The organism is Ruminococcus sp. OA3 (assembly GCF_022440845.1).
GTDB lineage: Bacteria > Bacillota > Clostridia > Lachnospirales > Lachnospiraceae > Ruminococcus_G.
In genome coordinates this window covers 2,477,995-2,535,665 of sequence record NZ_JAKNTO010000001.1, presented here as the reverse complement: position 1 = coordinate 2,535,665, position 57,671 = coordinate 2,477,995, and the positions used below count along the sequence as shown (strand labels likewise).

Sequence of the window (57,671 nt, the reverse complement as noted above, 5' to 3'; positions counted from 1 at the left end):
TGGAACCGGTGCCAAGCAATCCTGAGTTGGCAGAAGAAGCCGTTGCAGATGCTATCATAAATATTCCTCCTAAATCTCTTCTATATTTTTACCTAATATATCAATAATACACAACTTATACCATTTCAGCAAGTATTTTTTCATTTTATCTATACTATTTTTTATCATTTTCCTGAAAGCCTTCCAGTTTTGCAGTTTTATAAGAATGAAAGTTGTCTTCCTCGATTGCCTGACGGATTTCTTCCATCATCGTATTATAAAAATACAGGTTGTGCAGCACACAGAGGCGCATACCCAGCATTTCCTTTGCCTTCAGCAGATGACGGATATAAGCCCTGCTGTAATGTGTGCATGCCGGGCATCCGCATCCTTCCTCGATCGGGGCATCGTCCAGCTCATATTTCGCATTCAGCATGTTTAGTTTCCCGCGGTTGGTATAGACATGTCCGTGCCGGCCGTTTCTGCTCGGGTAAACACAGTCAAAGAAGTCAACGCCTCTTGACACTGCTTCCAGAATATTAGCGGGGGTGCCGACTCCCATCAGATACGTCGGTTTTTCCGACGGCAGGTGCGGGACTACCTCGTCCAGTATATAATACATCTCCTCATGGCTCTCGCCGACTGCCAGTCCTCCCACTGCATACCCGTCAAGTCCCAGCTCAGAGATCGTCTCTGCGTGATCAATACGGATATCCTGGTAGATCGCTCCCTGATTGATACCAAAAAGCAGCTGATGCGGATTGATCGTATCTTCCACAGCGTTGAGCCGGGCCATCTCTGCCTGGCAGCGTTTCAGCCATCGTGTCGTCCTGTCAACGGAATTCTGAACGTATTCCCTGGATGCGACACTGGACGGGCATTCATCAAATGCCATTGCGATCGTAGAACCCAGATTTGACTGAATCCGCATACTCTCCTCCGGTCCCATAAAAATTCTCCTGCCGTCCACATGCGACCGGAAATACACGCCCTCTTCTTTGATCTTCCGCAGTTCTCCCAGCGAAAACACCTGAAAGCCGCCGGAATCAGTCAGAATCGGCCGGTCCCAGTTCATAAATTTATGCAGGCCGCCCAGTTTTTTAACTACCTCATCTCCCGGTCTCACATGGAGATGATACGTATTAGACAGCTGCACCTGTGTTTTGATATCCTTTAAGTCTGTCGTCGCCACAGCACCCTTAATTGCCGCTGCAGTTCCGACATTCATGAATACCGGAGTCTCAATCGTTCCGTGAACAGTGATAAGCCTTGCTCTTTTGGCAAGACCGTTTCTGTGAATGATCTGATACATGTTCTTAGTTCCTTTCCCTGTCTGTTTATAGAGTATACCACGTGCACAGGAAAGTAAGCGGCATAAGGTGCCTTTACTTTTCAAGCCGTGGCTTTCCGGCATAAAGACGATGTAATCGCTTTAGATTGCGCTTTAGCGCAATCATTATACCATATTTTTGCCAAAAGATTTACATATTTTTTCTGATTGCAATTTTACCGTGTTCAGCGTATAATATCATAGAATTTTACTTATTAAATGGAAACACCAATGAGGAGAACAAAATGAAATATACGTTAGGTATTGACATCGGTTCAACAACCGTTAAAATTGCAGTTTTGGATAAAGATCATCGTCTCCTTTTCTCAGATTATGAACGACATTTTGCGAATATACAGGAGACACTTGCAGCGCTTCTCGACAAAGCCTGCTGCCAGATCGGTGACCTTACTGTCCATCCTGTCATCACGGGTTCGGGAGGACTGGCTCTTGCCAATCACCTGAAAGTCCCCTTCGTACAGGAGGTCATCGCCGTGTCCTCTTCTCTGCAGGAGCTGGCACCCAAAACAGATGTTGCAATCGAACTTGGCGGTGAAGACGCCAAGATTATTTATTTTGAGGGAGGTTCCATTGAGCAGCGTATGAATGGAATCTGTGCCGGAGGAACCGGTTCTTTTATCGATCAGATGGCCTCCCTGCTGCAGACAGACGCAGTCGGCCTGAATGAATACGCCAGGCATTACAAAGCACTCTATCCTATTGCAGCCAGATGCGGTGTATTTGCAAAATCTGATATACAGCCTCTGATCAACGAGGGAGCGACAAAGGAAGATCTGTCTGCTTCTATCTTTCAGGCAGTTGTCAATCAGACGATCAGCGGACTGGCCTGCGGAAAGCCGATCCGGGGGCATATCGCTTTTCTCGGAGGTCCGCTTCATTTTTTATCGGAACTGAAGCAGGCTTTTATCCGCACTTTGAACCTTGACGAAGAACACACGATTGTCCCTGATAATTCGCATCTGTTCGCCGCCATCGGATCTGCCATGAATGCCAATGAGGAAGTCAGCCATTCCATGCGCATGCTGCAGACACAGCTGGCCGCCAGCGTTAAACTGGATTTTGAGGTTGACCGTATGGAGCCTCTGTTTGCTTCTGATGAGGAATACGAATCATTTAACAACCGCCAAAGCCATTATAATGTGCGGACCTCCGATCTGAGTGCCTATGAGGGGAATTGTTATCTCGGCATTGATGCCGGATCCACAACAACAAAAGCTGCCCTCGTCGCAGAGGACGGCTCTCTTCTGTATTCTTTTTATGACAACAATAACGGAAGTCCTCTGGCAACTACGATAAGGGCAATTCAGGAAATTTACAGTCACCTTCCGGAAAAGGCAAACATCGCCTGGTCCTGCTCCACCGGTTACGGGGAAGCACTGATAAAGGCAGCTCTGATGCTCGACGAAGGCGAGGTCGAAACGGTATCCCATTATTACGCCGCAGCCTTTTTCAATCCCAAGGTTGACTGTATTCTTGACATTGGCGGACAGGATATGAAATGCATCAAGATCAAGGACGGGGTCGTAGACAGCGTGCAGCTGAATGAAGCCTGCTCTTCCGGCTGCGGCTCATTTATTGAAACCTTTGCAAAATCCCTGAACTACAGTGTGGAAGACTTTGCCAGGGCGGCATTGTTTGCCAAAAATCCGATTGATCTGGGCACACGCTGTACCGTATTCATGAATTCAAAAGTAAAGCAGGCTCAGAAGGAAGGCGCTGAAGTCGCTGATATCTCTGCAGGCCTGGCATATTCTGTGATCAAAAATGCCCTTTACAAGGTCATCAAAGTATCGGACGCATCAGAACTTGGAAAACACATCGTTGTTCAGGGCGGTACTTTTTACAATGACGCCGTACTGAGAAGTTTTGAAAAGATAGCTGACTGCGAAGCGGTAAGACCGGACATTGCCGGCATCATGGGCGCTTTTGGCGCTGCCCTGATTGCACGTGAGCGATACGAGGAAGACACCGTTACCTCGATGCTCCCGATCGATAAGATCAACACCCTGAAATTTACCACCTCCATGGCAAACTGCAAGGGATGTACGAATAACTGCCGTCTGACGATCAACCGCTTCAGCGGTGGGCGCCAGTTCATCAGTGGAAACCGCTGCGAGCGCGGAATTGGGAAAGAAAAAAACAAAGACCATATTCCAAACCTGTTTGAATATAAGTATCAGAGGATCTTCGGCTATGAACCGCTTCCCGCAGACCAGGCCGTACGCGGACAGGTTGGTATTCCGCGCGTGCTCAATATGTTTGAGAACTATCCTTTCTGGTTCACATTTTTTACATCCCTGAAATACCAGGTCGTGCTCTCGCCAACCTCGACACGCAAGATCTATGAGCTGGGGATCGAATCGATTCCCAGTGAATCCGAGTGTTATCCCGCCAAACTGGCACACGGCCATGTAACCTGGCTGATACGCCAGGGCGTAAAATTTATCTTTTACCCGTGTATTCCGTATGAGAGAACGGAGTTTGAAGACTCTGTCAACCATTTTAACTGCCCGATCGTGACGTCGTACGCGGAAAACATTAAAAACAATGTGGATGAGCTGAACGATGATTCTATTATTTTCCGGAATCCCTTTATGGCATTTACGAATGAGAAGATTCTGACGGAACGTCTCGTAAAAGAATTCCCGGATATTCCGGATGATGAGATCCGCAAAGCTGCTCATGAGGCATGGATGGAGCAGGACGCACAGAGAAGAGACATGATGCGCAAAGGCGAGGAAACCCTCGCCTGGATGGAAAAACACGGCCGCCATGGTATCGTACTCGCAGGACGCCCCTACCATATCGATCCGGAAATCCATCATGGTATCCCGGACCTGGTCAATTCGTATGGGGTAGCCGTCCTGACAGAGGATGCCGTCTCGCATCTGGCGCCCCTTCAGCGCCCGATACGAGTCAATGACCAGTGGATGTACCATACACGGCTTTACGCCGCTGCCAACTTTGTCAAAGAAAGGGAAGATCTTGATCTGATCCAGCTGAATTCTTTTGGCTGCGGACTGGACGCCGTCACGACGGATGAGGTCAATGAAATCCTTCTGCACAGCGGAAAGATCTATACCTGCCTGAAAATTGATGAGGTGAACAACCTGGGAGCTGCACGCATCAGGGTCCGCTCTCTGCTCGCAGCGATCAGAACCCGTGAAAAGTTCTGTATCAACCGGACCATCATGCCTTCTTCTATAGAAAAGGTTTCCTTTACGAAGGAAATGCGGAAGACATATACGATCCTGTGTCCGCAGATGTCACCGATCCATTTCAAGATTCTGGGACCGGCATTCAACGCCGCCGGTTACCGGCTGGAAGTATTGCCAAACGACAATAAAGAGGCTGTTGATGTGGGGCTGAAGTACGTAAACAATGACGCATGCTACCCCTCTCTTATGGTAGTCGGACAGATCATGCAGGCACTGTTGTCCGGAAAATATGATCTGGACCATGTTGCGATCATCATGTCGCAGACCGGCGGAGGCTGCCGTGCCTCTAATTACATCGCCTTCATCCGCCGTGCACTGGAAAAAGCGGGAATGTCACACATTCCGGTGATCTCCATCAACTTAAGCGGGCTGGAGAGCAATCCCGGTTTCAAGATCACACCGGATCTCGCGATACGTCTGGCATACGCCTGCGTGTTCGGCGATATCCTGATGAAATGCATCTACCGGATGAGGCCCTATGAAAAGAAAAAAGGCTCTGCCAACCGGCTTCACCGAAAATGGGAAAAGATCTGCATTGATTTTATAACAGCCAAACGGATGAGCCATACCCGCTTCAAACAGATCTGCCGCACCATCATCCGCGACTTTGATCGCCTGCCGATCACCGATGAGAAAAAACCGCGCGTCGGTATCGTCGGAGAGATCCTTGTAAAGTTCCTGCCAGCTGCCAATAATCATCTGGCAGAACTCCTGGAACGCGAAGGCGCTGAACCGGTCGTCCCTGATCTGATCGATTTTATGTGTTACTGTTTTTATAATCAGAATTTTAAATCCAAATACCTGGGTACCAAACAGTCAACCGCAAAGATGGCAAACATCGCGATCAGGGGAATCGAATGGCTGAGAAGCGCGGCAACAAAAGAATTTGAGAAAAGTAAGCATTTTGATCCGCCGGCAAAGATTGAAGATCTCGCCAGAATGGCTGCACCGATCGTATCGATCGGAAACCAGACGGGTGAAGGGTGGTTTTTGACCGGTGAGATGATGGAGCTGATACATAACAATGCCAAGAACATCGTATGCACCCAGCCGTTCGGATGCCTGCCAAATCACATCGTCGGAAAAGGTGTGATTAAGGAAATAAGACGTGAGTATCCCGATGCCAACATCGTAGCCATCGACTATGATCCGGGAGCAAGCGAAGTCAACCAGCTGAACCGTATTAAGCTGATGCTTTCCACGGCTGTGAAAAACATGGATAACTAGTATGCCAATATAAAAGACACCCGGAGATACGAAATTTCAGAGTTTCGTATCTCCGGGTGTCTTTTTCACTATTTTAAAAGATGAAGTTTCTTCATGCCTCTGACCATTGCACCGCCCATCGGAAATCTTCGAAGCTGTGCTTCCGGTATCCTGGTTATCAGCACATAGAAGATCAGGTACGCAGCAACTGCAAATATGACCGCCGCACCAAGGCAGACAATTCTGACTGGGATAAACAGATGCAGACCATAATATACGATCCATGCCACGGCTCCCATTCCGGCAGCAGCGCCGATCGGCTTCAGGTATGTATCGATAAACTCTCCACGGTAACTCAGGTATTTGCGGACTGCAATATCATTCAGAATGCACATGCAAAGTGAATATGCCACTGTTGAAGCCAGCACACTGTAAATTCCAAGGTCAGTAAACTTCGTCAGTCCGGCCAGCACGGCCACATTCACAACCAGTGAAACAGCCGCATTGCGCAGGGGAATATACTGTTTTCCAATGCCCTGCAGCACACCGTTTGTGATCGTAGACAGTGAATAAAATAACACCGACACTGCACCTGCGATCAGCATCGTTCCTGCTGCATCCGGCGATCCAGGGAACAGAAGTTCCATGATCGGATAAGCCAGCACTGCCAGACCAAACGCTGCGGGAATCGCGATAAACATCGTCATACGGATGGCTTCATTGATCTTACTTCTGGCCCCGTTCACGTCACCGGTAGCATAGTTTGCGGTAATCTCCGGCATCATCGCCGTGGAAGTCGCATTGGCAAGCGCTACGGGAATATTGATAAGCACCATATATTGTCCGCTGAATACGCCGTAAATCTCTGTAATGCTGTCCGCGGCAGCCCCCTTGGCAAGCATCAGCGGAGAAAATATAGACTGGTCAACATATGCACTTACATTATATAAAAAAGTACTCAGGAGAACGGGAGTCATCATCAAAAGCAGCACTTTTGCAATTTCACCATAACTCTCCTGATATGACGAGGTATCACGTATCAGTTTTCTCTTAATGATTTTCCTGTTCAGTCCGAACACCAGCAGCATAAAGACAATCCCGGACACAACGCCAACCCCCGTGCCCAGCGTTCCACCGGCAGCTCCGTAGATTGCACGGGTATCAGAAGTCGTTCCGAAGCTTTTCACCAGAAAATATGCAGCCACAACACTGACGACGGCATTCAGAATCTGCTCCAGTATCTGAGAGACAGATGTTGGAAGCATATTATGATTCGCCTGGAAATACCCCCGCATAACTCCCAGCAGACCCGCCAGCATAATTGTAGGTGACAGTACCCGCAGCGCAAGAACCGCATCTTCTGCCCCGACAGGAAGCAGCTGTTCAGCGAACACAAACGCAACAATCGATGCCAGTGAACCGATAATCAGAATATAGATAACCGCCCCCCAGAAAATCTTCTGCGCATTTCTGTACTGTTTTTTTGCCAGCCGCTCTGACATCAGCTTCGACACTGCTACCGGAATGCTGTAGCCGGAAATCAGGAGCAATATATTGTATACATTATAAGCATAACCGTAATAACCGTACCCGAGTCCTCCGATGGCCGCCTTCATAGGCGTTCGATACAGCAGACCGATAATGCGCACGATCAAACCAGCAACCATTAAAAAGGATGCCTGTTTCATAAAAGATGAACTTTTCTTACCCATACGTTTTCTTCCTTTATCTATCGATTCTCGATCTGCCAGTCAATCGGCGTCAGGCCGTGACTCTCCAGATAAGTATTGGTCCTGCTGAACACACGACTGCCGAAAAAACCGCGGTATGCAGAGAGCGGGCTGGGATGGGAGGATTTCAGGACCAGATGCAGCGGATTCGTGATCATACTCTCCTTCGCCTGTGCAGGTTTTCCCCAGAGTATGAATACGATCGGACGTTCCTGCTGCGCCAGCACATGAATCGCCGCATCCGTAAATTCTTCCCACCCGATCCCCCGGTGAGAATTTGCCTGATGTGCCCGAACCGTCAGTACGGTATTGAGAAGCAGTACCCCCTGATGTGCCCATTTCTCAAGATAACCGTTATTTGGAATATAACATCCGATATCCTCCTCCAGCTCTTTATAGATGTTTACCAGCGACGGCGGTATCTCCACCTCCGGTTTCACAGAAAAACACAGGCCATGCGCCTGCCCTTCTCCGTGGTAAGGGTCCTGGCCCAGGATCACGACCTTCACCTGATCAAGCGGTGTAAAATGAAAAGCATTAAAGATATCATCCCCATTCGGAAAGATCTGTCGCGTCTGGTATTCCTGTGCTACTGTCTGAAATAATTTTTTATAGTACGGTTTTTTAAATTCAGGTGCCAGAGCCCTGGCCCATGCTCCACTGATTGGCGGCATAACAATCCCCTTTTCTTACAGGCGAACCGGTACTTCCCGGTCTGCCAGGTATTTCTTTACTTCTTTTATCTCCAGTTCTTTATAATGGAACAGCGAAGCCGCCAGTGCCGCATCCGCGCCTCCATCCGTCAATGTTTCATAAAAATGCTCCATGGTCCCGGCGCCGCCGGATGCGATGACAGGTATCGATACGGCATCTGCAATCGCACGGGTCAGCGCAATATCATAACCCGCTTTCGTCCCGTCGCAGTCCATACTTGTCAGCAAGATCTCTCCTGCTCCCAGTCCCTCCACCGTTTGTGCCCACTCTACAGCATCTGTTCCGACATCAATACGACCACCATTTTTATAAATGTTCCAGCCGCTTCCGTCTGCTCTTCGCTTGGCGTCGATTGCCACTACCACACACTGGCTTCCGAACTTCAGCGATGCCTCCCGTATCAGCTCCGGATTGTTGATGGCAGAAGAATTAATGGAAATCTTATCTGCGCCCTCCCGGAGAAGCATCTTAAAATCATCTACCGTGCGGATTCCACCCCCGACAGTAAACGGGATAAAGACATTGGCTGCAACTTTTCTCACCATATCCACAACCGTGGCACGGTCATCAGAAGAGGCTGTGATATCCAGAAATACTACTTCATCCGCCCCTGCTTTATCATAGGCCCTGGCAATCTCAACCGGATCTCCCGCATCCTGGAGATTTACAAAATTTACTCCTTTGACAACTCGTCCGTCATGGACATCCAGACAGGGAATGATTCGTTTGGTAAACATGATCAGCAGTCCTCCCTTCCAATTTTCACAAAATTTCTTAATATCTGAAGGCCGACCTCTGAACTTTTCTCAGGATGGAACTGGCATGCAAATACGTTATCCTGTTCCACGGATGCATGAATGCATGTACTGTACTGCGTGCACGCTTTTACAATTGTCTCTTCGGCAGCTTTCAAATAATAAGAGTGTACAAAGTATACATAGGATTCTTCGGGAATTTCCTGAAACAGTCGCCCGCTGTGCTGCAGGTGCAGAGAATTCCATCCCATATGCGGGATTTTCAGTCCTTCCCTGCCAGGAATCCGAAGGATCTCACCTTTCAGCACCCCCAGACCATCAATGCCGGGGCTCTCATCACTTCTCTCGAACAAAAGCTGAAGGCCGAGACAAATCCCGAGAAAAGGCGTTTTCTGTTCTATTACCTCATGGATCACAGGCACCAGAGAAAAACGGTGCAGATTCTCCATCGCATCCCCGAAGGATCCAACACCTGGGAGAATTACTTTCTCTGCCCTTTTGATCACTTCGGCATCTCCTGTCACCGTCACGTCCTCTCCAAGCAGCTGAAGTGCCTTTTCTACACTCTTGATGTTCCCCGCATCATAGTCAATTATTGCAATCATTCATCTATCTCCTCATTTATCTTATGCTTTGGATTCCAGGTCAAACCAGAATTCAACACCATTTTCATAATTGCGTACACCGCATTTCTGATGCATGGATTCCATAATTGCCTTTACGATGGAAAGACCGATTCCGCTTCCCCCATACTCTCTGGTCCGTGCCTTATCCACTTTATAGAACTTAACCCAGATTTTATCAATATCTTCTTCCGGAATCGGGTCTCCTGTGTTAAATACAGAGGTCCTCACCAGATTGCCCTGCTGCTCACAGCGTATTTCAATCTTGTTTTTGTACTGCACGTGGTTTAAGGCATTTGAAAAGAAGTTTGTCACAACCTCCTCAATCTTGAATTCATCGCCCCATACGTAAAGCGGATCTTTTTGTGCAAAGATCACCTCGACCTGCTTTTGTTCAATCAAAATCTGTGACGCCTGAATCACACCCTGAATCAGCGCAGTCAGGTCAAAACGTTCCATCGTAATCTGGTCATTTCCAAATTCCAGCTGATTTAAAGTCAACAGCTTCTTGACCATCTTGTTCATCTTGGCGGCTTCATCTATTATGACTTCGCAGTAAAACTCCCTGCTCTCTTCGTCATCATTGATGTTATCCTGCAGCCCTTCCGCATACCCCTGGATCAGCGCGATCGGTGTCTTTAATTCGTGTGATACGTTTGACAAAAATTCTTTGCGCATCTCATCGACCTGAATTTTCTTCTGTATATCCTGCTGAAGTTCAATATTAGCGCACTTCAGCTCAGAAATCGTCTGTTCCAGTTTTTCAGACATCGTATTGAAATTATGTCCCAGAACACCGATCTCGTTATCTCCACCGCTCTCATACTTTGTATCGAAATCAAGCGCTGCCATTTTCCGGGATATTGCTGTCAGTTCAGTGAGCGGCCTGGTAATGCGTTTTGTAAAAAACCAGATAATGACGGCCGCAGCCATGATCACTCCCATGCCGATATAAGCGTAGAACCGGTTAGATATCGTAACACTGTCCTGGATACTCTCCATCGGAGTGCGGATCAGAAAACTGCCTCCGTCATTCAGTGTTCCCCAGATCTCCACATAATTCATTTTCTTTTCCAGATCCTGATTTTTCTGCACCACATACTGATCAGTTCTTTCCAGGATGACCGGCTTTGCTTCATCAATTCCCGTGATATATCCGAAGAGACGCCCCGCCAGCAGCTTTCCGTCTTTATCTTTCACATTGGTATATACTTCACTGTATTCTATACTGGTAACTACTATACTGAGATTATTCGCCGAACAGAACTGGCTGAATCCATTGTCCGACGTAATAAGATCTTCGATGCTGTAGCTGTTCAGCTGCTCCACCCCTGTTTTCAGGATTTTAATCTTCTGAGCCACATAAAACTCTTCGAGAAAGAAATAATTACACAACCAGATAGCGGTCAATGCCAGTCCTACCAGTATGATAAACATCCCGCCAATCTGACGATTGATAGAGCGTTTCATGACTCTACCTCAAATTTATACCCCATTCCCCAGATTGTACGAATCAGTTCTCCTTTGTCGCCCATCTTACTGCGAAGTTTTTTTACGTGGGTATCAATCGTTCTGGCATCCCCAAAATAATCATAATTCCACACGTTATTCAAAATTTTTTCTCTGGAGAGCGCAATCCCTTCATTTTCCATAAAGTAAGTCAGCAGTTCAAATTCCTTAAAGCTCAGTTCGATTGATTTTCCATCAATTGTCACCATGTGGGCAGCCTTGTCGATCACAATGCCGCCGGCTGCCAGCTGCTCACTTGCATCCGATTTTCCGGTGCGCCTCAGGATGGCCTCCACGCGGGCAACCAGAATCTTGGGGCTGAACGGTTTTGAAATATATTCATCTACTCCCAGCTCAAACCCGAGAAGTTCGTCCTGCTCATCGCCTTTTGCAGTAAGCATGATAATCGGCACCTTTGATTGCTTTCGTATTTCTTTACATACCTGCCAGCCATCCATTTTCGGCATCATGACATCTAATATGATCAGTGCAATATCTTTATTTTCATAAAACAGGTCGACTGCCTGCTCACCGTTTTCTGCCTCCAGAACGGAAAAGTCCTGCTTAACCAGAAAGTCTCTCACCAGCTTGCGCATCCTGCTTTCATCGTCCACTACCATGATTTTTAAATGATCCATTCCCTGTACCTCCTGATTTTTACCTTTTTTTCAATATAACAGAGAACTATGTTTCTTCTGTGAACATAGCACGTACTTCACATTTTTTTCTCTTTTCGTGTCGTTAAAAACTGCACAAGAATGCCGGACACAGCAAGGATCACTCCTGCACCCAGAACGTGTACCGGTTCTTTATCTTTCATCAGCATAAAATAGTCTGACGCTGCACCCAATCCTCCGCTTATACCGGTTATGATAATGACCGCAGGACGTACAAATTTTGCAGCGGCAATGCCGGCAACAAATGCTGCAATCAAACCACCGCCCAATACAATCAGCATCAGTGTTTCACTGTCTGACGGTATTCGTAAAAACATGGAAAAAACCAGGACAAAAGAGATCAGAAACACACCCAGCAAGTATACACGAAATGCCAGAAATCCAATCAGCATTCCGCCGAGCATTCCTGTCAGAATAGCAATACCTATATTATTCACATATCCCACTGTTGCAAAATATCCGATAACTGCCCCGATGACAAAACCGACCATGGTTACCCACAGTTTTAAAAGCCGGTATCCCAAAAAGCAGTTGAGCACAGCAATCACTGCACTGACTGCAAGAAGCCAGTTTGGAGCTGCAATGTCCAAAGCCGTAATGTCCAGATCAGACAGTTTTGTAATATCCATCTCTTAGCTTCTCCTTTATCTATTCCGTCTCTATACACTACTCCGCCGTGCCTAACGAGTCTCCGCTTCGCTTCAACTCGTTCGCGGGCTTCGCCCTATAGAATCCTGCCTCACCATAAAAAGCTGTGCAAGCACAGTTTTTATACTTCGTTGTCTTCTGCACGGCTCATGGCCTACGCGTACATTATAATATAAACTGGTAGAGATTGTAAAGTTTATCGGTGTTTTCTTTTGGAAAGCGTGGGGAATGTGTTTATTTTTTACAAAATTTCAGCGCGGCAGAATATTTGGAATAACATATTCTGCCGCGCTCCGACTGCGGATAAACCTGTCTTCTGTTTGTTTAGAATTTCTCCACTCTGAGAAGTCATCATTCGCTAATTCTCTTTTTTCTTTGAAATAGCTCCTTTTATCCATATAATTATAACAGCAAACAGTGCAAAACTTCCTGCCTACAGATTCTGCCCAGAGTTTATACGGAAAGCTGCTGTTCTGCACGCCACATGGACGCATATTTTCCATTTCTTTTCAGCAGCGCTTCATGCGTCCCTGTTTCTGTAATTCTGCCGCCTTCCACCACCAGTATCCGGTCGGCGTTTTTGACGATAGAAAGGGTGTGGGCAATCATTATCACCGTCTTTTTCTGCTTCAGCAGATTGACAATTGCCTGTTTGACCGCCAGCTCATTTTCGATGTCCAGAGAAGCCGTGGCTTCGTCTAAAAGCAGTACGGGACTGTCTTTTAAGATGGCACGGGCGATAGACAGCCTCTGACGTTCACCTCCGGATAACAGATTGCCGTTTTCCCCGATCCCGGTGTCGTAGCCATGCTCCATCTTCCGGATGAAGCCGTCGCAGTTTGCCTCCCGGCATGCTGCTTCCACCTCCGTATCCGTGGCGCCCGGCCTTGCGTGACGGATATTCTCCCGCACGGTATCATCAAAAAGGAAGACTTCCTGATCCACCATGGAAATCTGCTCCAGCACCCGCTCGGCGCATGCAGTCCCTATGTTCTTTCCACCAATGGCAACAGTCCCGGCATCAGGCTCGTAATATTTAGCAATCAGATTCAATATGGTCGACTTTCCTGAGCCGGAATCTCCCACGATGGCTGTGAGCTTCTGGTCCTCTGCCCGGAAGGAAATCCCCCGAAGCACCGGCTCTCCGTGTACATAAGCGAAAGAAACATCACGGAAATCAATTTCATGAGACATCGCTGCAAAAGGAACATCGCTGCCCTTCTCTTCAGGCTCCGTAATCACCCGCTGAATATTGTTCTTTGAGATCATCAGGTGCTTCCATTCAAACAGATCGATGGAGATGGTGGCGATAAGCTTTGTCAGCAGGATTGGCATCATACAGATCAGCAGATAGTCCAGGCTGCTGATCGTCCCTGCCGTCCAGGGACCTGCTCCCACCCACATGAGCAGAGGAACCGTCATCCAGTTGAGAATGTTGAATCCAAAACCGATGGGAATTCCCCTGGCCTCGTACTGATAACATACCTCACTGAAAGATTTCATGGCGCTGGTTGTTGCTTTGTTTTTTATGCCGCCCAGACCGTAGGCCCGAAAAGTCTGGATCCCGTCGATGTATTCCACGATGCTGCTCACAGTCTCCGCCCCTGCCACGCTCTTACCGGTACCGTATTTTTTCACCACCAGGAAAGACAGCCATAAATTGGGGATAAGCAGCAAGGTTGCCGCCAGCAGTATCAGACCTGCCGGGAGGTACAAAGAGCAGACAAAACACACCAGCATCAGTGACAGAGACACATTCTTGGCGATATTCCCTGTATTGTGTGTCAGAATCTTTTCATAGCTGTTCACATCCAGGGTCATGGTGTTCACATACTGTCCAACCTGCCCCCGGGTGAACCGGGACAGTGGGATCTTCTTAAATTTTTCCCCCAGATACAGGCGCAGATTCCTGGACACCGCCGCACCACCCGTCTGAGTCATGGTGTAGCCGACCCCGTAAATGATCAGCCGTGCCAGGAATATCACTGCCAGAAAACCCGTCACACCAAACACCTGGTCCGTGCTGGTGCTGCCGTTCTGCAGCATACTGATCACCAGGTAGATGGACAGATAGCTGCACCCGGACAGCAGCCCTTCCAGCACGGTCAGAAAAATGCCGCGTCGAAATGCTTTGTTTTTACGAAAAGGTGTTTCTATTTTCATGCACCTTCGCCCCCTTTCATGGTATACGTTACCTCCCTGGCAGTCTCGTAGTTCTCCCAGGCTTTCCGATAGTAGGCGTTCTCCGCAAGCACCTGGTGATGGCTGCCGCAGCTGGTGATGGTATGGTCTTCTACCACCGCAACCTTGTCACACATACGTACCGCTCCCAGCCGGTGTGCAACGATGATCACAGTTTTCCCCCTGCACAGGTTTTCGATCGCCCTGTCAATCTCTACCTGATTCTCCGGATCTGCAGCCGACGTGGCTTCATCCAGGATGAGTATGGGGGCATCTTTCAGTATTGCACGCGCGATGGCAATGCGCTGACGCTCCCCACCGGAAAAACGCGATCCGAAAGATCCTACCCTGGTGTCATATCCCTGCGGAAGGCTCATGATGAACTCGTCAATCTGAGCTCTTTTTGCCGCTTCACGCACCTGTTCCAATGTGGCGTCAGACCCCATGCGTATATTTTCAAATACGCTGTCTCTGGTCAGGAATGTCTTTTGAAAGACAAGAGATATGTGCTTTAGAAGTTCCTCGTAGCTGATGTCTTTCACATTCTTTTCACCAATCAGGACCTCTCCTTCCGAAACATCATAAAACCGGGAGACCAGCTCAATGACTGTGCTCTTTCCCGCTCCCGACGCTCCCACCAGAGCGACCTTTTCTCCGTCAGCTATCCTGAGACTGCAGTTTTGCAGCACGACTGTCTTTCCGTCATAAGAGAAACCTGTGTTGCGCAGCTCAATATCGTGACGGGCCGGAAACGCCCCACCGCCCTCAAACACAGGCAGTTCCAGTATTTCCCTGGTCTTGGTCACCCCATTTAAAGCCTGGGCGAAATTGTTCCCCATCTGCTGCAAAGGCAAAATTTCTGTCAGATACAAAGCGCCCACGTAAGCGAACAGCAAAAAGACACTGGCCGTCACCGATCCCTGCAGAAAAAGCAATCCCCCGACAGGGACCAGCAGGAGCATCCCACATTCCAGGGCAATGATAAATGCGGCGTAGGGCGGTGCTGTCTTGTGCGCAACCTCATTCCAGATATCATTTTCCTCCCGGATCGCACCGGAAAACTTTTTAAAGGAGCGGCTGCCCATATTATATGCTTTGATGAGCTTCATACCGCTGATGTATTCGATCATCACTGAGTTAAAACTCACGAGAGACCGGTTAGCCCTCGCCATCACCTTGTTCATGCGGGCAAAGATCACCGCCATCACACCGGCTGCCAGCGGAAGTGGGATCAGTGAGATCAGAGCCAGGGGTACATTCACCGTCAGCAGATAGATAAAAATGACGGCAGGACCGGTGAGATAAGCCATCATCTCCGGCAGATTATGTGCCAGGAAAAGCTCTAACTTTTCAATATCCTCATTGAGTACCGTCTTGATGTTTCCGGTACTCCGCTTATCCAGGGCGCCCAGAGGAACCCTGGATAAATGTTCGGTCACCATACACCGCACCCGGAACAGAGCACCGTATGCCCCCTTGTGCGAGAGCACGCCGGAGGTTCCAAGCAGTACCAGCCGGCACACTGTGCCTCCGGCAATGAACAGCGCGTTGTCCGCGATCACCTGCCTTGTGCACGCACCGTTTAGCACTGCATCCATCAGGCGGTATAGCCCCAGATATGTGGTGATGGTGAACAGGCCACTGAAAAAAGCACAGAAGACAGACCCGATCAGCCATTTCCTGTCCGGTCCTGCCCAGCTAAGCAGCAGTGCCATGGGGTTTACTTTTTTTTGCTTCATAGGATTTCACCCTCCTTCTGACAGGTTCTGCCAACATTAAACAACTCCCGTATTCTTTCTATATTCGCAGCTGTAACTGCCAGATCGTCTGTCATCTCCCCTTCGTCAAAGTGAAGGATGCGGTTACAAACCCGGCAGATCAGTTCATAATCATGCGTCACCACAAAAACCAGGTTTCCCCGGGCCGCGAGACATTCCATGAGCACCGCCACCTGCAGCATACTGTCATAATCCAGTCCGCTGGTGGGTTCATCAAATACCAGAATCTCCTTGCCGCACACCATGCTCACCGCTGTGGCCAGACGCTGTTTCTGTCCTCCTGACAGGGTATTAGGGTGCTGTGTCCGGTAAGGGGTCAGCCCCAGCTCTTTGAGAGTTTCCTCCACCAGCGCCCGGTCCGGATTCCTGATACCGAACACGCACTCTTTTTCCACACTCTCAGCAAACAGCTCGTAACCCACATCCTGCATGACGAGATATGAATGTTTCCGCCTTGCCTTCCGGTCAATCGTACGGCCTTCCCACAGGAACTGCCCCTCGCAGTCCTTATGCAGACCGCACAGCGCACGGGAAAAAGTACTCTTTCCCGCACCGTTTTGGCCAACCACAGCGATGATCTCACCCCGGGCAGCCTGCAGCCAAATCCGTTCCACGATCTTCCTTTTCTGGTATCGAAGGGTGACATTTCGTATTTCCAGTGATGGTGTCTTCATTTTTACAGCTTCTTTCTTCGGATAAATGTTCTGCAGATCCATAGCCCGCAGCCCCATGACCGCACGTCGTTCCTCCGGCATGGCAGACAGTTCTGCCGGTGTGTAGATACCGCCGATTTTTCCCTGCTCCAGATAGACGATCCGGTCCGCCAGTTCCATCACATAGTACAGCCGGTGTTCCGCAATCAGGATGGTCTTGCCCTGTGCTTTAAGCATGCGCAGATGTCCCCGCAGCTCATCGATGGCTGCCATGTCCAGGTTGGAAGACGGTTCATCCAGCACATATACCTCCGGGTTCATGGCATACACCGAGGCAAAGGCAATCTTCTGCTTTTCTCCGCCGGACAGGGCGTAAATACTGCGGCCACGCAGTTTACGGATCTGCAGCTCCTCTGCGGTATCTTCCACTCTCTTCTTCAGTTCTTCCGGCGGCAGCGCCTCATTCTCGATGCCAAAAGCAATCTCACTGTCCGTGTCAACATTGAAAAACTGAGTGCGGGGATTCTGGAATACGGAACCTATCCGCTCTGCCAGCTGGTACATGGGAATTCCGGATAGTTCCTGATTCTCAAGACGGACGCCTCCTTCACCCTTACCCGGAAAAAATCCCGGAATCAGACCGTTGGCAAGTCTCAGCATAGTTGTCTTTCCACAGCCGCTGCGGCCGCAGAACAGGATGCATTCTCCCCTGGAGACCTTCAGGTTTACCCCCTTCAGCCCGCCGGCCTCCTGTCCCTGATATGCAAAGGTGATATCTTTCCAGCAGATCATACAAACACCCCCTTCCAAAATTGTCCCGCCAGCAAATAGATAAGAAAGAACATCACCGCGGCTGCATCCGCAGGACCAAACCGGATCCTCACCATGCAGGAGCGCGGTCTGGGATTTTCGATCCCCCGGGTCACCGCTGCAATTGAAAGCTCATCTGCAGCCTTTGAAGCAGACATCATCAGCGGCACATAAAGGCACTCCGCCGTCATGGCCGGATGGCAGAGAAAGCTCCCCAGGGACGGTGCCACGTCACGCAGGCGCATGGCATCTTTGATGCATCCCCAGTCCTCCCGGACGGCAGGCAGGTACCGAAGCATAACTGCCAGAGATACTGTCAGGGTTTTGGGTGCATGAATCCGGCTCATCGCGCTCAGGAATTCGCTTGCCTTAGTGGTTGAGAGCAATACACCGGACAGCATCCCGCAGGGATAGACCTTGTGAAACAGGCCGAAGGCAGCAATGAACATGGTTTTCAGTGTGCCTGGCTCCAATTTTAATGCACCTGCAGTCATCAGGCAGATGAGCACATATCCAGCCGCACCCAGCAATGCTGCCCTGGTCCTTCCAAAACTCAGTGCCAGTATGGCCGTCAGCAGCACCAGCCCACAGTTGTATGTGATGGATGGAGCCAGTGCTGCAGAAAGAATGCACAGTATAAGTATCACAGCCTTGGTCCTGGGATCCAGCCAAAGGCCGGACTGTTTCAGTTTTCTCATCCCGTAATCCCCGCCTTATCAAACTGCCTGCGCACCATGCGGCTGCCCGCCCAGGCGCTTAACCCCGCCACGGCCAGGGTTCCAATCAGCACAAGCGGAGGCATCCAGGCGGGGCAGGATGACTGCATGGTGGTTATGTAATCCTGAGTCGTGCCGTTTCTCAGCATGGTACCCGTCCAGCCCTGGGGATCGATAAAAAATACGATATAACTGCCGGTGGACCCAAAGCTCAGCACCATGTACGCCAGGATATCCATGGGAATACTCCGGTAATTACCAAAACCCGCCACCACGTCCGCCAGAATGCCGCAGACGATAACACCCAGGGCCATAGCCCAGTGCATTCCCGTGGCAAACAGTACAAGACCGATTATAGTCCCCAGGATGGTAATGGACCAGCGCTTGTGTACCTTGGCAGCCAGCACCATAAAGACAGGTCCGCAAAGAAGGGCGGAGCCCATGGGCATATAAAAGGTCAGCACAGGGTTCGGAGCAAAAAAGACTCCCCCCAGCATGTAGAACACGAAGAACAATGCAGTAAAAATACCCGTGGAAACAATGTCCCGTACAGTCAGACCCTTTTTATCGGGATAGAGTTGTTTCATCATATCAGTCTTCCTCCTGTGATTTTGTCTCCTCCTTGACGGAGGGTTCAGAATATGCTACTTTTTAGTTAGATGATACTAACCACAAAATTTATTTTACGACGCTTTCCTGAGGACGGCAATAGGCTCTGCACGGAAACGTCCAATCAAGGTGATTATTCGTCCAATCGAGGTGTGAAGAATATGGCAGATATGATCGATGAAATCTACAGACCCATTATGCTCCGTCACGGCTTTATCCCGGAGCCGGAAAACAGACGCTACGGTCCTATGGGCCTGTGCTGGCGGCAGACCGGTGACAGCGGAACAGGGTACTTTTGGACTTATGCGCAAAAAGACCTGTTCAATATCAAAATCCATGACTTTTTCTTTTATGAGGATTCTTTTCTGGAGTTTCGTTTCCCTGAATGCCTGAGTATCACCTGGTACCAGTCTATCTCGGGTGAGGAACTGGCGCCGTACCGGCGGCTGAGCGCCGGCTGTGTCAAGACTTTTCTGGGTGGTGAGGAGCCCTACCGCGTGTTAATCCATAAGAATATCCCCATCACCTGCATCGGGATCGAGATTACGCCAGCTTATTATGAGGGATATCTCAGGGAACAATACCCGAATGAGTATGTGAACCCGGCGGAGGCTTTCCGTTTCGTAGACCAGACGGAGGATTTCCCGGATATGGTCCGCCTGCTCCGGCAGGTCCGCGACTACCGGGGTGAGGGCATCGCTGCCAATCTTTTCTACGAGAGCAAAGTCGCTGAAGCAGTCTCTCTGGTGGTTGCCCGGCACAGGACGCAGCAGGCGTGGCCGGACCGGTATATTACCCGGGAAGATCAGATGCGGATAGACAACGTCACGGCTTATATCAACGATCACTGTGCCTCCACACTTCCAATGGAACGGCTGGCAAAAATCGCCTGTATGGGAACTACAAAGCTGAAAAAAACCTTCAGACAGGTACATGGCTGTACCTCCACCGAATATATCCAACAGCGGCGCATGAGTCAGGCAGAGCATCTGCTTACCTGTACAGATCTGACCATCCGGCAGATTTCCCAGGTCGTAGGTTACCAGAATCAAAGCCGCTTTGCCGAACTGTTCCGTAAAAGTACGGGGTTTTCTCCTGCGGAATTTCGGAAGACTTCCAGGAAGTGAGACTGCCTGTCGTCACAAAAAGGGCATGGGCAGTTTAATAACTGCTCATGCCCCGCTGTAAAATAACTGAATCAATCCGCATTGTCTTCCTGTTCTGCTGCCACTCCTTTTTCCTGAAAATATGCTTTCAGTGCACGAAAACTTTCCGCACTGATGGCATGCTCTATACGGCAGGCATCATTCAAAGCAGTATCCTGATCCACTCCCAGGGCAGACAATACATCAGAAAACAGAAGATGTCTCTCGTACATGGTTTCTGCAAGCCGCCTTCCCACGGAAGTCAGGAATATAACGCGATGCTCACCCATGGTGACATAACCGCCTTCCCTCAAATTTTTCATCGCCACACTGACACTGGCTTTGGATACATTCATCGCTTCAGCGATATCAACGGAACGCACCTCTCTTCCTTCATTTTGCAGGATCAGGATCATCTCGAGATAATCCTCTCCGGACTCATATACCTGCATCACGTCGCCTCCCTTCTGTTTTTATTGTTTTATAAAAAACCAGGCAGCGTAAGTTAGCTTTAACTAACTGATGCTGATAAAAAATGCGGCAGTAAACCGCATTTTTTAATACCTGATCCAACTTTATCTTACTACACCCAAATCCGTACAGTCAAGGATTATTTCAACATCTGTTTTGAATCCGCTGCTCTGTTCATTTTTCCGCGATCTTCCATCCCTCCGCCCGCTCCCGGATGTTTACAAAATTTCGGTATAAGCCATCCTCACAAATCAGTTCCTGATGAGTTCCCCGCTGCCCGATCCGGCCATCCTCCACCACAAGAATCTGGTCCGCATTTTCAATAGTGGTCAGCCTGTGTGCGATCATAATGATAGTCTTTCCCTGTACCAGTGCGGAAATGGCTGCCTGAATCTCGTGTTCGTTCTCCGGGTCCACACTGGCGGTAGCCTCATCCAGAATAATTACAGGTGCGTCCTTCAATATGGCCCGTGCGACAGATATCCTCTGTTTCTCTCCGCCGGACAGGGTGCATCCTCCCTCTCCCACAATGGTATCATAGCCGTCGGTCAGTTCCATGATAAAGTCATGGCACCGTGCCGCCCGGGCCGCTGCAATGACCTCCTCCCTTGTCGCACCTGGTCTTCCAAACATAATGTTGTTGCAGATGGTGTCATGGAAGAGATATACATTCTGAAACACCATGGAGATGTTTCTTAACAGGCTGTCACAGGTGAATTCCCTCAGGTCATGGCCGCCAAAAGTAATACTTCCTGCCTGCACATCATAGAACCGGGCAATCAGGCTGCAAATAGTACTTTTTCCGCTGCCGGAGGGGCCTACGATAGCCGTTGTTGCATTTTGCGGTATTGTAAAGGATATATCATGCAGGATTTCCCGTTCTCCGTAACCGAATGATACATGCCGGAAGACAATATTGTTCTGGTCGGGCGCTATCTCCTGTCCCCCCTGATCAATGTATGCTGCACATTCTATTTTTTCCAGTTTATCCATAGCCGAACCAATAACCGATAACACATGGGCCGCATCGTTGATGGACTCCACCCCTGCAAATATAGTAAAAGAGAACATTGCCGCCATAAGCAGCATGGGCAGAGAAAGGTTTCCCTGCACTACCTCCCGGGCACATACCAGCACCAGAGCCACAGATGCACCTTTCAGGAAAAGCAGGTGGAGACAGTTCCACGGCACGAAACCATATTCATTTTTTATACAGATATCCCGGCTGTCCCGGCTGGCATCCCGGAACCGTTTGGCGGATGCTCCTTTGCCGCCAAAAGACTTGACAATTGCCAGTCCCCGTACATACTCGATGGTAGCGGCGGACAGATCCTCCTTGGCCTTGTGGTTTACCGGCGCCGTGCGGCTGCTCTGCCGGCTGATCCCACAGAGCGCAAACGTGGAAAGCAGCACTCCAACGACAGTTATAAGCGCGGCCACAGGACAGAAGAAGCTCACGCACAGCACAATGGCCAGTATTTGAATATAACCGCCCACGACAGAATCAATCATCTTCATACTCTGCAGCTCCAGGGCAGAAAGTTCAGTAGTAGTTGCCGCCAGAATGTCTCCTGTGTTATTTTCTGAAAAGTATCCCAGGGAGACCCGCTTCAGAACATCGCCGATCTGTATCCTTTGCTCCGCGGCCCGTTCCGTACCGATGCTCTCCTGCAGCCGGTTCTTTCCATATGTGAAAAGAAAACGAAGAAGGATCATGACAACAGTTCCAGCCAGACAGATCCAGATCAGTGAACTGCTGACGGCTGTTTCTCCCCGGCTGTCACCGATGATCAGCCCCAGCGCCCAGGCTGCCAGCATAACCGGTCCCGCAGTACACCAGGTGGCGAAAAATGAGCAGACGCATCCCACAAAAAGCCTCTTTTTATAAGGTCCTGTCCATTGTATGATTCTCTTGATACTTTTAAACATTCGATTTCTCCTTCCCCATTACGGTGTTAACCGCCCAGGTTCTGGCGCCTGCATGGAATTTCCACATTTCCCGGTACAGGCCGCAGCGTTCCAGCAGCTCCTGCTGTCTGCCCATATCAACAACCCTGCCCTGCTTCAGCACTACGATATTATCCGCATTCTGGATGGTGGACAGCCTGTGGGCGATAACCAGTAAAGTCTTCCCTGTTCCTGCCGAAGGGTGTTTTCCTTTGGCCAGGGCCATGATGGAACGCTGGATCTTATCCTCATTTTCCGGGTCGGTAAATGCCGTAGCCTCATCCAGGATGATGACCGGGGCATCCTTCAGGATAGCCCGGGCAATGGCGATTCGCTGCCGCTCACCGCCGGAAAGCTGTTTACCGGCCTCCCCGGCGGTGGTATCCCACCCATCCTTCAGCCGTCCGATGAATTCATCACACTGAGCAGCCCGGGCAGCTTCCAGAACCTCCTTATCAGTAGCCTTCGGATTCCCGAGCCGGATATTTTCCATCAGTGAGCAGTCAAACAGAAAATTATCCTGGGTGACAAAGCTAACTGTATCCGCCAGCTGTTTCAGGGGCATTTTACGGATATCTACGCCCCCGATCTCAATGGAACCCGAACTTACATCCCAAAACCTGGCAATGAGCCGGGCCACTGTGGATTTTCCTCCGCCTGAGGGTCCTACCAGTGCTGTAAAACTGCCTTCCTGCAGATCCAGATTCACATCATGGAGGACTTCCCCGCTCTTCTCTCCCGTATAGGAAAAGGTCACATGGTTCAGCCGAATATGATTGTCGGAAAGAACCGCCTCATCTTTTTCCTCATGCAGCTCTTCCATATACAGCAGGTCCCCGGCATCCCGGACAGCATACTCCATGCTTTTCATCTCGTTGATAAACTGAGTCGCTTTCATCAGCGGTCCCACGATACCCAGTGACAACATCAGGCACAGGGCTATACTGGCCGGATCCAGGCTGCCGTTTATGTACAGAGCCACACCTGCAGGCAGAGTCCCCAGCAGGGTGGTCGGCAATATGGAAAAGGTCAGGTTCATGGGGATCAATGTACTTTTGAACCATGCCATAGTGAAATCCCTGAACGACTTGACTGCACCGGTAAATTTTTTATAGGAACTGGATGTCTGATTAAATGCCTTTACCACCTCGATGCCCTCCACGTACTCCACGATGACGCTGTTCACCCGCGCATTGCTTTCCATATATTTTGCATACTGCCTGTTATAAGCCTTCATACCGGCTGCCATAGGGACCAGCGCTGTCGGTATCGTCACAAGAGAAGCCATCGCCATCCGCCAGTCAATCACAAGCAAAGCCACAAACACCGCCACAGGCAGCAGCAGGTTTGATGAGAGCTCCGGGATCATATGAGCCAGCGGGGGTTCCACATCCTCAACCCGGTCTACAACAGTACTTTTGATATGTCCGATAGGCTTTGACAGCACTGACCCCAGGGGAGCGCGCATGAGCCTGTCGGAAATTTTCAGCCGCAGCCCTTCCAGAATTGTGTATGCCGATACGTGGGAAAGGACAGTTGAAATCCCATAAAAAATAATTTTCGCCGTATAACCAGCCATGCTCATGCCTCCATAGAACAGCACATCCGCCCATACAACGGTTTCTTCTATGAACATGCGCAGAATCTGGTAGACACAAACATAAGGCACTAACCCTCCGGTTACACTGATGACGGCACATATGACAGACAGCGCCATCTTTCCTTTGCACGGAGCGGCAAATGTAAGCAAAGTTTTCAGCCAGTTTTTTTGTTTCATTGTAGCTCTCCTTTCCATACCTGAAAGTGGATGATGCTTTTCAGTATCATCCACATCATAAAACAAAAACTTTTCCTTTTCCGCTCCATACTGGCGAGACGGTTCCGATTGGACCGGAGTTTTCACTTTCTCTGCTCCCGATACTCCGTTGGGGACATTCCCATCACTTTCCGAAAGGCAATGGCAAACTTGCTGGGACTGTCGTATCCTGCCCGGCCGGCAATCTCCGTCACGCTAAGCTTGCACTCCCGGCACAGCAGTTCCGCTGCATGATTCATCCGGTACCGAAGAATCCAGGTTCCGATCGAAGAACCAAATACCGATTTAAAACAGTTTTTCATAGGCGTAAGGGGGATATCAAACCAGGAAGAAAGTTCCTCCTGGGTAAAGTTCTGATCCATGTGCTCTGCCAAAAACAACTGAATGGCCTTGACCTTCTCCACCTGCGTCTTATAAAAGTACGGTCTTTCTTCTGGATACTGCGGAATTTCCAACGCTTCTAAAAACAGCAGAAGTTCTAAAATCTTAATTTTGAAATAGGGTCTTTTGATCTTATCCGGTACTGCATACAGTTCTCCAAAAATGTGCTCAATGGATTCCAGCCCGTGCAGCACCACAGGAAACTTATCCGGGCAGTATTTTTCCCTCAGCCTCACCAGGTCCACTGGAAAATCCCTGACCTGCTCCGCCAGGGAGGCGCAGGCCGTCTTCATGTCAAATGAAACCATTATACCGTGATAATGTGACAGCGGCAGTTCAAAATGCCCTTTATGGGTCAGGCGCCGGTCCAGCTTCATATCCCCCGACTCAACATAGGAATATGCATTTTCAAGAGCGGGGTACTCCAGACGTCCCTCCCGGCAGTGGTCTATGCAGAACAACTCTCTCCCCGGAACAAATTCCGAATCGAAATACCGCATATGAAAATCATTGCAGGTCAGAGTTACACCCGGAAATACTTCGTAGATCGTCATGGTCCCTTCCCCGGTTTCATTTTTTGCCTGATAGACACTGCAGCCACCGCTTTTAGCCAATGGGGTAAGCTGCCCGCCTGCAAATATTTCTTCTCGCATTATCCTGCTCCTTCCTCATTCAATCTCCAATACACGGTCACAGGCGGCTTTCATGAACTCTTTATCATGGGATACCACCAATACAATATGTCCTTCCTTTGCCAGCGAGCGCACCACGGTACATACTTCCTGCATGTGCCGGTAATCCAGACCGCTGGTTGGCTCATCGAAAATAAGCAGCTGCTTTCCTGAGAGAAGAGCCGTCGTTACGGCCAGCCGCTGTTTCTGCCCTCCTGAGAGCGCCATCGGATGCCGTTCCCTGAATTCATACAGATTGAATTTTTCTAATGCCTGCCTGATATCCATCCTGTTGTCGGCCGCTGCCTGCTCGCATTCATTTTGAACACTGTCATAAAACAGCTGGTGGTTCACATCCTGCATAACACAAAAACTCTTTCGACGACGATTTTTCATATCAAAAGCCCTGCCATCCAGCAGCACTTTTCCGTTTCTCTCCCTCATAAGTCCGCACAGACAGCGTGTCAGAGTCGTCTTCCCCGCCCCATTGCGGCCGGTAACGGCCAGCACTTCACCGGGAACAGCGGCAAAAGACAGATTTTCAAAAACCGGCGGCCCTTTCCTGTAACCACAGGCGAGTCCGTCCACCACAAGTCCTGTGCCACCTCCGGCGGCCCTGGCCGGCGGCAGCTCCACGCATGTGGGTGTGATGGATCTAAGCCCCATGCGGATCCGTTCCTCTCTTGTCAGGCGGCAGAGCTTTTCCCAGCTGAATCGTTCTGTCAGCATCCCATCCTTCAGATAAAAAACCTGATCAATTATATCATCCAGAAAATAGAGACGGTGTTCAGCAATCACTACCGTATGTCCGTGTAATTTAAGCTGACGTATCTGTTCGCGCAGACGGTCAATCGCCGCCTCGTCCAGGTTGGCAGTAGGTTCATCCAGTACATACACAGACGGATCCATGGCGCAGACACTGCCCAATGCCAGTGACTGCTTCTCCCCGCCGGAAAGCGAGAAAATACTGCGATGTATAAGGTTCTGAAGATTAAGCGCCTTCACCGTTTGTTCCACCCGTTCCACTATGAGTTCAGGCCGGACGCCCTCATTTTCCAGACCAAAAGCCAGTTCACTGTCTGTATCCAGATTAAAAAACTGGCTTTTGGGATTCTGGAATACCGAGCCAATGCTCTTTGCCAGTTCATACAACTCCGTGTCAGCCACTAAAAGACCTGCAGCGCTTACCGCCCCGGTCAGAGTACATCCATCCGTAAAATGAGGAATCAAACCGTTGATAAGTTTGGTAACTGTAGTCTTGCCGCAGCCGCTCTCTCCGCAGAGCAGAACACATTCTCCGGCTTTTATAGAGAGACTGATATCATAGAGCGCCCCCTGTTCTCCGTTATACCCAAAGGATACATGGTCAATGGTAATCATAAATCGGCTCCCTTCATTGAAAAATAAATAAAATTTCCTATCCGGTAAAAAATGCCGCCGCAGTGAACAGAACCGCGGTTAAAAGCGAAATCCAATCCAACACATTCATTTTCAAACAGATCACGCTGGTTTTTGGTGCGGGATTCTCAATTCCGCGGGTTACAGCCGCCGCAGACAGCTCTTCCGCTGTCACCGTAGCAGAGATCATAAGCGGCACCACCAGCGCCTCAATCTTATCAATCCCCCTGACATTGCGCAGACGCATGGCATCCCGGATATACCCCGCTTCCTCCCGGATAGCCGGGAAGTACCGCAGTGTTACCGAGATTGGCACAATCAGTTTCTGGGGAATTCCCATCCTGCGAAGTCCGGCCACAAATTTCCTCAGGGACATGGTATGCAGCATCAGAGACCCTACCATCAGACATGGAAACATTCTTCTGGCATAATTGATGAAAATCGAAAAACTGGTTGCAAAGATCTTTGGCGCTGCTGGCAGCACATGCCACTGCAAAACCATTAAAAGCACAAATCCAGCACCCCATTTTATACCGGAGCACACGCGGCCACATGTCAGCATCAGCAGCGCCAGTACCGCCACCCATCCACACTCTACCCAGAAGCAGTTCTGTGAAAAGGCTATGATATTGGCAAGTACCAGCAACACCAGTCCTGTCCGCGGGTCAATCGAATGACCTTTTACCCTGACTGCCCTCATTTTACACGACCCCTGCTCTGGTAAAATGCTTTTTAAACATGCCCCTGGCAAGAACTGCACCGATCAGCGCCCCCGCAACTGGTGCTCCAAAAAGAACGATCAGCATGGCCGGTGAGGAAGCTTTCTCCAGAGATCCTATGTAATCTGCAGGCATCCCCTGCTCTGCAATCTGTTCAAGAAAACTGTCCCGCATCAGCCATATAGGAAGCGGTGAGCCTGTCATGCCGAGGGAAAATCCAACGAAAGCCAGCATATTTCCCCTGAAGCTTTTAAAGTTACTCAATCCTCGTAAGCATTCTCCCAATCCGCAGCCGATCACAAACGTGATAAGTATAAGCACTGTAAACTGCCCTGTCACAAAATAAATCAGACCGGTAATAACACCCATCAGCAGCACAGCACCGGGTTTCTGAACCTTGGTGCACATGAGCATGAAGGGGATCCCGGAGAATAAAGCAATCAACCCGGGCATCAGAATCCACAGCATGGGATGCAGACCGCCCAGCAGCATAAACGCAAAGTTGATGACAAAGTAGATAGCCGAGAAGATACCGATGGTGATCAGGTCCTTCCCTTTGAGTAGCCTTCCATTCCTTGTTTCAGACATATTTTCCTCCTTGATTGTTAGTTTTGGCTAACTATATTTTATAAAGAAAAGCGCTTCCGCGCCCTTCCAGTTCAGAATATCAGAAAATGCTGATCATATCTGTCCCGCTTCGCCCACATTGTCCCGATTGGACACCAGACTTTCGCATGTTCTTCAAAGATTATATTTTTCGGATCTCCCATTATGTTAATTATATCAGAAAAGTTTGAAGAAAACCATTGACCATATAGTCTTTCAGTGCTATATTAATAATTAAATTATCGATAATCTAATTATCACTATGAAAAGAGGTGAAATCACATGGCAGTTCCGGATCGTTCCATAGATCCCAGAATCCTGAAAAGTGCAAAAAAAGAATTTCTAAATAATGGTTTTGAAAAGGCCTCCCTCAAAGCCATCTGTGACGGCGCCGATATCACTACCGGTGCGCTGTACAACCGCTATAAGGGAAAAGAGGATCTGTTCAGCGCGTTGGTCGAAGAAACCGTACATGATCTGTATGCAGTCCTGGCGCAGAAGAATAGTATCGATGCCGCCAGCCTTTCCGATGAACAGCTGATCAAAGCCTGGGACATGGATGAAGACTATATGTTGTGGTGGTTTGAGTTTCTGGAACAGCACCATGACGGTTTTGCCCTGCTGCTTAAGTGCACAGAAGGTACGGCTTATTCTAACTTTCAGCACGATTGGGTGGAGCAGATGACTCATGCCACCGGAAAATATCTGGAAGAAGCTCAGCGCCGGGGACTGGCCGACCAAAGCATTGACCCGGCTGAACTGCACATCCTGCTCACCGCCTTTTGGACCACGATCTATGAACCCTTTATCCACGGTTTTTCCTGGAATCAGATCAAAAAGCACTGCCGTCTGGTATGCAGGCTATTTGACTGGAAAAACACATTGAAACTCGGTAATCCCGGGTGACGCCTCTCCTCTCTTCGGGAGAGGCTGTATTCGGCACATAGGTTAGTTTTTACTAACCAAGAAAGGAGAAATATCAATTGTTTAAAAAAGTTATGGAATATGCCGGTGAGAACAGAAAGCTCACCTACGCTGCGGCAGCAGCCATGCTGGCAGGAATCGTGGTCAGTGTGATTCCCTTTTGGTTTATCTACCAGCTTATGGCTCCGCTACTGGAGGGAGAGACCATGGACCCCGGCTACATCGCCTGGCGGCTGGCGGCCATCGCCGTGTGCGCCGTTCTGTACGCGGTACTTTATATTAAGGGACTTGCACTGTCCCATGAGTCAGCGTATAAAACCCTGAAAAACCTGCGCATCTCCCTGCAGGGCAAGCTGGAAAAGCAGCCCCTGGGGACAATACAGGAAAAAGGTGTGGGCACGGTGAAAAAAATGTTCATTGACGACATCGAATCTATCGAACTGCTTTTGGCACACGCACTGCCAGAAGGTTTCGCCAACCTGACCGTGCCGGCAGTCATCTTCCTGGCAATGTTCTTTGTGGACTGGAAGCTGGCGCTTCTGTCCCTCTGCTCTCTGCCACTGGGTCTTCTGTCCATGGGCGCTATGTACAAGTCAGGGATGAGCAAGATGGGGCCCTATTACGGAGCAGCCCAGAAGATGAACAACACGATCGTAGAGTACATCAACGGTATGGAAGTAGTAAAAGTTTTCAACCGGGATGGTGAAAGTTACAGGCGATTTGAGACCGACGTGAAGAACTACAGGGATTTCACACTGGCATGGTTTAAAGCATGCTGGCCATGGATGGCACTGTACACCAGCGTCCTGCCCTGCGTGGCGCTGGTGACACTTCCACTTGGCACCTGTTTTGTACTTATGGGGTGGTCTGCCCTTCCTGACCTGGCACTGATTCTCTGTATGTCTTTTGGAATCGGCGCCCCTCTGGTACGGGCCCTGGGGTTCATGTCCACCATGCCTCAGGTGAATTTTAAAATCAATGCGCTGGAGGAAATGATGGCTGAGCCTCCTCTGCAGCAGACAGATGCCCCCTTTGCCGGAAACGGCCGGGGTATCGAATTTGAAAATATCCGGTTTGCATACAGGGAAGACGAAGTGCTCCACAATGTCTCCCTTAACATTCCTGAGGGCAGCATGACAGCCCTCGTAGGAGAATCCGGCAGCGGCAAGTCCACCCTTGCAAAGCTGCTGGTGCATTTTTACGATGTGTCAGACGGAAGCATAAGACTGGGTGGGCAGGATATCCGTTCTATGAGCGTGGAGGCCCTGAATGACCAGATCTCCTATGTCGCTCAGGAGCAGTTCCTGTTTAACATGAGTCTGCAGGAAAATATCCGCCTTGGCAATCTCCATGCCAGCGATGATGAGGTCATGGAGGCAGCATTAAAGGCCCAATGCGGCGAATTTTTAAAACGGCTGCCTCAGGGTATTCACACCATGGCTGGCGACGGGGGCAAACAGCTCTCCGGCGGAGAACGGCAGCGTATCTCCCTTGCCCGCGCCCTTCTGAAAAATGCTCCCGTGGTGGTTCTGGATGAAGCTACCGCCTTTATGGATCCGGAGAACGAGGAAAAGATGAACGAGGCCATCGCCGAAGTGATACGGGGCAAAACGGTGATCGTTATCGCTCACCGGCTGCACTCCATCGTAAACGCGGACCAGATATGCGTACTGGACAAAGGAAATCTGCTGGCCACGGGCAGTCACGCACAATTGCTGGAAAACTGCCCCCAGTACGCCAGACTGTGGAATGCTGCACAGCTGAGCGCCAGCTGGAGGGTCAGCACAGCCGTGGAAGGTGAAAGGAAAGGAGGCGTATCAATATGATCACACTGATGAAACGAATTTTGGGAGTATCAGGACAGTATAAAGGACGTATCCAGGGAGCTTTTGTCTTCTGTTTCTTAAAGTCCATGCTCTCAAAAGCACCCATGATGCTCTCCTTCTTCGCTCTCACCGCATTCTATGACAACACTGCGGATAAAGGGCTCTGCCTGTGGCTGGGGGGTGGAATGGTCCTGTGTCTGATACTGCAGATCCTGTTCCATCACATCTCTGACCGGATGCAGTCTGCGGCAGGCTATATGGTATTTGCAGATATGCGCATGAAACTGGGCAGACACCTGCGAAAGATGCCTATGGGGTATTTCACTGAGGGCAATATCGGAAAGATCAGTTCGGTTCTGTCCTCCGACATGGTATTTATCGAGGAAAACTGTATGATGACTCTGGCGGATATGATGAGCTACCTGTTCTCTCAGGCGGTGATGATCGTCTTCCTGTTGTTTTTTAACCTCTGGCTGGGACTGACAGCGGCACTGGTAACGCTGGGGATCTGGCTGGTTGCCCGCGGGATGCAGAGGGATGCTCTCGCCCATTCCTCCATCCGGCAGGAGCAGAATGAAAAGCTGACGGATTCTGTGCTGGATTTCACAGAAGGCATCGGTATTATCAAAACCTACAACCTGTTAGGTGATAAATCAAAGGAACTGACCGGCTGTTTCGAGAAAATGTGTAAAACCAGTATTGAATTCGAGGAAAATCAGTCTCCCTGGATGAGACGGCTGAACATGGCCTATGGGCTTGGCGCGGCGGCAGTGTTGGCTGCAGCTATGCTGCTGTACCAGACCGGTCTGATGAACGCTGTCTATCTGGTTGGCATGCTCCTGTTCGCAATGGAACTTTTCGGCCCGATTAAGGCACTGTATGGAAATGCCACCCGCCTCACCGTTATGAACAGCTGTATGGACCGCATCGAAGAAGTATTTGATGAAAAAGAATTGCCCGACGGCGGCGGGGATCAAATCCCGGAAACATATGACGGGCCAGAAGTGAATTTCAAAAATGTCAGTTTCGGATATGGAGAAAAAGAGGTACTGCACGATATTTCCCTCACGCTTCCAAAAAACCAGATGATGGCGCTGGTTGGACCATCCGGCGGCGGAAAGTCCACCATCGCGAGCCTCCTCACCCGGTTTTGGGACGTAAACAGGGGGCAGGTCCTCATCCGCGGTAAAGATGTACGTGATATCAGGCTCTCTGATCTGATGAATCATATCAGTATGGTCTTCCAGCGTGTCTACCTGTTCCAGGATACCGTATACAACAACATCTCCATGGGACGTCCGGACGCCACCCGGGAGGAAGTCATGGAAGCTGCAAAGAAAGCCCGCTGCTACGATTTCATAATGACCCTGCCCCAGGGGTTTGATACAATGATCGGGGAGGGCGGAGAATCTCTCTCCGGAGGAGAAAAACAGCGCATCTCTATCGCCCGCTGTATTCTGAAGGATTCTCCTGTTGTTATCCTTGATGAGGCAACCGCCAACGTGGATGCCGATAATGAAATCTATATTCAGGAGGCAATCAGTGAGCTCTGCCGTGGCAAGACTCTGCTGGTCATCGCTCACCGACTGAATACCATCCAAAGTGCTGACCAGATCCTTGTCATCGCAGACGGCAGGATTGCCCAGCAAGGTACTCATGGACAGCTGATCGCCCGGAACGGTATTTACAGGAATTTTGTAACTGTACGGGAAAGCAGCAGGGGATGGAGCAGCCAGTTGAGCTGATTGCTGTCTCTGCATAACAGCAGCGGTCATCCGTTCTGCCGGATGAACCGCTGCACTTTATTTACTATTTTGTGTTGCTTTACCCGGATGGTCTTTCTGTCCCCCTCTTTCAGCATTGCTTCTCAACCCAGTTCTCATAAGCGGTCATGCTCTCTTTCAGACGTTTCAGTCCGTCTTGCACCTGATGTCTCGGACAGGCAAGATTCATACGCAGGAATCCCTCCCCATTTCTGTATTCATTTCCGTCAGAGAGATAGAGTCCGCTGTAACTGCGGATAAAACGGCAGAGTTCCGTTGAATTTCCTATAATGTTCCGGCAGTCTATCCAAAGCAGATAAGTCGCCCTGGCAGAAACCACGGATATGCCTTTCATTTCTTTTTTGATATATTCTTCTGCGAAGGTTCTGTTTTCCCACAGATAATTCCGCAGGGAATCCAGCCATTCCCCTCCGCAGGCAAACGCGGCAACCGGCGCAATGGCGGCAAATACACTGGGTTGTGCTGCTTCATCCGTGTTAAGGCCGCGGCTGATTTTATGCCTTAAATTATCATCCGGGACGATGACCGCTGCCGTCTGGATTCCAGCCAGATTAAACGCTTTTGTAGGAGCCACACATGTGACACTGTTTGAGCGGCAGCTTTCAGATACCGAAGCAAATGGCGTATACTCCCATCCTGGTTCCGTTATGTCACAGTGTATTTCATCCGAAAGCACCAGCACATGGTATCTGCTGCATAAGTCCCCGATTTTTTCCAAAGTTTCCCTTTCCCATATCTTCCCCATCGGATTGTGGGGATTACACAAAATAAGAAGGGTTGTCTGAGGGTTGGAAAGCTTCTCTTCTAAATCGTCAAAATCAATCTGATACTGGCTCCCATCATACTTAAGCCTGCTTTCCAGAACATTTCTCCCATTATTCAAGATAGAATTAAAAAATATATGATAAACCGGCGTCATTACCACGACATTCTCCCCGACCGCAGTAACCTTCCGGACAACGCTGGAAATGGCGGGTACGACACCCGTACAGAAAATCAGCCATTCTTTTTGGATTTCAAAATGGTGCCGTTCCTTCCACCATGTCTGATAGGCCTGATACCATTCATCCGTCACTAAAGTGTACCCAAATACTCCCTGTCTAGCCCTCTCGGTTATTATTTCTATAATTCCAGGTGCTGTCCTAAAATCCATGTCAGCCACCCACATGGGCAGTTCCCCTTCCGAGACATCCCATTTCATAGAACCTGTATTTCTGCGGTCCACACATTCATCAAATTGATACTCACAATCCATTGTTTCTCCTCCTTTTCATCCTCCATGGGATATATCTCTAGTTTATAAAATGTTGTACCAGCACCACCGCCCCAAAAATACTTAAGGCTGTTCCAAATATCCGGTTCATGATCGGAAAACGGTTATTTTTCGCTTTCTTCTTCCATACTGTGACTATTCCGGACAGCGTTCCCCACCAAAGATATGTTCCGATAAATACGCCGCAGACCAGGCATATCCCCTCTTTAAGCCCGGTCTGCCCTTGTATGCCAAACCAGGAAAAGGCAAATAGAAAGGTAAGAATGGCCGCCGGATTTGTAATTCCCACTGCAAAGGAAGAAACAAACATACGGATGCCTCCGGCAGCGTCTGATGTATTTTGCTGGCTGCTGTCTTTTGCCAGCAACACGCGGATGCCCATTCCCAGTATCAGGCAGCCTCCGGCGAGACTGATGAAACTCTGATACCGGAGCAGAAAGTCGGATATCAGGGTCAGTCCAAAGACACCGACGCACGCGTAAAGACAATCTGCTACAGAGGAGCCGAACCCCGTTAACAATCCTGCCCTCATGCCGTAGTTCAGAGTTCTTTGTGCGGTCATCGCTCCGACTGCCCCGGCCGGCATGCCAAAGAGAAGACCAATAAAAATCCCTTTTAAAATAAAACTGCCCATCTGCCGCTCTCCTTCCTTGTCCTGTTGTATATTCATTGGACAAACAATTATCTCAGTTATTTTCTACCATATTTATCTGGATCTCTCCGGACAGGTTTTCAATCTGGTCTGCACCTGACACGGCTTCTCCGAGTTCATACAGACCGCCGGCACCTCCACACTCACCATAGTAAAGAACGACATTGCCCCAGGGTGCATAGTATGCAAGTGTTCCGGCCGGACCTTCAGCCAGCGGTGTTTTGCTGGTCTCCAGTTCGTTTGGAGGATAAAATATTTTTTCATTATGGCTGTAGTCTTCTATCTGAATAGATAGAGGCAGCTGTTCATACAGTGTGTTTGCGGCCGGGCTGTCATTTAACCGGAAGACGATATCCTGCCCTTCTTTGCCCTCCACCCGAATCTGCAGGGTATCGGCACGGGTTTCCTCTGGTTCAGAAGTTGTTTCTTCTGATTCCGATGTCTGGGGTTCCTCAGTAGATTCCGTGACCGTTGGTTCTGTCTGCGTGGCATCTGTGTTATCAGGTTCTTGCCTGGAATTGCTGCTGCAGGCGGAAAGCGAGAGCAGCAGCCCGCCAACGAGAAAGGGTACTATTTTTTTCATGGCGTAACACCTCCTGTAAAGTCTGTAATTCCCATATATATTCTTCCTGCATTAATCCTGTTGTTACTGTAATCATCCCGCCATTTGCTCTGTACTGCTGCTCATGCGGCAGGTAATGACTGTCGCATCGGGATCCACCTTATCTTTTTCTACGATCAGCTCTCCTATATAATCTGCCTTTATGCTTCCACCGGAAGGATTCATCACACTGTCAATCTTCCCGTCGATTTCCGCAGTCACAGTAGAATACTCAAAAGCCAATGTGGTATTCAGCAGACGGCAGTTTTTCATGACAAGATTTTCAATATAACACATGCCCTGCAGGCTTTCAATGGTACAATTGATCAGGGTCAGGTTTTTGGCATTCCAGCCAAGATATTCCCCGGATATAAAGGAATCATATACCGTCACATTCTCACTGTTCCAGAAAGCATCTTTGGATAGCAGTTTTGCATTATGGATTTCCATATCCTTTACCCCGTCAAAGGAATAATTTCCAACCAGCTCAAAATCATAGAGTTTCATATTCCGGCTGTTCATGGCAAAGTAGTCACCCTTTGCTGTAACCTGCTCCATCGTCACCCCGTCACAGTTCCACAAAGTCTCTGCTGCATTCGGGAAATGCACATTTTGAAGTGTTACGCCATGACACCGGCGGAAATTTTTTGCAGCCTCGATGATTGAATTTTTCACCGTGATATTGTCGGTATACCAAACTCCGGCGCGGCCCATTTCAAACCAGGTACAGTCCTGAGCTAAAATATTTTTTGCATACCAAAGCGGATATTTCCATTTAAACATGCTTCCATAAAGTTCAATATGATTACTTTCCTTCAGCGGTGATTCTCCGTCCGTAAATATGGTGTCATATATTTTTAAATCCTGACCTTTGAAAAGTGGACGTTCTCCAGTTAAATATTCCTGTCTGATTTCTTTCATTCTTTTAATCTCCTTTTAGGTTTTTTGCTATGACCGGGCAATCTGAACAATCTTATTGCCCCAGCCTTCCAATACCGGGTTTTCTTCTACCGCAGTCACAAATTCCTCTGTCGGGTCAAAGGTTCCTATCCTGGTATATTCCCCGGTAATCTCAGCATCATGGTAAAAAAGTACGATGCGGTTGGGGTCTGAATAATATACTTCTCCCGCTTTTTCAGATGTCACAGTTTCCGGATCGGATGGGATATCGTATCTGCTGGATACATCGTAATACTGCATGACGTCATAGTCTGCATCGTCATCCCGCTCATAAATCGGAAGCCGCCAGTCCGATGTTCCCACATAGCGGGCAATTGCTTTGGCTGTTTCATTCTCAGTAAGCCGCATCATAAACGGTTCCCCGTCATCCCCAAACCGAACCTCTAATTCTGATACCCCGCTTACTGCCTGACCGCCTGCCATGTCGTCAGCTTCCGTGCCGGACTCCGTCCCCGCGACTGAACCTATACCTGCATCTGCAGCACCCTGACTGGTACTCCCGGTATCCCGGACTCCTTCATCCTGCCCACATCCTCCAAGAACTGCAGCGGATAACAGGATTACCGCATTCATTGCCATTACTTTTTTTACTGTTTTATTCTTCATGATTTGTCCTTTCTGCGCATTATGCGCTTTGTTAAACAACTTGTGGAACCTGCTTGACCGAGTCAAGCAGTAGCGAATTATTTTGCGCTGTGCGCAAAACAATTCTTTAATCTGCTGTCAATATTGTCATATCCGACTTTTTGATCCTGCCTGCCGTCAGATAAGAGCCACCAAGGAATAAGAGGATAACAGTCAAACCAGGTATGATCATATTGAAAAATGAAGGGTGGGAAGCAAAATTACTGATTCCTGAGAGCCGCATCACAGCGGAAACAAACGGGTCTGTAAGGATTGCTGCCAGTATGGTTCCCCCGGCAGCGCCTATGGCTGACACAATCCCAAATCGCAGGGCAAACGTGCCCCGCAGCATTCTGGCAGAACATCCAATGGATTTGTAGATGCCCAGATCTTTTTGCTCCGCTGCCAGGATTTTACTTCCGGTCATGATTGTCACAATGAAGACAAATACTGCGATCATGCCATACATGAATGCCAGAAGCCCCCGCATGGCCGAGATCATTCCAAAAAGCCCCGGCCAGGAGTTCTCATGGACATGCACATCGCCACCGTAAGCCTGCGTGAGCCCTTCTGCAACCGCCGTCCTTTGTGATGGGTCTGCAAGAAAATAATGGTGGCACCAAAGCCGGAGAGTTTCCTGCCCGATGGTGAGATATCCTTCCCGGTTCATGCCGATGTTGACTCCCATGTCATTGGCGCAGTGATAGATTCCGGAAACCGTGAATTCCCCGATTCCCACATCACCACGGATCTTCACTTTCTCACCAATAGTTACTCCCAGATCAGAGGCGGCTGTCTCTGTCAGTACCACCTCATCCGCATTCTGGCTGGTCTTTCCCTGACTGATATGGAAACGTTCCGGCTCGGTGATCACATTTGCGGTATAATTCGTACCATTTACGGATACGCTTGGCATGGCAAGAAGATAGCTGTCCGTAATAGCAGTGTAGGAGCGTACCATATCCTCCATCTCCTCCGGGTCAAGTTCTCCCAGAGCCTGCACGCCAATATCCAGATCCGCCGGATTAAAGGCATCCATCATCCCTTTGCCATCTGGCCCAAGCCAACCGTTCATCCTGCCGGCCAGAGATGCGAAGAACACAAGCAGTCCGGCAATCAGACATGCACTGACATAACGTTTTTTCCCTGACAGAAACTGACGCAGGGCCAGCCGGACGGGAAGCCCTTCTGCTTTCATCCGGAATGTCTTTCCCCGTTTCCACCATTTTTCTGTTGTTTCACCCCGGATGGCCTTTATGGGTGTGACAGAAATGATCTTTCTCAGTTTCAGGACTGTAAATCCCATAAGCAGAAGCAGGATTCCTGCAAAAGCTGCCAGACATGGCAGTCCCGGTAAATCTGCAGTCAGGAGAACGCCTGTCGTGGTGAGTGTCATCCTTCCTGCCGCCTTGGATGCCGGAAATGCCGCCAGGATTCCGGTTAAAATGCCCACAACCATAACCGCCAGATACTGTACAAGCTGCAGCCGGATCAGCCGGCTTCCCGTCATCCCAATGGTTTTTAATACGGCGAGATTCTTATACTCCTGTTCTATGACACCGCAAATGCTGTGCCCCAGAACCACCATGGCCGCAATCAGGAGAATCAGGGCAAATGCTGCCAGAAGGCCGCAAAAAGCATTTTGAAGGATTCCCATGAAGCCCTCGATGGCGTCCGCACTGTGAACAACTTCCGTATACCGGGAAATCGGAGTGTTTTCATTGAGGAGCCGGCTGACGTCAGATATACTGGCATTGCTTTTGTCCTCGGTAAAAATGTGAATCATGGCACCGTTTCTGGCCAGGCTGTCCATGCCGGTTTCTGCAATGGTCTGAAGGATTGCTGTGTAATCTGTTTCAGCAATTAAGAACCCTTTCATCCCGATCATGGAACTTCCCATGAAGGGGTCCTCATAGTATCCTGCAACCGTAAAGCTTATGTTTTGTCCTCCTCTTGCAATGGAAAATGTGATGCTGTCTCCGATCTGCAGGTCCGTCATGGAAACCATGGAAGGCGATACATAGACCGTTCCGGCTGTGACCTCATTTGGCGCCTCCCTGTAGCCGGAGAAATCATCCCGGAAGAAATGGTATGTTTTTTTCCCGGTGGTCCACGGGATCAACTGTCCTTGACTGTCTGACTCCACACCGTTTGCCTCATAGTCGGAAAAAATCAGATTCTGTACTTCCGTCCTTTCGATCCCTTCCTGTGTCTTTATGCTGTCTGTCAAAAGTTCCATATCCGGCACGCCGGCCACCCATGCGGTCAGGCTTCCAAACCCTGCTCTTTGCATCTCCTGACGGATATGACTGCCTCCTCCAAGATATGTGGTGAGAACGGTGGATAAGGAAAGCGATACCAAAAACAGCAGGACGGCGATTCCCAGAAGGCTGCCTTTATGCTTTCTGATTCCGGCCCAGAATAAGATTCTGTTTTCCACGTGTGCACCTCCTACCATTGTAACTTGGAAAGCCATCGACTGATCCTGCTTTCCCTTGCTCTGTCCTCAGCTGCCTGATAGGCAGGCAGTTTCAGTTCGTCCAGGATCTTCCCATCCTCCAGATACAAAATCCGGTTTCCTCTGACTGCAGCCCTCAGGTCGTGGGTCGCCATCAGGATGCTCTGCCCAGATTGGTTTAACGCTGTCAGCAGGTCTAATACCTCCCCGGTATGTGATCTGTTCAACGCCCCGGTAGGCTCATCTGCAAACAAAAGACCCGGATTTCCGATCATGGCTCTTGCTATGGCTGCCCTCTGTGCCTCACCTCCTGATACCTTGGAAGGGAGACGGTCCTCTGCTTTTTCTACTCCCATCCGGGTAAGCAAAGTCCGTGCCCGGTTCTGTATCTCTTTGGTACTGCCCTTTTTGCTCAAAAAGCCTGCCACCGCCACATTTTCAAAGAGCGTCAGATTGCTGACCAGATGGGTCTGCTGGAATACAAAACCAAATTCTTCTGCCCGAAGCTTAGCCATCTGCTTTTCCTTCATGTGAGTGAGTTCCTTTCCCTTATAGGTGACCGTTCCTTCCGTCACCGCATCCATTTGGCTCAGGGCATATAAAAGTGTGGACTTTCCTGCCCCGGAGGAACCCATGATGACGGTGAAGTCCTTTTCACAGATATCCACATCCACCTGGTCTAACACCTTATTTTTCACCTGGCCCTGTGCAAATACTTTGTTCAGCCGCCTACCCTGCAATAACGCTTTTTTCATCCTGCCATGTCTCTCCTTTCTGAAGAATCAGGGGTTTTTTGCCCGTCCCTGGGTCTGGAAGAATTCCATCTACAAAAACCACATAGAACTGTACATAGTCTAATTTCTTTTCGAAAAGAATCTGTCTCATCTGAACGAGCATTTCTGTGCGGATAGCCTCCTCGGAAGCAGTCCCCGAAATTTCCGCATACATCTCAAATGCGTCCTTCCCTGCCTGACGGAACTGGTAGTCTAAAAGCCCTTCCATGCAGAAGCCTTCAATTGCAAGCGGATGTAAGAACTCCTTGTTACCGGAGCCATCTTCAAACCAGAGGATATCTTCACTTCTTCCCAGAAGGCCAACGGCTCTTGTGAATGGATATGGACTGCCCTCTTCTGCTGCTCTTAGTACCAGGCTGTCGGAAATGCGGTAACGGATCAATGGCTGTGCAAAATTATACAGGCAGGTCAGATACATCACGCCGCTTTCCACTTCAATATAATTCATGTCATCAAAGAGCAGCATGCCGTCCTCTGCATTCGTTTCCACTCCCAGCGTGAGGGATTCGCTGGCTCCATAGAAATTGACTACCTGTGTACCAAAACATTTCTCCAGATAGTTTCTTAAGGATGCCCCCAAAGGCTCTCCGCAGGAGATCACCCGCACTGCCTTTACCTCTACACTGCCTTCTTCTACAAGCTCCGCCAGGATTTTGATTGCGGAAGGGTATCCTATGATGATGTTGGGCTGAAACTCTTTGACCTGCCGGATCCATTCGTCCAGCGGTGTTTTGATATCCAGATACATCTGTTTCGCCCCAACGCCATCGATTCCATCTCCCACTGCCATGGCACCCCCATAACGGCCGTCCGTCGCTGCGATATAGACAATTCTCGGACGTTTTACCAGCAAAGACAATATCCGGGGCATAGACATGTTCCAGAGCGCCGCCCGGAGCATGCCCACCAGCATGCTGTTCCATGCCGCCTCGTCATATATAAAGTAACCGGGTTTTCCGGTACTTCCGGAGGAGTGTACCACATGGTATTTCCCTTTGTATGGCCTGCGGTCTGCTGATCCTGCTGCGTCAAATTCACGGATCTCACTCAACCGTAAATCCTGCGGTACTACCAGCTCATCAAAATGCTTTAAAAAAACTTTCTTGTCCATGGTTGGGAAACAGGAAAGGGGCAGCTCATCCAATTGCTCCTCTGTGATACCGGCCGCTTCAAAGGTCCTTTTATAATAAGCGGAGTTGTCCCATGCATGATGCAGCATCGTCCGGAGTTTCTTCTCCTGCAGGGCACGCATCCGTTTTGCATTCAGCTTTGTCTGTTTCTTTAAGCGGTATAAATCCAGCAGTGTTTTTACATAGTTCATAGTGCTCCTCCTTTGCTTATGTATCTTAGGCTCGGTTCCGAGCCTTAGTTACAACGTACATCCTGTCGGCTTTGGTCCGGTCTTCTCAAACCTTAGCGACATGGATGTTACCTGTTTATTCCACGGATATGGTATATCCCTGATGATAATTTTCTCTATGGTAATAAGTGAGTTCCTTTGCTTCCTGATTCATGATGATACTCCATTCCGTGGATTGGGAGTCACCAAAGTTATCTTTGCTCACGCTATTAAGCGCATCCCTTACCTCTGCCTCTGTCATGGTTTCCTGGTCTGCCAGTGTTTCACTTAAAATGTCAAATCTGGTATGGGACTGGGTAGTTCCAATCCCGTATTTCCCGCCCTCCGCCAGATAGAAATTTGTAACAACCGGAGTTTCTGTGACTACCATCTCATTGTCTACATACTCCACTGAGACGCTGTTCCCTACCGCATCAGAAAGTGCCAGATGTATCATCATCCCCATGGAGGCATGCAGGTCATACTGTGAAAGCAGGTCCAGCGCTTCCTCCACGTTTGCCGCCCGATTGAGAAGCAGACGGATGGCTGTTGTGGTTGTAAGATCCGGTTTATCCGTATCCTGCTCTATGGTGTCGGAATCCTCGATCATATTGACAGACACTGCAAAACCTTTTTCATTCATGCCGTCTAATGGCGCATACAGTCCAATGATTGCCTGTGCCGTATCCGGCAGACTTAAAATATCCAGTCCACCAGCCTGTACGAAGTCCATGTTGGCTGTGGAAACAGAGGCATATCCTTCTTCCGGCCTGGAGCTTACAATCAACCCATTGCAGGTATTCCAGTCAAAGTTTCTTCCAAAGAGATTTCCCCCTTCTGTATTTTTTACAGACAGGGTGCTGCATCCGAATGGGTTTTGACCCATGAGCAGACCCGGTATATCAGAAAGAAGTGCATCGCTTAAATACTCTGCGACTCCATCATCAGAGGACGAACCCCCCTGTCCTAAAAATTCATCAAACCCATAATTGCCTTCAAATCGAACGACCGATAACCCTTCTTCCAGTGATTGTATTTTCGTACCCGGCTCAATGTAATTCTTTTCTATATGTTCCTCATTTGCGGTTTCCATCTGTACAGTATTCTCAGATGCCTTTGCATTCTGCCCGCATCCGGTAACAGTACCGATTGCCAGTGACATCAGGTATGCCATGTATATTTTTTTCTTCATTTCCTGTACTTCCTTTCCTCATCTGTTCATACTGTAATATCTGCGGATAACATGCAGCTAACAAAAAGATAAACAATTTCTAAACGGATACTTTCTCATTTCTTAACTGCTTTTATCCTTCTGTATGTTTTATCTATAAAAAAATGGACAGTGAGTGTTCCATGAGTAATGTACCCCCGAAACATCCACTGTTCATTCTTCTTTCCATATACCGCCAAAATTGCAGGTGTTTATGATCCTATGCTCTGCAAACTTTCTTTGAAAACCTTCTTAATTTCTTCCCGGGTCAGAACTTTATAACCACCTTTCATCACAAGAGTGCTCTTTACAAGGTCATCCAGCATATCTTCCGTCACTCCAAGCTCGCTGATATTCATGGCAACCCCGATCTCTCTCATCCATGCCTCCATGGCGTTTAACCCTTCTGCCGCGATTGCTTCATCCGTTTTTCCTTCCGGGTTTATATCCCATACATGCATTGCAAAACGTTTGAACTTCGCAAGTCCATAAGGCATGATATAGCGGTAATATGGCAGGGATACCGCTGAAAGTGTCATCCCGTGGGTTGCATCCGTATGAGCACCCACTGCCTGACCAAGCATGTGCACCATCCAGTCTGTGGATTTTCCCATCGCCACAAGGGTATTCAGCGCCCATGTGGCCGTCCACATGATATTGCTTCTGGCCTCATAGTCTTCCGGATCTTTTATTGCGATCCTTGAACTGTGAATGAGTGAACGCATCAGACCTTCCATGATATAATCCGACGTATTGTCATCCTCACCGGAAAAATACTGTTCACAGATGTGATTCAGAATATCGTAAAAACCTGCTGTCATCTGGTACTTCGGCAGAGAATAGGTAAAGGTCGGATCCAGTACAGCAAATTTAGGATATACGCGTTCTCCGAAAATATGTCCGATTTTTAATTTACTTTCATGGTTTGTGATTACCGCTCCGCCATTCATCTCAGAGCCGGTGCCTACCATCGTCAGCACACATCCTACCGGTACAATCTCTGTGTCGGCATCTACATCCTCATATTTCAGATAATACTTCTCCCACGGCTCCTCCCTGCAGTTCACAGAGACTGACACTGCCTTGGCATAATCACAGCAGGAACCGCCTCCTACTGCCAGAATAAAGTCCACCTGATGATCTCTTGCAATCTGAACACCTTCATGAAGTTTCTCTACGGTCGGATTTGGCATGACACCGCCATCTTCAAACACTTCTTTTCCATTGGCTTTTAAGATTTCAACAACCTTGTCATAAATGCCATTCTTTTTAACAGACCCCCCGCCATATACAAGCTGAACATTCTTCCCGTATTTTGAAAGTTCTTCACTTAAACAGTCTAAAGAATCCTCCCCAAAATAAAGTTTTGTCGGATTTGAAAACACAAAATTTCCTAACATATCTTAATTCTCCTTTCTCATTTTCATACACTTTCCCGGGCAATATCCCGGACTTATCTTCCATCGTCTGTCACAATTGTTTTGATAATTTCAGCCGGCACTCCGCCCACTATGGTATTTTCCGGGACATCTTTCGTGACCACCGCCCCCGCCGCAACCACTGCCCCGTCACCAATGGTAACTCCCGAAAGAACGGTAGCCCCTGATCCTATCCATACCTTTCTGCCAATATGGATCGGTGCAGGGATGATATCACCCCGGTGTTCGGGATCCAGATTGTGATTCAGGGTTGCAAGGACTACATTGTGCCCAATCAGGGTGTCGTCACCAATGGTAATCCCTCCCTGATCCTGAAACTTACATCCGGAATTAAAAAATACATGTTTTCCAATTGTGAGGTTTTTCCCAAAGTCTGTATAAAAGGGCGGGAAGAGGTTGAAGTTTTCATCCACCGGCTTCCCGGTCAGCCGTTCCATCAGATTCCGGATTTCTTCCGGTGTATGATAGCATCCGTTTAATTCCGCCGTCAGCTGCAAAGCTTCCTGTGACAGCCTGTGCATGCACGCATGTATCTCTGTACCTCCTGTTACTTTTTTCCCGCTGTCCATATATTCTATAAATTCTTTTACTCCTATCATTTCTGCTCTCCAACATTTATAAAATTCTATTTATCAGTTAATCCTGAAACGGTATCCCGCTCCCCAGACGGTTTCAATAAACTGTGTTTTTGAAACATTCTTGCCCAGCTTTTCCCGAAGCCGGTTAATGTGCACAGTCACGGTTGCAGTATCTCCCATGGAATCCATTCCCCAGATTCTGTCAAAAAGTATGTCTTTAGAAAAGACAATATTGGGATTTTCCGCCATGAAAAGTAAAAGTTCGAATTCCTTATTTACCAGTACCACCTCCTTTTTGTCCAGATATACCATTCTGGATTTGGGAAGTATCCTGAGATTCTGATATGTAATCTCCGTCTCCTCATTTTCTTCCCGTACTTCCAGAAGCAAGTTGTGGATATGGATATGTGATTTCACTCTGGCCACCAATTCCGCAGGACTGAATGGTTTTACCAGATAATCGTCCGCACCCAGCCCAAGCCCCCGGATTTTATCGATATCTTCCTTTTTGGCTGTCACCATAATAATCGGCAGGCGCAAGGTACGCCTCAGTTCCCGGCAGACATCAAAGCCTGTTTTCCCCGGAAGCATCACGTCCAGCAAAATGGCGTCATAGCTTTCTGTCTTTGCTTTTCTTTCTCCGCTGGGCCCGTCAAAAGCGATATCCGCCTCAAATCCATTCACCTCCAGATAATCCCGCTCCAACTCTGCGATCAATTCATCATCTTCCACGATCAGTATTTTTTCCATCTATATCCTCCCCGGCAGCCGGCAGATGAATGACAATCGCCAGCCCATCCCTGTTTTCTGCTTTCACATTCCCTCCATGGCCAAGAATGATCTCTTTCACTACCGCAAGTCCGATACCGCTTCCTTTTTCCGACTGGCTTCTCGCGTCATCCACCCTGTAAAAACTGTCAAATAACAGTTCCAGGCTCTCTCCCGGTACTCCCGGCCCGTCGTCTTTGAATACCAGTTCAATATCTGCTCCCTCTAAAGTACGTTTCAGGGTGATCAGAATGTGAGATTTCTCTGAATCACGGTATTTCACAGTGTTCGTAAACAGATTGTCAAATACCCGCTTAAATTCCTCCCGGTCGATCTGTACCGGAAATGCCTCTTTTCCATACACAAATGCAATCTCCACCTGGTTCTGCTCTGCGTCCCGCCTGCAGATTTCCAGATATTGTTCTACGAATTCTTTGAAATCCGCTTCCTCCATGCGGTAACAGAAACCGTTATCCAGCCGGCTGTACTCAGAAAGACTGTCCACAAGCCTTACAAGATTACCGGTTCTGGTCCTGATCGCCTCCAGATAACGTATTCTTTTTTCCGGAGTGTCTGCGATGCCATCCCTTAATCCGTCCAGATATCCGATGATGGAGGTAATCGGAGTCCTCAGATCATGGGAAATACCTCTGATAAGATCCTTTCTCCGCTTTTCATCCCGCAGACGCTGGTCTACAGACTCTTTCATGTAAACGCGCATCTCGTCAAAATCTCTGCATACTTCTCCAAACTCATCTTTTTTCCGGTAACTCATTTTTGTATCCAGATTTCCTTCCCGGATTTCTTTTGTTCCCATACTGAGCTGGCGCAGGGGCTTGAGGATACTTCTTGAAATCCACCACGATGAAATTCCATTCACAAACAGCGTCAGGAGGACAAAGAACAGAATGATGCCATACAGGTATTTCAGAATGTAATTCTTCAGGTAATTCACCACGCCCTGATCCGTCTGCTGACGATGGACTGCTGTGATACAGAAGGTTTTTTCGCCGTGGTAAAACGTATTTTTAATGACTGACACCTCGTGCCTGCTCGCCGTCAAAGTCTTTGCCGTATCGATGGCATCCCCCGCCACCGACCGGGCTGCCTGCATATCTTCTTCCGTAAGGTTGGTATAGATCAGCTTTTCGTTTTTCGTGATCATAAACTGATATCCCATCCCCGACAGCTTATTTTCCAGATGGTGCATCTCATCCGTCCTCTTGATTTCCCCGGAAGCATCCGTATGCCCGCCCAGCCCCCAGTTATTCTCCCACAGCTCCTGCTGATAGGTATAGATCATGCTCTGGGCAAACTGAATGCTGTTTTCATCACTGTACATGGCCTCCAGGGTATACCAGAAACTGCCAAGTGACGTGTGCAGACAGACGTTAATCACAATTGCTGTAAATAAGATTGGAATCAGAACCATCATGATATTGGACAGCCTGATCTTTTTCTTGATTGTCACTTACCTGTTCTCCTTTATCCCTGTATTTTACTGAACCCAGTATCCTGTCTCAGGGAGTGTGTGGACTTTTTCCCAATATTCTTCCCTTGTCGTGACTTCCATCCAGTCAAAGCCCGACGTTTGTTTTAATGACAAAATTTTTCTCCCATGAACGGTACCACTTGTTAAAATTCTTATAGCGCATTATCAGAAATACAGGCTATCCTATGCGTATAAAGGATTTCTCACAAAAAAATGAACCATTTATAAACTAGTCTTTTTTCATCATAGAATAGTTCTATTTTGCTGATTTGTAATCCATTATAACTTTTTCTCTCTAAGGTTAGTATATTATTGTCATGACAAAATAACAAATACTTATAATTAATGCATATGTATAGTTGAAACCTATTCCATTACATGCTAAACTGAATTTATACCCATGCGGGCATCCCGTGACGCATGCTCCTTCGGAGCGGACACTGCGCGATAAGATAGGCTTATTGAACTACTAATGTTCAAAAACGTTATAAATTCTTAAAGCACTGCAAAGCCGTCATTTTATGGCCTGTTTTATAAAAAAGTATTCTATATTTAGGAGGTCACCAAATGGAATTACGAGTTCTCCAATATTTCCTTGCGATCGCCAGGGAACAAAGTATTGTACGGGCAGCGGAATCTCTGCATCTTTCCCAGCCTACACTCTCCACCCAGATTAAAAACATGGAGGAAGAACTGGGAAAGCAGCTGCTGATTCGCGGGACAAAAGGATCACGGAAGATAACGCTCACCGAAGAAGGCATGATTTTACGAAAACGGGCAGAAGAAATTCTTGAGCTGGTCAAAAAGACAGAAAATGAAGTCACCCTCTCCAATCAGATCATCATGGGGGATATTTATATTGGAACCGGAGAGACGGATGCAGTACGCATTTTAGCGAAGGCTGCCACGAGCCTGCAGAACACCTGCCCCGGAATCCATTATCATATATCCAGCGGCAATTCCACATTCGTAATGGAACGTTTGGATAAAGGGCTTCTGGATTTCGGCATTGTATTTGGGACGGTTGATTTGACGAAATACAATGCGCTTAAAATACCTGCCAAAGATGTGTGGGGTGTTTTGATGCGAAAGGATTCTCCCCTTGCAGAAAAAGAAACGATAGCCCCGGAGGATTTATGGGATAAGCCCCTGATCGTCTCCCAGCAGGAAAACAAAGGCGGAACGCTGACGCAGTGGTTAAAACGTCAGGAATCGGATCTGAACATCGTGGCCACCTACAATCTTATTTTTAATGCCTCCCTGCTGGTTGATGAGGGGCTGGGATATGCGATTGGTTTTGATAAGATCATCAATACGACAGGAAACAGTAATCTGTGTTTCCGTCCCCTGAAACCTGGACTGGAGGATGAGATGAGTATCATCTGGAAAAAATATCAGATATTCTCCAAGCCGGCGGAAAAATTCATTACCGTATTGCAGGAGCATCTGAATGCACGCTAATAGTAAAATTTTCTTTCCTGTCAGTTATTCTCCTATATAGCAAAGCCAGACGGAAATCTATTCCGTCTGGCTGATTTTGATCTTTTTTTCTTATAGTTCTTCTTTCGACGCTGCTTTTTCAAATTCGCTCAGGATCTCCCCGGACGGTGCCTTTGTCAGCAGACTGAATATCACGATACAGATCAGGCTGATAGCGAATCCGATCGCCAGGGAATAAAGTCCTGTCACAGCTCCCGGTGTCTGTCCTCCGATGATCGGGATGTAATCCCAGATGATTACAGTAAGTGCTCCTGATGCAATTCCCGCAATCGCACCTGTCAGATTCGTCCGCTTCCAGAACAGAGACAGCACGACTGTCGGGCCAAATGCCGCACCCAGACCTGCCCACGCATTCGATACGAGATTCATGATACTGTTGTTCGGATCCCAGGCAATCAGGAAAGCTACAACTGAGACAATGATAACGGTAATACGGCTGACTTTCAATACTTTCTGCTCATCAGCCTTTGGGTGCAGAATATCTTTATAAATGTCTTTGGAAACCGCAGATGCCGTGACCAGCAGCTGCGAGTCAGCTGTTGACATGATCGCCGCAAGTATGCCGCACAGGAAGATACCGCCGATAAACGGCAGCGCAAAATCCTTAGTAAACACCTTTGTGATCATTTCAATAAAAACACTCTCCGTAGATGCCGCCCCTTTTGTCCCCAGGATCGCAGGAAACAGATAGGCCCGTCCGATCACGCCGATAAAGCATGCAGCTACCAGTGAGATCGCCACCCAGATGATTGCAATACCCTTGGATTTTTTCAGTTCTTTTTCGTTCCTGACCGCCATAAATCTTGTCAGGATATGGGGCATGCCGCAATAGCCGAGTCCCCATGCAAGCTGAGAAATAACATCGATCGCCTTATATGGCTCCCCGTTATTATAGAGCAGACTCAGATAAGCTCCGGAACCGCCGGCCACCTGACTCTGTTCCAGGATAGATGTGACATCCCCGCTCACCATTGCATATGCCACAATCGGAACGACCAGCAGACCGATGAGCATTAACGTCCCCTGAATAAAGTCCGTCACACATACCGCCATAAAGCCGCCCATAAAAGTATATGCCAGAATGACAAATGCACCGATAGCCAGCGCGATATGATAATCAATGCCAAAAACAGAATTGAACAGCTTTCCTCCGGCTGCAAGGGCAGATGCCGTATAGACCAGGAAGAAGATTGTGATGACGACCGATGAAATCGTGAGAAGAATTCTCTTTTTATCATGGAAACGGTTTTCAAAATATGCCGGAAGCGTCACGGAATTATTTGCTACGATCGTATAGCGGCGCAGCCTGCCTGAGATTACCAGCCAGTTCAGCACAGTTCCTATAAACAGGCCGATGGCGATCCATGCCTGCCCGGTACCAAGCGCGTAGATAGAACCCGGAAGTCCCATAAGCAGCCAGCCGCTCATATCAGATGCCTGCGCAGAAAGCGCAGCGACCCATCCGTTCAGTCCCCTGCCCGCCAGAAAATAGTCGTCTACATTATTCGTCTTTTTCATATAAACGGCGCCGATAATGATCATAAAAATCAAATATACGACAAATGCAATTAAAATTGCAACTATGTTGCTCGTTGTCATGTACTTTCCCTCCTCGAAACAATCTTTTGCCATTATGCCATATTAACTTGAAAAAGTCAATTTTTCACGCAATTTCGGCTCAAGTGATGTCCTCAAAACGCAAAAAAACCGGAAAATCCGACCGTCAGACCGTTTCCCGGTTTTAATACTCCTTGTTGTAATATTCCATCATTGAATTGATAAAAAACCTTTCATTCATTTCTGCCTCATCATATGACTCCGTCAGAAAACCATACTCAAAAATCGAATCCCCTGTTTTTAACGGCTGAATTTTAAATTCTTCCCTCGAAAAGGATGGGATCAGATACGAAGGTGCTATCAAAATCCCTATATTTTCCCGGAGCATCTGTATCAGCGTCGATAAATCATGTGTCTCGGCAGCACATTTCGGATAAGCATTTCTTTTTGCATAGATCTTCACAAGCGACGTAGTAAATGAGGAGTATGTAAAATGCGGAAGTATAAGATCCTCCCCCAAAATATCATCCAGCGTCAACTCCTCTTTCTCTGAAAGAGGATGATGCCTGTTCATCATGACCACACCGGGTTCCTTCATCAGCGGAATGTATGTCAGTCCATATAATTCCGTGGGCCGAAAACAGTACACCACATTACACGTCTTATCTTTCAAGGCCGACAGACAGGAAGTAAGACCCGTGGCAAGCTCAATTGAAAGATTGGACTTTGAAGCTAAGAGTATCATATCTGCAGGGATCGAAGGCGTCAGGAAATTTTCTTCCACCAGAATCATGCTCTTTTTCCCGGTGTCTGCTGCCTGCTCCCGGATAAACGCTTCATAGTCTTCAACCTGCTGAAGCATCAGCTCACTTCTGGGCAGTATTCGTCTTCCAAAATCTGTTAACTTTACTCCCTGCTTCGTTCGAATAAACAGTTGTGCCCCCAGCTTCTTTTCAAAATTCTGCATGGACTGGCTTAATGTCTGCTGAGACATAAACAGTTCTCTGGCGGCTTTTGAAATGCTCTGGAATTTTGCTATATAGATAAACTGTTTTAACTGTCTCATCAGCATATGTCTGTCCTCACCTGCTATCATTAAACGTATTATAACAAACAAAAACGATATTTACAATGTAGTAAAAATATTAAAACTTTAATTTTGTTACAAGATTTCTTTGTATCTAAAACACAATTAATTGTCAACACATTTATTATACTGTTGGTGAATGAAATATTTTAATGCTATAATAAAATTATCTGATTTTTAGGAGTCCTCATATTGAACTGAAAGGAGAATGATTATGGGATTAAAAAGGCAAAGTGTTACCATCAACGGTGTTACAAAGATCGTAATGTTCAATCCCGAAACTGATACCCTCGCTGACGTGCTCAGAAGACACGGTTATCTCGGCGTTAAAGTAGGCTGCGGCAAAGGACAGTGCGGTGCCTGTAATGTTATTTTGAACGACAAACTGATCCGTTCGTGCGTAAAAAAAATGAGTGCCGTGGAGGAATTCAGCACGATTGAAACCATCGAAGGTTTTGGTACCGCAAATAACCTTCACCCGCTTCAGGTGGCATGGATGACATACGGAGGCGTACAGTGTGGATTCTGTACACCCGGGTTTATCGTTTCTGCCAAGGCACTGTTAGACCAGAATCCGGACCCCACCCGCGAGGAAGTGCGCCAGTGGTTCCAGAAAAACCGGAATGTCTGCCGATGTACCGGATACCATCCACTGGTTGATGCCGTCATGGCGGCAGCCGCAGTAATGCGCGGTGAAAAATCCATTGAAGATATCACTTATCGGATGGAGGAACACATTTATGAAAGCAGACTGCCGCGTCCAACCGCTCTGGCAAAGGTTTTGGGACAGATGGATTATGGCGATGACGTAAGGCATCATATGCCGGAGGAAACGCTTCATGTGGCGATCATCCAGCCAAGGCAGTATTCTCATGCCCGGATAAAGGGCATCGATACCTCGGCTGCCGAAAAGATGCCGGGTGTTGTAAAGATCGTGACGGCAAAAGACGTTAAAGGTACGAACCGGATGCTTGAGCCTCTTCCTCATCCTACCTGTACCATGGCCGGAAATGAATGCAAGCTGATCTGCGACGATACGATTTATCATTATGGCGACCTGGTTGGCTGTGTGATTGCCGACAGCAACGAGCACGCCCGCGCTGCAGCTGCAGCTGTAGCCGTCGATCTGGAACCACTGCCGGAATACCGGAATTATCTCGATGCTGTTGCGGTAGGTGCACAGAGCATTTATGAGAAATCACCTACGAATATCTATATGAAACAACCGGTATTAAAAGGTGACGATACCAGAGATGTCATCGATGACTCCTACTGTTCTGTAGAAGGCAGTTTTTATGCACAGCACGAGCCGCACCTGTCTGTAGAAGGTGAAGTATTACAGTGTTACTATGATACCGATGGAAATGTCGTCGTACACTGCAAAACGCAGGCTCTCGACTGGAACCGTTCAGCAATCGCTGACGGTATCGGTGTGCCTGTAGAAAATCTACGCCTGGTCATGAACCCGGCGGGCGGTGCATTTGGCTGGGCATGTCATCCGGCAGGACCCGCAATGATCGCAATCTGTATGCTGACAGTCAATCGTCCTGTCACCTGTACATTGACATATGAGGAGTTTATGCATTACAGTGGAAAGAGAACGGCATCTTATACGAACGCCCGCCTGGCGTGCGACGAAAACGGTAAACTCAGTGCTCTCGAATTCGATATCGGATGCGACCACGGTCCATATTTCTCCGATGCCTATCCGGAACTGGAGGCAATGGTCCGTTTTCCGGGCTACCCGTACGTGGTTCCGAACATTCGCGGACTTGCCAGAATGGCTGTCACCAATCACGCATTCGGCGTCGCTTACCGCGGACTCGGTTCCCCGCAGTGTTATACCAGCTTTGAGGCGCTGATCGACATGCTGGCTGAAAAAATGGGCGAGGATCCCTTCGAGTTCCGCTATAAAAATGTGGCGCGCCCCGGAGAGACGACCACGAACAGCCGCCCGTACCGCCAGCCGTCCATCGATAAGCTGATGGACGCCATGCGCCCGCATTATGAAGCAGCCAGAAAATCGATTGAGGGCAGGGAAACGGAAGACAAGGCATACGGTATCGGTATCAGCTGCGGCGGTTTCATGAGTAATATCGGCGCAAATGACCACTCCGAATGCGCACTGGAACTCAACCCGGACGGGAGCATCACCCATTACAATACCTGGGAGGACGTAGGCCAGGGCGGTGACATTGGTACGCTGACTCACACTGCAAAATGTCTGGAGCCATTAGGCATCCGCCCGGACCAGATTCATGTGGTCATGAATGATACCCACCGATGTCCGGACAGTGGTATCGCTGCCGGAAGCCGCAGTCATTTCATGGTTGGAAATGCGACGATCAATGCAGCTGAGCAGCTCATGGATGCCATGAGGAAACCGGATGGCACTTACAGAACCTACGATGAAATGACTGCAGAAGGAATCCCGACCTGGTATAAGGGTGTCTATGACTGTACCGGTACGGCGGAGGGCATTGATTTCAAGACCGGCGAAGGTGACCCGAACAATACCATGAATTACGGATGCTTTATGGCAGTCACAGAAGTAGACAAAAAGACGGGCGCCGCAAAAGTGATGAAAGTTGTCATCACTGCGGATGTCGGCGTGATCGGCAATCAGCTGGCAGTCGAAGGCCAGGCTTACGGCGGAATCTCACATACCATAGGATACGCACTGAAGGAAGAATATGACGACGTGAAAAAAGGCGGTTCGATCGCGGGCGCCGGAGTTCCCTATATCGAGGATATCCCGGATGATATTCAGGTATATTATTACGAAGACAACCCAAGAGAACACGGACCGCACGGTTCCTCCGGGTGCGCCGAGCTGTTCCAGTCCTCCGGCCATATGAGTGTCATCAACAGCATCTATGACGCCGTGGGTGTCAGAATCTATGAACTGCCCGCAAGACCGGAAAAGATCAAAGCGGCAATGGACGCGAAAGCGGAAGGCAGGGAACTGAAACCATACCACTACTTCCTCGGCTCCGATATGTTTGACACGATCGAGGAAATCTCAGAACTTTAAAACAGACCGCAGAACACGGAGGATGGAGGGAACCATGGATATTGAAAAATACAGAGCTTACGCTGATAACTGTTTCCGGGACACGCCGCCTCCGTGTTCATCAAAGTGTCCGTTCGGCCTCGATGTGCGCAAGTTCATCGAAAAGATGCAGAACGGTAAATACAAGAGTGCCCACAGAATCTACCGGAACGCCGTCGTGTTCCCGGGTATCGTGAGTACATTGTGCGATGCCCCCTGTGAGCATGCATGTGTCCGCGCCTCAGCGGACCGCGCCGTCCGTCTTCAGAAACTGGAGGCCTTCTGCCATCAGGAGACCGGAGGAAAACCGCAGCGATACAGTCTTCCCAGAAAGGAACAGCGCATCACCGTGGTCGGTGCCGGTCTGAGCGGACTTGCCTGTGCACTTCGCATGGCGTCTCGGGGATACCATGTCACAGTGTTTGAGAAGAGTACATCCATCGGCGGGTCCGCCCTGCAGAAGATGGACCCGGAGAAATGTCTTCTGGACCTGGAAAATGAATTCAGCCCGTATAACTGTACGTTCATCACGGAAAAGGATGTTACGTCTTTAGATGAAGTACTGCCGGATGCAGACGCAGTATATGTTGCGACGGGCGGATGCGGAGAAGATTTTGATCTTCTCCGCGATAACTTTCATCCGGAAAATCTGGGGACATCCGTCCCCGGTATATTCTTAGGCGGGCAGAGAAGAACCGGCGGCGGTCTGATAGAAGCGATGATCGACGGTATCAACGCAGCTGATTCGATTGAAGTATACTTTAAACTCGGAAACACAGACTACACCTTCAAACAAGCGGGAAGCGTCCCGCCTGATGAACGGTATTATGATCTGCCGTATGATTTTTCAGAACCCCCATCTTCAGACGGGGATGAATTAGCTCCTGTCGAAGAAGCCGGGCGCTGTTTGCGCTGTAACTGCAGCAAATGTTACGAAGTCTGTCCGCTGATGCAAACTGACGGACGCTACCCAAAGAAGATGTGTACAGATATCGTAACGACACTGAAGCCCAATGCCACCAGACGTCCGGGTGTGCGCATGATCGCCAGCTGCACCTTCTGTGGAAAATGCAAAGAAGTCTGTCCCGAGCATATCGACATGGGCGCATGTTTAAAATCCGCCCGGAAAGACCTCTTTTCAGACGGTCATTTTGCGCTCGCGCTGCACGACTACTGGATGCAGGATCTGGATTTTTGCATGTCTGAAGACTCTTACCTCGTATGGTCACCGAAAAAAGAACCCAAATGCGATATTGTCTTTTTCCCGGGATGTCAGCTGAGTGCCTCATCCCCGGGTCTTGTCCGGCGCACATATGAATATCTCGCAAAGACTGCGGACAATCCCGCACTGTATCTCGGCTGCTGTGGAATTCCGGCAGAATGGGCGGGGGATACGGGGCGCAGGCAGGAAGTGACTGACCGGATCTGCGCCGAGTGGAATCGCCTTGGCAAACCATTGTTCGTGCTCGCATGTACTGCATGCCAGGTCAATCTGAAACAGTACTGTCCCCAGATCCAAACGGTTTCACTGTATCGTTTTATGGACATGCATGCGGAACATCTGCCTCTGCCGACAGTGAATTTATCGAAAAAGATACAGCTGTTCGATCCGTGCGGCTCCGCAGATGACCCCAAAACCCGTCAGTCCGTGCGTGGTCTGGCTCGCAGATACGGCTGCGCGTCTGAGGATTCTCCTGAAGTTTGCGGCTGCTGCGGTTTTGGCGGACACATATATCAGGCGAATCCGAAACTATTTGACTCTTTTGCCCAAAGACAGACGGATCTGACAGATTCTGAGATCATAACATACTGTGCGAATTGCAGAGATATCTTTGCTGCCCGGGGCAGAGAATGCCGGCACCTTCTTGATCTGATCTTCGGATCCGATGACAGCAAACGGCAGCCTCCCACTCTGGACGAGCGCCGGGATAACCGCAGGCTGCTGAAACAACATGTTACAGGAGGCGATTTCGTGAAACAGCAAAGTCATCTGAAGATTGACATCTGCCAGCAGCTTCAGAAAAAACTGGACCGGCTGCTGATCCGCGGTGAGGAAGTGATAAAAACGATCGAGGCCGGCGAAGAAAGCGGCAGGAAACTCTATGACCGCGAGAAAAATCTGTACTATGTACATCACCGTTTTCAGAATATAACGGTCTGGGTCGTGTATGCCATAACAGACGATACGATCTCTGTCAGAGACGTATACAGTCACCGTGTGGATATCAGGGAGGGATGATGATGGAGTGCTGCAAATGCGGTGTGGAACTGCAAATGAAAAAAACAATCTTTGTCTATCTGGAACATGAGATGTATCATGAGGTGCCCTGCTGCCCCGTCTGCGGACAGGTCTATATCCCGGAAGATCTGGCAAACGGCAAGATCGCCGCTGTGGAAATGGAATTAGAGGATAAGTAAAAGGAGGCTGTTATGATCAGACATCCCGGAGGTACCGCACAGACAAAAAAACTGCTCACACTGTCGGGCATCAGACCGCCTGCCCGCATCCTGGACCTCGGTGCGGGCGACGGGGATACCGTTGCCCTGTTGCGCTCCCATAACTTCGACGCCACAGGTCTGGATCTCCGGTCAGACGGCAGCACCGAGACCGGAGATTTTCTGAACACACCCTATCCGGATCAGAGCTTCGATGCCGTTATCTCCGAATGCGCCATGTTTGTATCCGGCGACCGCCCAAAAGCCGTCACCGAAGCTTTCCGACTGCTCCGGGACGGGGGCAGATTTCTATACGCGGACGTATGGTTTGAACCCGAAGCGGCAATACACTCCCTGCTTGCACACAGCGGTTTTCATATCACAGCCATGGAGGACGTAACACCCGAATGGCAGCGATACTATCTGAACTGTATCTGGGAGGGGACCTTTGAAAAACCGGCCTGTGAGATACCGAAGGGGAAGTGCCGGTATTATTTGATTGTGGGCGAGAAGATTTCAGAATACAAATAACAGCGCCTTGATTTACCATATATTTCCAGTAAAACGTAGCATGTTTACTTTTCTTTTAACAGTGCTTATGATAGAATGAAATAAAATTACGGGAGATATTCTGCAAAGGAGCTGGTAAAATGATACGTTTAAACATGAATTATATCTCACGCATTAGCGAATGTGACCCAAAACTGCCGATCGTCACGTCTGCCAATGAGGTGAAAAATGATCCCGGCTGGTCGCATCCCATTCATTCACATAACAGCTCTGTTGAGATTATCTTAATCACCGAAGGACTGGGAATTCTTACGTATAAGGAAAAAGAATATCTGACGGTAAAAGGAGATGTTCTGGTAATGAACCCCGGTGTTTTGCACGGTGAAAAATCGGATCCTTACAGCCCCCGTGGTTCCGTTGCTATCAGAATGAACAATCTTCATATAGAAGGAATGCCCGAGAATCATATCTTTCCCACATCTCAGGTACCCATCCT

At 48.8% G+C, this 57,671-nt stretch carries 47 protein-coding genes (2 of these 47 only partly in view); 11 read left to right on the top strand and 36 right to left on the bottom strand.

Going from position 1 to position 57,671, the window contains the following annotated elements; genetic code table 11:
• Positions 1 to 58, bottom strand: partial view of a preprotein translocase subunit YajC gene (gene yajC / locus MCG98_RS11320; protein WP_028528902.1) — the 5' end (the start) only. 269 nt of this gene lie to the left of the window's left edge; only the first 58 of its 327 coding nucleotides appear in the window; the start codon lies at positions 56 to 58; its stop codon lies beyond the left edge, outside the window.
• A gap of 96 nt (positions 59 to 154) precedes the next feature.
• Entirely contained in the window at positions 155 to 1,291 is a 1,137-nt protein-coding gene (gene tgt / locus MCG98_RS11315) for a tRNA guanosine(34) transglycosylase Tgt (RefSeq protein ID WP_240302083.1), read from the bottom strand.
• A 263-nt stretch (positions 1,292 to 1,554) separates the two neighbouring features.
• Between tgt and MCG98_RS11310 the strand changes: the two genes are divergently transcribed.
• Positions 1,555 to 5,775, top strand: coding sequence for a 2-hydroxyacyl-CoA dehydratase (locus tag MCG98_RS11310; RefSeq protein WP_240302082.1), 4,221 nt, complete (start codon positions 1,555 to 1,557; stop codon positions 5,773 to 5,775).
• 68 nt (positions 5,776 to 5,843) lie between these two features.
• On the opposite strand, the gene MCG98_RS11305 is transcribed toward MCG98_RS11310, so the two are convergent.
• From MCG98_RS11305 to MCG98_RS11250, 12 genes are all read right to left on the bottom strand, one after another.
• Positions 5,844 to 7,466, bottom strand: a complete 1,623-nt coding sequence (locus MCG98_RS11305) for a polysaccharide biosynthesis protein (RefSeq protein ID WP_240302081.1) — start codon at positions 7,464 to 7,466, stop codon at positions 5,844 to 5,846.
• 17 nt (positions 7,467 to 7,483) lie between these two features.
• A complete protein-coding gene (locus tag MCG98_RS11300; protein ID WP_240302080.1) occupies positions 7,484 to 8,158 on the bottom strand; it encodes a uracil-DNA glycosylase in 675 nt (224 codons plus the stop codon).
• A 15-nt stretch (positions 8,159 to 8,173) separates the two neighbouring features.
• Positions 8,174 to 8,935 carry an imidazole glycerol phosphate synthase subunit HisF gene (hisF, locus tag MCG98_RS11295; protein WP_240302079.1) on the bottom strand — a complete coding sequence of 254 codons (762 nt, stop codon included), beginning with the start codon at positions 8,933 to 8,935 and terminating at the stop codon, positions 8,174 to 8,176.
• Between the two features lie 2 nt (positions 8,936 to 8,937).
• Positions 8,938 to 9,558 (bottom strand): imidazole glycerol phosphate synthase subunit HisH, encoded by a 621-nt coding sequence (hisH, locus tag MCG98_RS11290; RefSeq protein WP_240302078.1) that lies wholly within the window; start codon positions 9,556 to 9,558, stop codon positions 8,938 to 8,940.
• 21 nt (positions 9,559 to 9,579) lie between these two features.
• The gene (locus MCG98_RS11285) at positions 9,580 to 11,046 is read right to left on the bottom strand and encodes a HAMP domain-containing sensor histidine kinase (RefSeq protein WP_240302077.1); all 1,467 of its coding nucleotides are present in this window, start codon (positions 11,044 to 11,046) and stop codon (positions 9,580 to 9,582) included.
• Positions 11,043 to 11,723: a response regulator transcription factor gene (locus tag MCG98_RS11280; protein WP_240302076.1), complete on the bottom strand. Its 681-nt coding sequence runs from the start codon at positions 11,721 to 11,723 to the stop codon at positions 11,043 to 11,045. Before MCG98_RS11280 ends, MCG98_RS11285 begins: the two co-directional genes overlap by 4 nt.
• Before the next feature lie 77 nt (positions 11,724 to 11,800).
• Positions 11,801 to 12,391: a hypothetical protein gene (locus MCG98_RS11275; protein ID WP_240302075.1), complete on the bottom strand. Its 591-nt coding sequence runs from the start codon at positions 12,389 to 12,391 to the stop codon at positions 11,801 to 11,803.
• A gap of 472 nt (positions 12,392 to 12,863) precedes the next feature.
• Complete coding sequence (locus tag MCG98_RS11270) at positions 12,864 to 14,573, bottom strand: ABC transporter ATP-binding protein (protein WP_240302074.1); 1,710 nt, start codon at positions 14,571 to 14,573, stop codon at positions 12,864 to 12,866.
• Entirely contained in the window at positions 14,570 to 16,330 is a 1,761-nt protein-coding gene (locus MCG98_RS11265) for an ABC transporter ATP-binding protein (RefSeq protein ID WP_240302073.1), read from the bottom strand. The genes MCG98_RS11270 and MCG98_RS11265 overlap by 4 nt, the downstream gene beginning before the upstream one ends.
• A complete protein-coding gene (locus MCG98_RS11260; RefSeq protein WP_240302072.1) occupies positions 16,327 to 17,814 on the bottom strand; it encodes an ABC transporter ATP-binding protein in 1,488 nt (495 codons plus the stop codon). The genes MCG98_RS11265 and MCG98_RS11260 overlap by 4 nt, the downstream gene beginning before the upstream one ends.
• Positions 17,811 to 18,530, bottom strand: coding sequence for an energy-coupling factor transporter transmembrane component T (locus tag MCG98_RS11255; RefSeq protein ID WP_240302071.1), 720 nt, complete (start codon positions 18,528 to 18,530; stop codon positions 17,811 to 17,813). Before MCG98_RS11255 ends, MCG98_RS11260 begins: the two co-directional genes overlap by 4 nt.
• On the bottom strand, positions 18,527 to 19,138 hold the full coding sequence (locus tag MCG98_RS11250; RefSeq protein ID WP_240302070.1) for an MptD family putative ECF transporter S component: 612 nt from the start codon (positions 19,136 to 19,138) through the stop codon (positions 18,527 to 18,529). The genes MCG98_RS11255 and MCG98_RS11250 overlap by 4 nt, the downstream gene beginning before the upstream one ends.
• Positions 19,139 to 19,318: 180 nt before the next feature.
• Between MCG98_RS11250 and MCG98_RS11245 the strand changes: the two genes are divergently transcribed.
• A complete protein-coding gene (locus tag MCG98_RS11245; protein WP_240302069.1) occupies positions 19,319 to 20,284 on the top strand; it encodes an AraC family transcriptional regulator in 966 nt (321 codons plus the stop codon).
• Between the two features lie 71 nt (positions 20,285 to 20,355).
• Here MCG98_RS11245 and MCG98_RS11240 read toward each other — a convergent pair whose 3' ends face one another.
• The 7 genes from MCG98_RS11240 to MCG98_RS11210 all read right to left on the bottom strand — a co-directional run bounded on the left by MCG98_RS11240 (position 20,356) and on the right by MCG98_RS11210 (position 28,293).
• Complete coding sequence (locus MCG98_RS11240) at positions 20,356 to 20,754, bottom strand: metal-dependent transcriptional regulator (RefSeq protein WP_240302068.1); 399 nt, start codon at positions 20,752 to 20,754, stop codon at positions 20,356 to 20,358.
• 193 nt (positions 20,755 to 20,947) lie between these two features.
• A complete protein-coding gene (locus MCG98_RS11235; protein WP_240302067.1) occupies positions 20,948 to 22,702 on the bottom strand; it encodes an ABC transporter ATP-binding protein in 1,755 nt (584 codons plus the stop codon).
• On the bottom strand, positions 22,695 to 24,497 hold the full coding sequence (locus tag MCG98_RS11230) for an ABC transporter ATP-binding protein (protein WP_240302066.1): 1,803 nt from the start codon (positions 24,495 to 24,497) through the stop codon (positions 22,695 to 22,697). The genes MCG98_RS11235 and MCG98_RS11230 overlap by 8 nt, the downstream gene beginning before the upstream one ends.
• Before the next feature lie 122 nt (positions 24,498 to 24,619).
• A complete protein-coding gene (locus MCG98_RS11225; RefSeq protein WP_240302065.1) occupies positions 24,620 to 25,570 on the bottom strand; it encodes an AraC family transcriptional regulator in 951 nt (316 codons plus the stop codon).
• Between the two features lie 15 nt (positions 25,571 to 25,585).
• Complete coding sequence (locus MCG98_RS11220) at positions 25,586 to 26,968, bottom strand: energy-coupling factor ABC transporter ATP-binding protein (RefSeq protein WP_240302064.1); 1,383 nt, start codon at positions 26,966 to 26,968, stop codon at positions 25,586 to 25,588.
• A gap of 37 nt (positions 26,969 to 27,005) precedes the next feature.
• Positions 27,006 to 27,686 carry an energy-coupling factor transporter transmembrane component T gene (locus MCG98_RS11215; RefSeq protein WP_240302063.1) on the bottom strand — a complete coding sequence of 227 codons (681 nt, stop codon included), beginning with the start codon at positions 27,684 to 27,686 and terminating at the stop codon, positions 27,006 to 27,008.
• A 1-nt stretch (position 27,687) separates the two neighbouring features.
• A complete protein-coding gene (locus MCG98_RS11210; protein ID WP_240302062.1) occupies positions 27,688 to 28,293 on the bottom strand; it encodes an MptD family putative ECF transporter S component in 606 nt (201 codons plus the stop codon).
• Between the two features lie 300 nt (positions 28,294 to 28,593).
• On the opposite strand from MCG98_RS11210, the gene MCG98_RS11205 reads away from it, so the two are divergent.
• The 3 genes from MCG98_RS11205 to MCG98_RS11195 all read left to right on the top strand — a co-directional run bounded on the left by MCG98_RS11205 (position 28,594) and on the right by MCG98_RS11195 (position 32,806).
• The gene (locus MCG98_RS11205; protein ID WP_240302061.1) at positions 28,594 to 29,217 is read left to right on the top strand and encodes a TetR/AcrR family transcriptional regulator; all 624 of its coding nucleotides are present in this window, start codon (positions 28,594 to 28,596) and stop codon (positions 29,215 to 29,217) included.
• 77 nt (positions 29,218 to 29,294) lie between these two features.
• Positions 29,295 to 31,061, top strand: coding sequence for an ABC transporter ATP-binding protein (locus MCG98_RS11200; RefSeq protein WP_240302060.1), 1,767 nt, complete (start codon positions 29,295 to 29,297; stop codon positions 31,059 to 31,061).
• Positions 31,058 to 32,806: an ABC transporter ATP-binding protein gene (locus MCG98_RS11195; protein WP_240302059.1), complete on the top strand. Its 1,749-nt coding sequence runs from the start codon at positions 31,058 to 31,060 to the stop codon at positions 32,804 to 32,806. The genes MCG98_RS11200 and MCG98_RS11195 overlap by 4 nt, the downstream gene beginning before the upstream one ends.
• A gap of 109 nt (positions 32,807 to 32,915) precedes the next feature.
• Here MCG98_RS11195 and MCG98_RS11190 read toward each other — a convergent pair whose 3' ends face one another.
• The 13 genes from MCG98_RS11190 to MCG98_RS11130 all read right to left on the bottom strand — a co-directional run bounded on the left by MCG98_RS11190 (position 32,916) and on the right by MCG98_RS11130 (position 47,012).
• Positions 32,916 to 34,100, bottom strand: coding sequence for a MalY/PatB family protein (locus MCG98_RS11190; protein ID WP_240302058.1), 1,185 nt, complete (start codon positions 34,098 to 34,100; stop codon positions 32,916 to 32,918).
• 37 nt (positions 34,101 to 34,137) lie between these two features.
• Positions 34,138 to 34,752 carry a LysE family transporter gene (locus MCG98_RS11185; RefSeq protein ID WP_240302057.1) on the bottom strand — a complete coding sequence of 205 codons (615 nt, stop codon included), beginning with the start codon at positions 34,750 to 34,752 and terminating at the stop codon, positions 34,138 to 34,140.
• A 52-nt stretch (positions 34,753 to 34,804) separates the two neighbouring features.
• Positions 34,805 to 35,353, bottom strand: coding sequence for a cyclophilin-like fold protein (locus tag MCG98_RS11180; protein WP_240302056.1), 549 nt, complete (start codon positions 35,351 to 35,353; stop codon positions 34,805 to 34,807).
• Between the two features lie 72 nt (positions 35,354 to 35,425).
• Positions 35,426 to 36,292 (bottom strand): DUF3737 family protein, encoded by an 867-nt coding sequence (locus tag MCG98_RS11175; protein WP_240302055.1) that lies wholly within the window; start codon positions 36,290 to 36,292, stop codon positions 35,426 to 35,428.
• A gap of 27 nt (positions 36,293 to 36,319) precedes the next feature.
• On the bottom strand, positions 36,320 to 36,937 hold the full coding sequence (locus MCG98_RS11170) for a cyclophilin-like fold protein (protein ID WP_240302054.1): 618 nt from the start codon (positions 36,935 to 36,937) through the stop codon (positions 36,320 to 36,322).
• Positions 36,938 to 37,043: 106 nt separating this feature from the next.
• Positions 37,044 to 39,395 (bottom strand): ABC transporter permease, encoded by a 2,352-nt coding sequence (locus MCG98_RS11165; RefSeq protein WP_240302053.1) that lies wholly within the window; start codon positions 39,393 to 39,395, stop codon positions 37,044 to 37,046.
• A gap of 11 nt (positions 39,396 to 39,406) precedes the next feature.
• The gene (locus MCG98_RS11160) at positions 39,407 to 40,168 is read right to left on the bottom strand and encodes an ABC transporter ATP-binding protein (RefSeq protein ID WP_240302052.1); all 762 of its coding nucleotides are present in this window, start codon (positions 40,166 to 40,168) and stop codon (positions 39,407 to 39,409) included.
• On the bottom strand, positions 40,143 to 41,528 hold the full coding sequence (locus MCG98_RS11155) for an AMP-binding protein (RefSeq protein ID WP_240302051.1): 1,386 nt from the start codon (positions 41,526 to 41,528) through the stop codon (positions 40,143 to 40,145). Before MCG98_RS11155 ends, MCG98_RS11160 begins: the two co-directional genes overlap by 26 nt.
• Before the next feature lie 115 nt (positions 41,529 to 41,643).
• Positions 41,644 to 42,738, bottom strand: a complete 1,095-nt coding sequence (locus MCG98_RS11150; RefSeq protein WP_240302050.1) for a C45 family peptidase — start codon at positions 42,736 to 42,738, stop codon at positions 41,644 to 41,646.
• A 230-nt stretch (positions 42,739 to 42,968) separates the two neighbouring features.
• A complete protein-coding gene (locus MCG98_RS11145; protein WP_240302049.1) occupies positions 42,969 to 44,156 on the bottom strand; it encodes an iron-containing alcohol dehydrogenase in 1,188 nt (395 codons plus the stop codon).
• Positions 44,157 to 44,209: 53 nt separating this feature from the next.
• Positions 44,210 to 44,791: a DapH/DapD/GlmU-related protein gene (locus MCG98_RS11140; RefSeq protein WP_240303424.1), complete on the bottom strand. Its 582-nt coding sequence runs from the start codon at positions 44,789 to 44,791 to the stop codon at positions 44,210 to 44,212.
• A gap of 36 nt (positions 44,792 to 44,827) precedes the next feature.
• Complete coding sequence (locus tag MCG98_RS11135) at positions 44,828 to 45,523, bottom strand: response regulator transcription factor (protein WP_240302048.1); 696 nt, start codon at positions 45,521 to 45,523, stop codon at positions 44,828 to 44,830.
• Positions 45,495 to 47,012: a HAMP domain-containing sensor histidine kinase gene (locus MCG98_RS11130; RefSeq protein ID WP_240302047.1), complete on the bottom strand. Its 1,518-nt coding sequence runs from the start codon at positions 47,010 to 47,012 to the stop codon at positions 45,495 to 45,497. The genes MCG98_RS11135 and MCG98_RS11130 overlap by 29 nt, the downstream gene beginning before the upstream one ends.
• A gap of 588 nt (positions 47,013 to 47,600) precedes the next feature.
• Here MCG98_RS11130 and MCG98_RS11125 point away from each other — a divergent pair.
• Positions 47,601 to 48,494 carry a LysR family transcriptional regulator gene (locus tag MCG98_RS11125; protein WP_240302046.1) on the top strand — a complete coding sequence of 298 codons (894 nt, stop codon included), beginning with the start codon at positions 47,601 to 47,603 and terminating at the stop codon, positions 48,492 to 48,494.
• 90 nt (positions 48,495 to 48,584) lie between these two features.
• Here the strand turns inward: MCG98_RS11125 and putP are convergent, their stop codons facing one another.
• Both putP and MCG98_RS11115 read right to left on the bottom strand, forming a co-directional pair.
• Positions 48,585 to 50,132, bottom strand: a complete 1,548-nt coding sequence (gene putP / locus MCG98_RS11120) for a sodium/proline symporter PutP (protein ID WP_240302045.1) — start codon at positions 50,130 to 50,132, stop codon at positions 48,585 to 48,587.
• Positions 50,133 to 50,274: 142 nt separating this feature from the next.
• Entirely contained in the window at positions 50,275 to 51,162 is an 888-nt protein-coding gene (locus MCG98_RS11115) for a LysR family transcriptional regulator (RefSeq protein WP_240302044.1), read from the bottom strand.
• Positions 51,163 to 51,391: 229 nt separating this feature from the next.
• On the opposite strand from MCG98_RS11115, the gene MCG98_RS11110 reads away from it, so the two are divergent.
• The 5 genes from MCG98_RS11110 to MCG98_RS11090 all read left to right on the top strand — a co-directional run.
• Positions 51,392 to 54,211, top strand: a complete 2,820-nt coding sequence (locus tag MCG98_RS11110; RefSeq protein WP_240302043.1) for a molybdopterin cofactor-binding domain-containing protein — start codon at positions 51,392 to 51,394, stop codon at positions 54,209 to 54,211.
• 34 nt (positions 54,212 to 54,245) lie between these two features.
• Entirely contained in the window at positions 54,246 to 56,468 is a 2,223-nt protein-coding gene (locus tag MCG98_RS11105; RefSeq protein WP_240302042.1) for a pyridine nucleotide-disulfide oxidoreductase/dicluster-binding protein, read from the top strand.
• Between the two features lie 2 nt (positions 56,469 to 56,470).
• Complete coding sequence (locus MCG98_RS11100) at positions 56,471 to 56,647, top strand: DVU_1557 family redox protein (RefSeq protein ID WP_240302041.1); 177 nt, start codon at positions 56,471 to 56,473, stop codon at positions 56,645 to 56,647.
• Between the two features lie 12 nt (positions 56,648 to 56,659).
• Complete coding sequence (locus MCG98_RS11095; protein ID WP_240302040.1) at positions 56,660 to 57,196, top strand: class I SAM-dependent methyltransferase; 537 nt, start codon at positions 56,660 to 56,662, stop codon at positions 57,194 to 57,196.
• 119 nt (positions 57,197 to 57,315) lie between these two features.
• Positions 57,316 to 57,671: the 5' end (the start) of an AraC family transcriptional regulator gene (locus MCG98_RS11090; RefSeq protein ID WP_240302039.1), read on the top strand. The gene runs 517 nt beyond the window's last position; 356 of the gene's 873 nt are visible here — the first part of the coding sequence; its start codon is at positions 57,316 to 57,318; the stop codon falls past the right edge of the window.

Bases quoted from the DNA above. Each gene is read 5' to 3' on its own strand.
- tgt (WP_240302083.1), bottom strand. From the start codon at position 1,291: ATGTATCAGATCATTCACAGAAACGGTCTTGCCAAAAGAGCAAGGCTT.
- MCG98_RS11310 (WP_240302082.1), top strand. From the start codon at position 1,555: ATGAAATATACGTTAGGTATTGACATCGGTTCAACAACCGTTAAAATT.
- MCG98_RS11305 (WP_240302081.1), bottom strand. From the start codon at position 7,466: ATGGGTAAGAAAAGTTCATCTTTTATGAAACAGGCATCCTTTTTAATG.
- MCG98_RS11300 (WP_240302080.1), bottom strand. From the start codon at position 8,158: ATGCCGCCAATCAGTGGAGCATGGGCCAGGGCTCTGGCACCTGAATTT.
- hisF (WP_240302079.1), bottom strand. From the start codon at position 8,935: ATGTTTACCAAACGAATCATTCCCTGTCTGGATGTCCATGACGGACGA.
- hisH (WP_240302078.1), bottom strand. From the start codon at position 9,558: ATGATTGCAATAATTGACTATGATGCGGGGAACATCAAGAGTGTAGAA.
- MCG98_RS11285 (WP_240302077.1), bottom strand. From the start codon at position 11,046: ATGAAACGCTCTATCAATCGTCAGATTGGCGGGATGTTTATCATACTG.
- MCG98_RS11280 (WP_240302076.1), bottom strand. From the start codon at position 11,723: ATGGATCATTTAAAAATCATGGTAGTGGACGATGAAAGCAGGATGCGC.
- MCG98_RS11275 (WP_240302075.1), bottom strand. From the start codon at position 12,391: ATGGATATTACAAAACTGTCTGATCTGGACATTACGGCTTTGGACATT.
- MCG98_RS11270 (WP_240302074.1), bottom strand. From the start codon at position 14,573: ATGAAAATAGAAACACCTTTTCGTAAAAACAAAGCATTTCGACGCGGC.
- MCG98_RS11265 (WP_240302073.1), bottom strand. From the start codon at position 16,330: ATGAAGCAAAAAAAAGTAAACCCCATGGCACTGCTGCTTAGCTGGGCA.
- MCG98_RS11260 (WP_240302072.1), bottom strand. From the start codon at position 17,814: ATGATCTGCTGGAAAGATATCACCTTTGCATATCAGGGACAGGAGGCC.
- MCG98_RS11255 (WP_240302071.1), bottom strand. From the start codon at position 18,530: ATGAGAAAACTGAAACAGTCCGGCCTTTGGCTGGATCCCAGGACCAAG.
- MCG98_RS11250 (WP_240302070.1), bottom strand. From the start codon at position 19,138: ATGATGAAACAACTCTATCCCGATAAAAAGGGTCTGACTGTACGGGAC.
- MCG98_RS11245 (WP_240302069.1), top strand. From the start codon at position 19,319: ATGGCAGATATGATCGATGAAATCTACAGACCCATTATGCTCCGTCAC.
- MCG98_RS11240 (WP_240302068.1), bottom strand. From the start codon at position 20,754: ATGCAGGTATATGAGTCCGGAGAGGATTATCTCGAGATGATCCTGATC.
- MCG98_RS11235 (WP_240302067.1), bottom strand. From the start codon at position 22,702: ATGTTTAAAAGTATCAAGAGAATCATACAATGGACAGGACCTTATAAA.
- MCG98_RS11230 (WP_240302066.1), bottom strand. From the start codon at position 24,497: ATGAAACAAAAAAACTGGCTGAAAACTTTGCTTACATTTGCCGCTCCG.
- MCG98_RS11225 (WP_240302065.1), bottom strand. From the start codon at position 25,570: ATGCGAGAAGAAATATTTGCAGGCGGGCAGCTTACCCCATTGGCTAAA.
- MCG98_RS11220 (WP_240302064.1), bottom strand. From the start codon at position 26,968: ATGATTACCATTGACCATGTATCCTTTGGGTATAACGGAGAACAGGGG.
- MCG98_RS11215 (WP_240302063.1), bottom strand. From the start codon at position 27,686: ATGAGGGCAGTCAGGGTAAAAGGTCATTCGATTGACCCGCGGACAGGA.
- MCG98_RS11210 (WP_240302062.1), bottom strand. From the start codon at position 28,293: ATGTCTGAAACAAGGAATGGAAGGCTACTCAAAGGGAAGGACCTGATC.
- MCG98_RS11205 (WP_240302061.1), top strand. From the start codon at position 28,594: ATGGCAGTTCCGGATCGTTCCATAGATCCCAGAATCCTGAAAAGTGCA.
- MCG98_RS11195 (WP_240302059.1), top strand. From the start codon at position 31,058: ATGATCACACTGATGAAACGAATTTTGGGAGTATCAGGACAGTATAAA.
- MCG98_RS11190 (WP_240302058.1), bottom strand. From the start codon at position 34,100: ATGGATTGTGAGTATCAATTTGATGAATGTGTGGACCGCAGAAATACA.
- MCG98_RS11185 (WP_240302057.1), bottom strand. From the start codon at position 34,752: ATGGGCAGTTTTATTTTAAAAGGGATTTTTATTGGTCTTCTCTTTGGC.
- MCG98_RS11180 (WP_240302056.1), bottom strand. From the start codon at position 35,353: ATGAAAAAAATAGTACCCTTTCTCGTTGGCGGGCTGCTGCTCTCGCTT.
- MCG98_RS11175 (WP_240302055.1), bottom strand. From the start codon at position 36,292: ATGAAAGAAATCAGACAGGAATATTTAACTGGAGAACGTCCACTTTTC.
- MCG98_RS11170 (WP_240302054.1), bottom strand. From the start codon at position 36,937: ATGAAGAATAAAACAGTAAAAAAAGTAATGGCAATGAATGCGGTAATC.
- MCG98_RS11160 (WP_240302052.1), bottom strand. From the start codon at position 40,168: ATGAAAAAAGCGTTATTGCAGGGTAGGCGGCTGAACAAAGTATTTGCA.
- MCG98_RS11155 (WP_240302051.1), bottom strand. From the start codon at position 41,528: ATGAACTATGTAAAAACACTGCTGGATTTATACCGCTTAAAGAAACAG.
- MCG98_RS11150 (WP_240302050.1), bottom strand. From the start codon at position 42,738: ATGAAGAAAAAAATATACATGGCATACCTGATGTCACTGGCAATCGGT.
- MCG98_RS11145 (WP_240302049.1), bottom strand. From the start codon at position 44,156: ATGTTAGGAAATTTTGTGTTTTCAAATCCGACAAAACTTTATTTTGGG.
- MCG98_RS11135 (WP_240302048.1), bottom strand. From the start codon at position 45,523: ATGGAAAAAATACTGATCGTGGAAGATGATGAATTGATCGCAGAGTTG.
- MCG98_RS11125 (WP_240302046.1), top strand. From the start codon at position 47,601: ATGGAATTACGAGTTCTCCAATATTTCCTTGCGATCGCCAGGGAACAA.
- putP (WP_240302045.1), bottom strand. From the start codon at position 50,132: ATGACAACGAGCAACATAGTTGCAATTTTAATTGCATTTGTCGTATAT.
- MCG98_RS11115 (WP_240302044.1), bottom strand. From the start codon at position 51,162: ATGCTGATGAGACAGTTAAAACAGTTTATCTATATAGCAAAATTCCAG.
- MCG98_RS11110 (WP_240302043.1), top strand. From the start codon at position 51,392: ATGGGATTAAAAAGGCAAAGTGTTACCATCAACGGTGTTACAAAGATC.
- MCG98_RS11105 (WP_240302042.1), top strand. From the start codon at position 54,246: ATGGATATTGAAAAATACAGAGCTTACGCTGATAACTGTTTCCGGGAC.
- MCG98_RS11100 (WP_240302041.1), top strand. From the start codon at position 56,471: ATGGAGTGCTGCAAATGCGGTGTGGAACTGCAAATGAAAAAAACAATC.
- MCG98_RS11095 (WP_240302040.1), top strand. From the start codon at position 56,660: ATGATCAGACATCCCGGAGGTACCGCACAGACAAAAAAACTGCTCACA.